General features: G+C 43.3%; 51 protein-coding genes (2 of these 51 cut by a window edge). 36 read left to right on the top strand and 15 right to left on the bottom strand.

Going from position 1 to position 57671, the window contains the following annotated elements:
* The 6 genes from J4N23_RS14970 to J4N23_RS14950 form a co-directional block, all read left to right on the top strand.
* A protein-coding gene (locus tag J4N23_RS14970; RefSeq protein ID WP_207428458.1) for an OmpA family protein crosses the window boundary here: on the top strand, positions 1–501 show its 3' portion. Its footprint begins 786 nt before the window's first position; only the last 501 of its 1287 coding nucleotides appear in the window; its start codon lies beyond the left edge, outside the window; the stop codon is at positions 499–501.
* Positions 502–607: 106 nt separating this feature from the next.
* Positions 608–748 carry a DUF6728 family protein gene (locus tag J4N23_RS21280; protein WP_370527280.1) on the top strand — a complete coding sequence of 47 codons (141 nt, stop codon included), beginning with the start codon at positions 608–610 and terminating at the stop codon, positions 746–748.
* A gap of 2 nt (positions 749–750) precedes the next feature.
* The gene (locus tag J4N23_RS14965) at positions 751–1131 is read left to right on the top strand and encodes a RidA family protein (protein ID WP_207428457.1); all 381 of its coding nucleotides are present in this window, start codon (positions 751–753) and stop codon (positions 1129–1131) included.
* Between the two features lie 181 nt (positions 1132–1312).
* Complete coding sequence (gene recG, locus J4N23_RS14960; protein ID WP_207428456.1) at positions 1313–3418, top strand: ATP-dependent DNA helicase RecG; 2106 nt, start codon at positions 1313–1315, stop codon at positions 3416–3418.
* 41 nt (positions 3419–3459) lie between these two features.
* On the top strand, positions 3460–4758 hold the full coding sequence (locus J4N23_RS14955) for an MFS transporter (RefSeq protein ID WP_207428455.1): 1299 nt from the start codon (positions 3460–3462) through the stop codon (positions 4756–4758).
* Between the two features lie 139 nt (positions 4759–4897).
* Positions 4898–5383: a hypothetical protein gene (locus tag J4N23_RS14950; protein WP_207428454.1), complete on the top strand. Its 486-nt coding sequence runs from the start codon at positions 4898–4900 to the stop codon at positions 5381–5383.
* A 68-nt stretch (positions 5384–5451) separates the two neighbouring features.
* Here J4N23_RS14950 and radA read toward each other — a convergent pair whose 3' ends face one another.
* From radA to J4N23_RS14930, 4 genes are all read right to left on the bottom strand, one after another.
* The gene (radA, locus tag J4N23_RS14945; protein WP_207428453.1) at positions 5452–6831 is read right to left on the bottom strand and encodes a DNA repair protein RadA; all 1380 of its coding nucleotides are present in this window, start codon (positions 6829–6831) and stop codon (positions 5452–5454) included.
* A gap of 122 nt (positions 6832–6953) precedes the next feature.
* The gene (locus J4N23_RS14940) at positions 6954–8504 is read right to left on the bottom strand and encodes an Rne/Rng family ribonuclease (protein ID WP_207428451.1); all 1551 of its coding nucleotides are present in this window, start codon (positions 8502–8504) and stop codon (positions 6954–6956) included.
* 291 nt (positions 8505–8795) lie between these two features.
* Complete coding sequence (locus tag J4N23_RS14935) at positions 8796–9638, bottom strand: tetratricopeptide repeat protein (protein WP_207428450.1); 843 nt, start codon at positions 9636–9638, stop codon at positions 8796–8798.
* 11 nt (positions 9639–9649) lie between these two features.
* Complete coding sequence (locus J4N23_RS14930) at positions 9650–9982, bottom strand: HU family DNA-binding protein (protein WP_207428449.1); 333 nt, start codon at positions 9980–9982, stop codon at positions 9650–9652.
* A 165-nt stretch (positions 9983–10147) separates the two neighbouring features.
* On the opposite strand from J4N23_RS14930, the gene mutY reads away from it, so the two are divergent.
* The 15 genes from mutY (at position 10148) to J4N23_RS14855 (ending at position 23726) form a co-directional block, all read left to right on the top strand.
* Positions 10148–11209: an A/G-specific adenine glycosylase gene (mutY, locus tag J4N23_RS14925; RefSeq protein ID WP_207428448.1), complete on the top strand. Its 1062-nt coding sequence runs from the start codon at positions 10148–10150 to the stop codon at positions 11207–11209.
* Between the two features lie 10 nt (positions 11210–11219).
* A complete protein-coding gene (locus tag J4N23_RS14920; RefSeq protein WP_207428447.1) occupies positions 11220–11654 on the top strand; it encodes a single-stranded DNA-binding protein in 435 nt (144 codons plus the stop codon).
* A gap of 434 nt (positions 11655–12088) precedes the next feature.
* On the top strand, positions 12089–12802 hold the full coding sequence (locus tag J4N23_RS14915; RefSeq protein ID WP_207428446.1) for a GNAT family N-acetyltransferase: 714 nt from the start codon (positions 12089–12091) through the stop codon (positions 12800–12802).
* Positions 12803–12889: 87 nt separating this feature from the next.
* Complete coding sequence (gene argG / locus J4N23_RS14910) at positions 12890–14083, top strand: argininosuccinate synthase (protein ID WP_207428445.1); 1194 nt, start codon at positions 12890–12892, stop codon at positions 14081–14083.
* Positions 14073–15053: an N-acetyl-gamma-glutamyl-phosphate reductase gene (gene argC, locus J4N23_RS14905; RefSeq protein WP_207428444.1), complete on the top strand. Its 981-nt coding sequence runs from the start codon at positions 14073–14075 to the stop codon at positions 15051–15053. Before argG ends, argC begins: the two co-directional genes overlap by 11 nt.
* An 87-nt stretch (positions 15054–15140) precedes the next feature.
* Positions 15141–15503, top strand: coding sequence for a four helix bundle protein (locus J4N23_RS14900; RefSeq protein WP_207428443.1), 363 nt, complete (start codon positions 15141–15143; stop codon positions 15501–15503).
* A 71-nt stretch (positions 15504–15574) separates the two neighbouring features.
* Positions 15575–16723, top strand: a complete 1149-nt coding sequence (locus J4N23_RS14895; RefSeq protein WP_207428442.1) for an aspartate aminotransferase family protein — start codon at positions 15575–15577, stop codon at positions 16721–16723.
* A gap of 143 nt (positions 16724–16866) precedes the next feature.
* A complete protein-coding gene (locus J4N23_RS14890; RefSeq protein WP_207428441.1) occupies positions 16867–17829 on the top strand; it encodes an acetylornithine carbamoyltransferase in 963 nt (320 codons plus the stop codon).
* A complete protein-coding gene (gene argB, locus J4N23_RS14885) occupies positions 17829–18617 on the top strand; it encodes an acetylglutamate kinase (protein ID WP_207428440.1) in 789 nt (262 codons plus the stop codon). Before J4N23_RS14890 ends, argB begins: the two co-directional genes overlap by 1 nt.
* 1 nt (position 18618) lies before the next feature.
* A complete protein-coding gene (gene proC / locus J4N23_RS14880; protein WP_207428439.1) occupies positions 18619–19440 on the top strand; it encodes a pyrroline-5-carboxylate reductase in 822 nt (273 codons plus the stop codon).
* Positions 19440–20501 carry a M20 family metallo-hydrolase gene (locus J4N23_RS14875; RefSeq protein ID WP_207428438.1) on the top strand — a complete coding sequence of 354 codons (1062 nt, stop codon included), beginning with the start codon at positions 19440–19442 and terminating at the stop codon, positions 20499–20501. The genes proC and J4N23_RS14875 overlap by 1 nt, the downstream gene beginning before the upstream one ends.
* Positions 20502–20549: 48 nt before the next feature.
* Positions 20550–20768 carry a DUF433 domain-containing protein gene (locus J4N23_RS21275; protein ID WP_207428437.1) on the top strand — a complete coding sequence of 73 codons (219 nt, stop codon included), beginning with the start codon at positions 20550–20552 and terminating at the stop codon, positions 20766–20768.
* A complete protein-coding gene (locus J4N23_RS14865) occupies positions 20768–21100 on the top strand; it encodes a DUF5615 family PIN-like protein (RefSeq protein WP_207428436.1) in 333 nt (110 codons plus the stop codon). The genes J4N23_RS21275 and J4N23_RS14865 overlap by 1 nt, the downstream gene beginning before the upstream one ends.
* A gap of 19 nt (positions 21101–21119) precedes the next feature.
* The gene (gene argH, locus J4N23_RS14860) at positions 21120–22454 is read left to right on the top strand and encodes an argininosuccinate lyase (RefSeq protein WP_207428435.1); all 1335 of its coding nucleotides are present in this window, start codon (positions 21120–21122) and stop codon (positions 22452–22454) included.
* A gap of 15 nt (positions 22455–22469) precedes the next feature.
* A complete protein-coding gene (locus J4N23_RS14855; RefSeq protein ID WP_207428433.1) occupies positions 22470–23726 on the top strand; it encodes a pyridoxal phosphate-dependent aminotransferase in 1257 nt (418 codons plus the stop codon).
* 38 nt (positions 23727–23764) lie between these two features.
* Here the strand turns inward: J4N23_RS14855 and J4N23_RS14850 are convergent, their stop codons facing one another.
* The 4 genes from J4N23_RS14850 to J4N23_RS14835 form a co-directional block, all read right to left on the bottom strand.
* The gene (locus J4N23_RS14850; RefSeq protein ID WP_207428432.1) at positions 23765–25384 is read right to left on the bottom strand and encodes a glycosyltransferase family 39 protein; all 1620 of its coding nucleotides are present in this window, start codon (positions 25382–25384) and stop codon (positions 23765–23767) included.
* Positions 25384–26112 carry a ribonuclease III gene (gene rnc / locus J4N23_RS14845; RefSeq protein ID WP_207428430.1) on the bottom strand — a complete coding sequence of 243 codons (729 nt, stop codon included), beginning with the start codon at positions 26110–26112 and terminating at the stop codon, positions 25384–25386. Before rnc ends, J4N23_RS14850 begins: the two co-directional genes overlap by 1 nt.
* Positions 26113–26187: 75 nt before the next feature.
* A complete protein-coding gene (gene fabF, locus J4N23_RS14840; protein WP_207428428.1) occupies positions 26188–27444 on the bottom strand; it encodes a beta-ketoacyl-ACP synthase II in 1257 nt (418 codons plus the stop codon).
* A 20-nt stretch (positions 27445–27464) separates the two neighbouring features.
* Positions 27465–27701: an acyl carrier protein gene (locus tag J4N23_RS14835; protein WP_008508386.1), complete on the bottom strand. Its 237-nt coding sequence runs from the start codon at positions 27699–27701 to the stop codon at positions 27465–27467.
* 149 nt (positions 27702–27850) lie between these two features.
* Between J4N23_RS14835 and J4N23_RS14830 the strand changes: the two genes are divergently transcribed.
* The 5 genes from J4N23_RS14830 (at position 27851) to J4N23_RS14810 (ending at position 34468) form a co-directional block, all read left to right on the top strand.
* Positions 27851–28267, top strand: a complete 417-nt coding sequence (locus tag J4N23_RS14830; RefSeq protein WP_207428427.1) for an IPExxxVDY family protein — start codon at positions 27851–27853, stop codon at positions 28265–28267.
* 58 nt (positions 28268–28325) lie between these two features.
* Entirely contained in the window at positions 28326–29756 is a 1431-nt protein-coding gene (pyk, locus tag J4N23_RS14825) for a pyruvate kinase (protein ID WP_207428426.1), read from the top strand.
* Between the two features lie 617 nt (positions 29757–30373).
* Positions 30374–33673, top strand: coding sequence for a vitamin B12-dependent ribonucleotide reductase (locus tag J4N23_RS14820; protein ID WP_207428425.1), 3300 nt, complete (start codon positions 30374–30376; stop codon positions 33671–33673).
* Positions 33674–33797: 124 nt separating this feature from the next.
* The gene (locus J4N23_RS14815; RefSeq protein WP_207428424.1) at positions 33798–34085 is read left to right on the top strand and encodes a hypothetical protein; all 288 of its coding nucleotides are present in this window, start codon (positions 33798–33800) and stop codon (positions 34083–34085) included.
* A gap of 128 nt (positions 34086–34213) precedes the next feature.
* A complete protein-coding gene (locus J4N23_RS14810) occupies positions 34214–34468 on the top strand; it encodes a hypothetical protein (RefSeq protein ID WP_207428423.1) in 255 nt (84 codons plus the stop codon).
* 62 nt (positions 34469–34530) lie between these two features.
* Here the strand turns inward: J4N23_RS14810 and J4N23_RS14805 are convergent, their stop codons facing one another.
* Positions 34531–35139 carry a porin family protein gene (locus tag J4N23_RS14805; RefSeq protein ID WP_207428422.1) on the bottom strand — a complete coding sequence of 203 codons (609 nt, stop codon included), beginning with the start codon at positions 35137–35139 and terminating at the stop codon, positions 34531–34533.
* A 162-nt stretch (positions 35140–35301) separates the two neighbouring features.
* On the opposite strand from J4N23_RS14805, the gene J4N23_RS14800 reads away from it, so the two are divergent.
* Positions 35302–37050 carry a glycoside hydrolase family 3 protein gene (locus tag J4N23_RS14800; protein ID WP_207428421.1) on the top strand — a complete coding sequence of 583 codons (1749 nt, stop codon included), beginning with the start codon at positions 35302–35304 and terminating at the stop codon, positions 37048–37050.
* A 53-nt stretch (positions 37051–37103) separates the two neighbouring features.
* Here the strand turns inward: J4N23_RS14800 and J4N23_RS14795 are convergent, their stop codons facing one another.
* From J4N23_RS14795 to pepT, 4 genes are all read right to left on the bottom strand, one after another.
* Positions 37104–39941: an outer membrane beta-barrel family protein gene (locus J4N23_RS14795; RefSeq protein WP_207428419.1), complete on the bottom strand. Its 2838-nt coding sequence runs from the start codon at positions 39939–39941 to the stop codon at positions 37104–37106.
* Positions 39942–40081: 140 nt separating this feature from the next.
* Positions 40082–40792 carry a LytTR family DNA-binding domain-containing protein gene (locus J4N23_RS14790; RefSeq protein WP_207428417.1) on the bottom strand — a complete coding sequence of 237 codons (711 nt, stop codon included), beginning with the start codon at positions 40790–40792 and terminating at the stop codon, positions 40082–40084.
* Complete coding sequence (locus tag J4N23_RS14785; protein WP_207428415.1) at positions 40789–41898, bottom strand: sensor histidine kinase; 1110 nt, start codon at positions 41896–41898, stop codon at positions 40789–40791. The genes J4N23_RS14790 and J4N23_RS14785 overlap by 4 nt, the downstream gene beginning before the upstream one ends.
* Positions 41899–42110: 212 nt before the next feature.
* Positions 42111–43367 carry a peptidase T gene (pepT, locus tag J4N23_RS14780; RefSeq protein ID WP_207428413.1) on the bottom strand — a complete coding sequence of 419 codons (1257 nt, stop codon included), beginning with the start codon at positions 43365–43367 and terminating at the stop codon, positions 42111–42113.
* Positions 43368–43594: 227 nt separating this feature from the next.
* Between pepT and J4N23_RS14775 the strand changes: the two genes are divergently transcribed.
* The 3 genes from J4N23_RS14775 (at position 43595) to J4N23_RS14765 (ending at position 47673) form a co-directional block, all read left to right on the top strand.
* A complete protein-coding gene (locus J4N23_RS14775) occupies positions 43595–44209 on the top strand; it encodes a rhomboid family intramembrane serine protease (protein ID WP_207428411.1) in 615 nt (204 codons plus the stop codon).
* A 110-nt stretch (positions 44210–44319) separates the two neighbouring features.
* Complete coding sequence (locus tag J4N23_RS14770; protein WP_207428410.1) at positions 44320–45786, top strand: hypothetical protein; 1467 nt, start codon at positions 44320–44322, stop codon at positions 45784–45786.
* A gap of 60 nt (positions 45787–45846) precedes the next feature.
* Positions 45847–47673 (top strand): cytochrome-c peroxidase, encoded by a 1827-nt coding sequence (locus J4N23_RS14765; protein ID WP_207428409.1) that lies wholly within the window; start codon positions 45847–45849, stop codon positions 47671–47673.
* Here the strand turns inward: J4N23_RS14765 and J4N23_RS14760 are convergent.
* Together J4N23_RS14760 and J4N23_RS14755 are read right to left on the bottom strand one after the other, a co-directional pair.
* Positions 47639–48613, bottom strand: coding sequence for a hypothetical protein (locus J4N23_RS14760; RefSeq protein ID WP_207428408.1), 975 nt, complete (start codon positions 48611–48613; stop codon positions 47639–47641). The genes J4N23_RS14765 and J4N23_RS14760 overlap by 35 nt on opposite strands.
* A gap of 29 nt (positions 48614–48642) precedes the next feature.
* Positions 48643–49308, bottom strand: coding sequence for a hypothetical protein (locus J4N23_RS14755; RefSeq protein ID WP_207428407.1), 666 nt, complete (start codon positions 49306–49308; stop codon positions 48643–48645).
* Positions 49309–49369: 61 nt separating this feature from the next.
* Here J4N23_RS14755 and J4N23_RS14750 point away from each other — a divergent pair, with 61 nt between their 5' ends.
* From J4N23_RS14750 to J4N23_RS14725, 6 genes are all read left to right on the top strand, one after another.
* On the top strand, positions 49370–50377 hold the full coding sequence (locus J4N23_RS14750) for a dipeptide epimerase (RefSeq protein ID WP_207428406.1): 1008 nt from the start codon (positions 49370–49372) through the stop codon (positions 50375–50377).
* Between the two features lie 52 nt (positions 50378–50429).
* A complete protein-coding gene (locus J4N23_RS14745; protein WP_207428405.1) occupies positions 50430–50657 on the top strand; it encodes a hypothetical protein in 228 nt (75 codons plus the stop codon).
* Entirely contained in the window at positions 50644–51048 is a 405-nt protein-coding gene (locus tag J4N23_RS14740; protein WP_207428403.1) for a PIN domain-containing protein, read from the top strand. The genes J4N23_RS14745 and J4N23_RS14740 overlap by 14 nt, the downstream gene beginning before the upstream one ends.
* A 23-nt stretch (positions 51049–51071) precedes the next feature.
* A complete protein-coding gene (locus J4N23_RS14735; protein ID WP_207428401.1) occupies positions 51072–54389 on the top strand; it encodes an exodeoxyribonuclease V subunit beta in 3318 nt (1105 codons plus the stop codon).
* A 3-nt stretch (positions 54390–54392) separates the two neighbouring features.
* On the top strand, positions 54393–57275 hold the full coding sequence (locus J4N23_RS14730) for a PD-(D/E)XK nuclease family protein (RefSeq protein ID WP_207428400.1): 2883 nt from the start codon (positions 54393–54395) through the stop codon (positions 57273–57275).
* Between the two features lie 211 nt (positions 57276–57486).
* A protein-coding gene (locus J4N23_RS14725) for a pyruvate dehydrogenase complex E1 component subunit beta (RefSeq protein ID WP_207428399.1) crosses the window boundary here: on the top strand, positions 57487–57671 show its 5' portion. The gene runs 802 nt beyond the window's last position; 185 of the gene's 987 nt are visible here — the first part of the coding sequence; it begins with the start codon at positions 57487–57489; the stop codon falls past the right edge of the window.

Raw genomic sequence — 57671 nt, 5'->3', positions numbered from 1 at the left:
TTAAGAAACCGTGTTAACACTTTGGAAGGTACAGTTAACCAGCTTTCAGCTGATGCTGACGGTGACGGAGTATCTGACAGATTTGACAAATGCCCTGGTACTCCAGCTGGAACAGTAGTAGATGGAGCAGGTTGCCCAATCAAACTACAAGATACAACAGGAGCTACTTTTAACGGTCAAAGCGCAGTTATTCAGTTTGAATTTGACAGCTCAGTGTTAAGAACTTCTTCTTACCCTGTTCTTGATGCAGTTGCAACTGACTTAAAAGCAAACTCTGCTGCACGTATCAACTTAGCTGGTCACGCTTCTGCTGAAGGTACTGAGCAGTACAACATGAACCTGTCTCGCGACAGAGCTAACTCAGTAAAAACTTACTTAGTTAACTCTGGTGTTGACGCTAACCGCGTTACTGTGAGAGCATATGGTGAGAGCCGTCCAGTTGCTTCAAATGCAACTGAAGAAGGACGCGTACTTAACCGTCGTGTTGAAATCACAAAATAAGATAATATAGTATCTAAGCATATTATCAGAGAGGGCTTCAATTGAAGCCCTCTTTTTTTTGAAGCAATTTTCCTTCATCCCATACCAATACTCCTTACCTTTGTACATGTACTTTTTCCGAAGAAAAGACCCCAATCGCCCTAACAACTTCAATTTAAGAATAATGCACGTCATTAATACGACTGCTATTATTCTGTTTCTGGCGGGATTGATTTACAAGTTGGTAGATTGGTTTATACTTAAATAAACATGAAAAAAGTAATAAAAACGTCAAAAGCACCCGCACCGATCGGCCCTTACAACCAAGCCATTTCTATGGGAAACTTGCTGTTTGTCTCGGGACAAGTAGCGTTAAATCCTGATACAAATGAACTTGTTATTTCTTCAACCGAGGAGGAAACGCATCAGGTAATGAAAAACTTAGAAGCAGTATTAAAGGAAGCGGGATTCCTTTTTGAAGACATTGTAAAAACAACGATTTTTCTTTCGGATATGTCGTTGTTTCCACAGGTTAACGAGGTCTACGGTTCCTACTTCAAATCAGACTATCCTGCCAGGGAAACCGTTGCCGTGGCGGGCCTGCCAAGAAATGTAAACGTAGAGATTTCAGTCATTGCAATGAAGGGTTAATTGCGAAGAAAGTTGGTGGGAATCAAATCTATTCTACGGCATCTTTCAAAGTTTTGAGCTGCTAAAGATTTTCCATATTAGTAACAAGCTGGATAATTCTGCTTTCATCACAGCTTTTTTCTACTTTCGTGAAAGCGACGTAGTTAGCGCTTCAGCTCCTTAGTTTCTATTTATCGTACCATTGCTACAACATAGTTTACAAACTCCTATAGAGTACTTAAAAGGAGTAGGACCTCAAAGGGGAGATCTCTTAAAAAAAGAGCTGTCTATATTCACTTATCAGGATCTCATTCAGCACTTTCCTTTTAGGTATGTTGATCGTACTAAGTTTTACAAGGTAAAAGACATACATCCAGACCTTGCTGCAGTCCAAATTATTGGTAGAGTTGTCTCGAAAGAAATAGTAGGAGAGAAACGCTCAAAAAGACTGGTAGTTACTCTGAAAGATGACACCGGCCTACTCGAGCTGGTCTGGTTTCAAGGTGTCCAGTGGCTGGATAAAGCCATTCAACCAGGCTCCGTTTATATTGCTTTTGGGAAAGCAAATGAGTTTAACGGTCGTTTCTCCATTCCCCACCCGGAGATAGAACTTTATAATCCCTCCGCAAAAAAATTAGGTAACCTAACCCTTCAACCTGTATATAGTTCAACGGAAAAACTAAAGCAATATTCGTTGGACACCAAAGGCCTCCAGAGGTTGCAGGCTGCCGCTCTCGAGCAGATATTGAAGGATATTGACGAAACGATTCCTGCTTATATTCTCGACAAGTACAAGTTGATGGGCAAGCAGGAGGCTTTTTTAAAAGTCCATTTCCCGCCCGATACGTCTTCATTGGAAGCCGCCAGAAGAAGGCTCAAATTTGAAGAGCTTTTTTTCATTCAGCTAAAGCTTCTGAAAAATAAACTGTTGCGAAATCACAAGTTCAGGGGAATCCGATTTGAAACAGTGGGCGAGAAGTTTAATTTATTTTATAAGGAAAGGCTGCCTTTCGACCTCACAAATGCACAGAAAAGAGTAATCAAGGAAATACGTCAAGATACCCAAAGAGGTATTCAAATGAATCGCTTGGTACAGGGAGATGTAGGAAGTGGGAAGACTGCGGTAGCATTAATGACCATGTTGCTCGCTATCGATAACGACTGCCAGGCATGCATGATGGCTCCTACCGAGATTCTTGCCCAACAGCATTACGATTCCCTGAAAAAACTCACGGGGGATGACCTTGTTAACATCGGCATACTTACCGGCTCTACCCCAAAAAAGGAAAGGAAGAAATTGCATGAAGCGCTTCAGGATGGCAGTTTAGATATCCTTATCGGCACCCATGCCCTTCTTGAAGACGAGGTGCAATTTAAGAACCTTGGACTGGCCGTCATCGATGAACAACATCGTTTTGGAGTAGAGCAACGAGCGCGGCTCTGGAAGAAAAACAGCGTGCCTCCGCATATCCTTGTAATGACAGCCACCCCTATCCCCCGAACCCTCGCCATGACTCTTTATGGAGATCTGGACGTGTCTGTTATAGATGAGCTGCCTGCAGGTAGGAAGCCAATAAAGACTATCCACCTGTATGAAAACCAAAGACTCCGGATGTTTGGATTCATCAGACAGGAGATTGCCAAAGGCAGGCAGGTATATGTAGTGTATCCCTTGATAAAGGAAAGTGAGAAATTGGACTTGCTGCATTTGGAAGCTGGCATAGAAGCAATTAGTCGAGAGTTCCCACTACCCGACTACCGCATGAGCATCGTGCACGGCAAGCTAAAGCCCGCAGATAAAGACTTTGAGATGCAGCGTTTTGTAAAAGGTGAAACTCAGATTATGGTGGCTACAACGGTTATCGAGGTCGGAGTAAATGTACCAAACGCGAGTGTAATGATTATAGAAAATGCAGAGCGCTTTGGCCTTTCTCAACTGCACCAGCTTCGGGGAAGAGTGGGCCGAGGAGCAGAACAATCGTATTGCATATTAATGAGCGGAAATAAACTAAGTCGGGAAGGGAAAATAAGGTTAGAAACCATGGTGAGAACGAACGATGGGTTTGAAATTTCGGAAATCGACCTGCAGCTCAGAGGCCCGGGTGACATTCAGGGTACGCAGCAAAGTGGCGTGCTGGATTTGAAGATTGCAGACCTGGCTAATGATCAACAATTGTTACATCAGGCCCGTGAGGAAGTGATCCAAATCTTTGATGAAGACCCGGAGCTTAGTCAGGAAAAAAACGAACTCTTGAAAAACTATTTCCTGAAAAAAGACAGACACATTACATGGAATAATATTTCCTGATGATACTTTCCTATAGTTTTGTACACTGAAAAGTTGCAGAAGTGGAATCAGAAAGTAATAATCAACAGAAACAAGATCCTTATATTGCCTTACGCTTTCCGGAATTCCGATCGTTTCTAGGAATGCGTTTCTTTTTAACGTTTGCTTACCAAATCCAGGCAGTAGTAATCGGCTGGTACGTTTATCAACTCACCCAAGATCCATTATCTCTAGGCCTGATAGGCCTTGCCGAAGCGATTCCAGCTATTGGAATTGCGCTGTACGGAGGATATGTAGCCGACAAATCGGAGAAAACAATTCTCCTGAAATGGATTCTTACAGCCATGTTTTCTTGCTCTGCTGTCTTGTATCTAATTACAATACCATCCGTCTCGACAGGGCTAGCAGCGACGCAGATAGTCTGGATTATTTATGGGATGATTTTTTTGATCGGAATTGCCCGAGGATTCATTGGACCAGCAACTTTTTCACTAATGGCGATGATTATACCGCGCGATCACTACCCGAACTCTTCCACCTGGAACAGTGCGGGGTGGCAAGTTGCTTCTATTGCCGGCCCGGCCACAGGAGGTTTGCTCTACGCCTATGCGGGCATTCAGGCCACCTTCCTGATCATTCTTATATTCTTGGCCATCTCCTTCTGCTGCATCTTTTTTATCAAAAGGAAACCACCGCAATTTATCCCAAAAGAAAATATTATTAAGAGCTTAACCGAGGGAATAAAGTTTGTATTTAACAGCCGGATGATGCTCGGTGCTATGAGTTTGGATCTCTTCTCCGTGTTCTTCGGAGGAGCAGTAGCACTTATACCAGTTGTAGCCAGCGAAGTATTAAAAGTTGACGCTGAAGAGTTTGGTATGATGCGGGCAGCCCCAGCCTTAGGGGCTGTGCTTACTATGCTTTTCATGGCTCGTCACTCCCCTATGAGCAAACCCTGGAGAAATCTGCTCCTTGCCGTTACAGGCTTCGGCGTTTCTATCATTTGTTACGGCTTATCTACGAGCTTCTATTTAACCCTGTTTTTTCTCTTCCTCGAGGGCGTGTTTGATAGTGTCAGCGTAGTAATCCGTTCTACTATTATGCAGCTGTTAACACCAGACCAGATGCGAGGCCGTGTCTCTGCAGTAAATTCTATGTTTATAGGTTCTTCGAACGAGATCGGAGCCTTCGAATCTGGCCTAACAGCCAAACTGATGGGAACTGTGCCAGCCATTGTATTTGGGGGAAGTATGACGCTGGTGGTAGTAAGCCTCACTTATTTAAAAACCAAAAAACTGCTGCCTTTAAGCGTGAAAGAAATTCACGCACCTGAAATATCTACGTCTAATAGCTCACACTAGTTCGCGCTTCCCAAGTCGCAAATGCGCCCGCGAAAAACAAAACTTGCAGGCTTTATGTAAGAAATCCTGAGCACCTACGAGAAAAAACTGCAGGAACCTTAACCGGATTAAAAAGAAAACAGAACAGATTATATCCTTCTTGTTAGTCGGAATATTACTCAACATCCTGATTCATCCCTTCCTCCATTTTTTATTGGGAGAGGAGGGCCCGGTTTTTCGACTAACCTATTCTGGGCTGCTTACCCTGCTTAGTTTCCTTATTCTATGCTGGCTGGTGCTGTTCTTCTACTGGTTAAAATACACGTCATTCCAAACGAATGTCGGCACTAAAGATCTAAAGATAACCCTCACCGAAAACATCTCTAAACTCAAAAGATCTCTTGCTCAGGAGATTATTTTTATCGTCGGGATATTCGCTGTCCTATTCGTATCCGGCCGTGCCTTCTCTCAATATCTTGGGAACGGTGATTTTTGGGATATCTTCCATCCCGATATTTTGATTTCTATGGGGCTGATGATGTTCATGATAGCCTTCTATATCTATAGGAGAACAAACGTCTACAGGAAAAACATCAGTGAGCTCCAGCAGTACCTGAACGAGTTAGACGAAGGTCTGAATCGATAAGAGTGCTTCTTGAGCATCAAAATGGAAGAAACTTCCTGGGGCCTACTTATGGCTTAGCCTCCAAAGGTTTAGCCAAACAAAAAGCCAAAGGCCTCTTCAATCTTGGTCAAGCTCTTGATTTCAATGTCGAATCGTCGAAGATCGATACCCTTCTGGTTGTATTTCGAAATATAGATCTGTTCAAAGCCAAGTTTTTGAGCTTCAGCTATTCGTTGCTCAATTCTATTCACAGCTCTGATTTCTCCGGAAAGCCCCACCTCCGCAGCAAAACAGATTTTCGAAGAAACAGGAATATCCTCATGTGAGGAAATGATTGCAGCGATAATTCCAAGATCGACCGCTGGGTCTTCTACCCGGAGGCCTCCTGCGATATTCAAAAATACATCTTTGACGCTGAGCCGAAAACCACACCGTTTTTCAAGTACAGCCAGCAACATATTCATCCGCTTCGTATCAAACCCCGTAGCGGAGCGCTGCGGTGTTCCGTAAGCTGAAGTACTTACCAGCGCCTGCGTCTCAATGAGCATTGGTCGCACGCCCTCTAGCATAGCAGAGATCGTAATCCCGCTTAATTCCTCTTCCCTTTGGGATAGCAGGATTTCAGAAGGGTTAGAAACCTCTCTCAGCCCATTTCCCTGCATCTCATAAATGCCCAGCTCAGAGGCAGAACCAAAACGATTTTTAACCGCCCTTAATATCCGGTACACATGATGTCTGTCCCCTTCGAACTGCAGGACGGTATCGACCATATGTTCCAAAATCTTTGGACCTGCAATAGTGCCATCTTTAGTAATGTGACCAATTAAAAAAACGGGAGTAGACGTTTCCTTCGCAAACTTTAAGAGTTCTGCTGTACATTCTCTAACCTGTGACACACTTCCGGGTGTGGACTCAATATGAGCAGAATGGAGCGTCTGTATAGAATCTATAATAACTGCCTGAGGTTCGAGCAGCTCAATTTGCTTGAAGATATTCTGAGTAGATGTTTCTGTCAGGATGTAGGTATCCCGCTCCCCTGTTATAGTAGAAAGCCGCTCCGCCCGCATCTTAATCTGGTGTTCGCTCTCTTCCCCCGAAACGTACAGAATCTTCAGATTCGGAAGATTCAAGGCGAGCTGCAACATTAGGGTGGATTTACCTATTCCCGGTTCGCCTCCAATAAGCACTAGACTTCCCGGAACTACTCCTCCTCCCAACACCCGATTGAGCTCACCGTCTGAAGTTTGTATCCGGTGCTCCTCAGAGTAAGCAATGTCCTGGATAGCCGAGGGTTTAGCAATTCTTGAACTTGCCCCGCTCGCCTTCCAGTCGGGAACGTTAGCCGGTGCTTTTTGAATTACCTCTTCAACGAACGTATTCCATTGACTGCATGCAGGACATTTACCCAACCATTTTGGCGATTCATAGCCACAGCTCTGGCAGAAGTAAGCCGATTTCGATTTTGCCAATTTACTTGATGATTTACTGATGAACGAATTACGATTTTATCAGGATGGATTCCAAAATAAGGAAAAAAAAGACGATTTCAGATCTTGGACAAATGTCTTTGATCTAAAACCGTCAATCGTAATTATAATTTGATTTCTTCTTCTTTGGAGTTGAGAAAATGGAACTCGGTAAGGTAGTAAGACGCAATGCCTTTTACTTTAATCCATTTACCGTAGTTGAAAAACCAGCGCCACTGGAGTGAGAACATGCCCTTCCGGATGAAGGCCTCAATGTAGGGATGCACGCAAAGTGTGATATTTTTTTCGTTCTGCTCTTTGATGATGAAATCAAGGTTGTTCTCGATATCGTCCATAAGAACGATACTTGCTTTAATTTCTCCCGTTCCATCACAAGCAGGACACTTTTCGTTAGTAACGATGTTCATTTCAGGCCGCACGCGCTGCCTTGTTATCTGCACTAAACCAAACTTACTTGGAGGCAAAATGGTGTGTTTTGCTCGGTCGAGCGACATTTGCCCTTTCAGGTAGTCGAACAATTCCTTCCGGTTAACCGGTTTGTGCATGTCAATGAAATCGATTACTACGATGCCACCCATATCGCGTAAGCGCAGCTGTCTCGCAATTTCTTTAGCTGCTTCTTTGTTAACCTGCAGCGCGTTCTCTTCCTGGTTTTCAGGATTGGCGGTCCTGTTACCACTGTTTACGTCGATAACGTGCAGCGCTTCTGTGTGCTCAATAACAAGATAAGCTCCCCCTGGTAGGTTCACAGTCTTGCCAAAAGCACCTTTTATTTGTTTCTCAATTCCAAAGTGTTCAAATATTGGTTCGCGGTGTTTGTATAATTTAACAATCCGCTCAAGTTCCGGAGAAATGTCTTTTACATATGTCCGGATTTCCTCATAAATACTTGTGTCGTTAACATGAATGTTAGCGAAGTCGGCGTTCAGGATATCCCTCAAAATTGTTGAGGTTCTTCCCATTTCGCCCAGAATCTTTTTCGATGGTTCTGTTTTATCAAGCCTGGTTGAAAAAGTTTCCCATCTTGCTATCAGATCCAGTAAATCTTTCTGGAGTTCTGCAACTCCCTTGCCCTCAGACACGGTTCGGATAATTACACCGAAATTCTTAGGCTTAATGCTTTCTACAATCTTTTTTAGCCTATTCCTTTCTGTATTACTCTTAATCTTTTTAGAAATGGAAATCGACTCTGAAAAAGGTACTAGTACTACAAACCTTCCGGCGATGGAAAGGTCTGAGCTTAATCGTGGGCCTTTTGTTGAAATAGGTTCTTTAGCAATCTGAACCGGTAACAACATGTTTCGATTCAGTACCTCCGAAATTTTGCCGGATTTGTTTATGTCCTCTTCCAGCCTAAAACTATTCAGCAGTTTTTCTTTATAACTGCCATTCTTTACAATCTTAGTCAGCTTAATCAGCGACTGTACCTGAGGCCCTAGGTCAAGATAATGCAGGAAAGCGTCCTTCTCGTAGCCTACATCTACAAAAGCAGCGTTTAGCCCGGGCATGATCTTCTTGATCCGCCCGAGATAAATATCTCCAACAGCATAATTGTTGTTAACGTGCTCTGTGTGAAGTTCTACGAGTTGCTTGTCTTGCAGTAAAGCGATAGTCACCCCATTGGGGCTTGAATTGATAATTAATTCCTTTACCAACAGCTACTCAATTAACGGCAGGAGGGTACCCGCCAGGTACAACACAGAAAATGATAACACAAGAACCCCCATTCGCACAGAGCGTGGAGGTCTTCTAAGTTCTTAATCGTTGTTAATTGATTAGTAACATGACATTACCATGTTACCAACAACAACTGAACTGTATATCTATTTCTTCTTGTGTCTGTTTTTTCTCAAACGTTTTTTACGTTTGTGAGTAGCCATTTTATGTCTTTTTCTTTTTTTTCCGCTTGGCATAGCTTTAAATTTTTAAATGTTTTTTATAATTAATTATTTACTTAGTTCTTCAACTTTGTGATCAACAAACTGCGTAATCTGAGGATCGGCAGCCAGCTCCTTGCTCTTCAGATAGGCCGCAATTGCCTCCTGCTTTTGCCCTAAATTCTCATAAGCAGTTGCAAGATAAAACCAGCTTTCAGGCTTCTGCTCCTGCTCTAACACAGTCTTCAGTCTGTCAACCGCCTTCTGAAACTGACCCGAGCGCATGGAGAATAAGCCCAGGTTCATATTCGCTTTAATATTCTTAGGATCCTCTTTCACCACAGCAAGCAGTAATTGAATTCCTTGCATTGGATTAGGTGTCCCACTAACATAAGCTACCCCTAATCCTGTTTTGGCATCCAGGCTCTTTGGATCAAGTTCTGTTGCTTTTTGATAAGCAACTATCGCTTTCTGAACAAGTGCTGGCTGTGCAACACTGTCCTGAATGTTTTGGTAAGCCTCGGTGAAAAAATCACCTGTTTTTAACCAATCGGCCAATGTGTTGGTCTGCTGTGCGATCAGTTCCTGGTAAAAACCACCCGCAGCCGGCTGATTTACGTCGTCCCATTTTTGAACCAGCTGTCTTTGCAGCTCCAACGCTTCAGCACCTTTAGCATCCTTCAACTGTATCTCTAAATCATTAATCTGCCTTGATAAATTTGCACTAAGTGTTTGTTTAGCAGCTTCTGATACAGTTTGGAGTGTTACTAAAGATGTTTGAGTAGCGTTTTCTGCCGCTTCGCCTGAATGTTGTCCTTCTTCCTTAACTAATCCCTTAATATCTAATGAAAACAATAGCCCCATTAACACTACTACTAATCCTATTACTGCTAGTTGCTTTCCTTTTAACATTTTTTTTAAGATTAAGCCTCTGTACTTGCCTCTGCTTCAGCAGCAGCAGCAGCCAATTTAGTTACATTACCGTTTTTTACTTTCTCTACAAATACTTTTGCTGGCTTGAAACTAGGAACGTAATGCTCCGGGATGATGATGGCCGTATTTTTTGAAATGTTACGTGCTGTTTTTGTTGCCCTTTTCTTTACTACAAAGCTCCCAAAACCTCTCACATATACATTCTCACCTTGCACCATTGAATTCTTCACCACTTTAAAAAACGCTTCTACCGCTTCTTGCACATCTAACTTCTCTATACCTGTCTTGCTAGAGATTTCTGCGATAATTTCTGCCTTAGTCATTGTCTTATCTGGGTTAAACTATTTCGTAAACACTTAATTGTTTTGGGGTTGCAAAAGTATTGCTTTATATCGAAAACGTAAAATAAACTCAAATAATTTTTTGGAACCGCCTTTTCCCCTTACGTTTCTACCTTTGCAAAAGTTTCTAAGTGCCTCTTTTTTAGAATGAGTTTTATTACCGATGTTATAGGATGGTATGGGCAACATAAGCGAGATCTTCCCTGGAGAAAAACCAGAGATCCTTATGTGATTTGGCTGTCGGAGATCATCCTCCAACAGACGCGGGTAGAACAAGGGCTTCCTTATTTTGAGCGTTTTGTAGAACGATTTCCCACAGTACGCCATTTTGCGGAAGCAGAAGAAGACGAGATATTGAAACTGTGGCAAGGTTTAGGCTACTATTCCAGGGGGCGAAACATGCACACTACCGCAAAAGTAGTTATGCAAGAACACGGTGGCGTCTTCCCCACAAGCTACGATAAACTGATAAAGCTCAAAGGTATCGGTGAATACACCGCGGCAGCTATTTCCTCCTTCTGCGCAGACGAAGCAAAAGCAGTGGTAGACGGGAACGTGTATCGCGTTCTTTCCCGTTTTTTCAAAATCGAAGAACCCATAGACTCCTCGAAAGCTAAAAGAACTTTCACATCGCTCGCCAATAATTTGATAGATCCTGCCCAGCCAGGAACTAGCAATCAAGCGCTGATGGAATTTGGCGCCCTGCATTGCAAACCCGTCAATCCCTACTGCCCGACCTGCCCCCTTCGATTGGGATGTGGAGCATATCAATCAGGTATGGTGGACGTGCTACCATTGAAATCGAAGAAGACCAAGGTGCGGGACCGATATTTCAACTACTTTGTTCTGTTAAAAAATGAGAGCGTCGTTTTGAGCAAACGGGGACCGAAAGACATCTGGGAAAACTTGTATGAACTCCCTCTTTTTGAGACCGAGAAGGCTGCGGGAATAGAAATTTTGTCAAATCCTGAGGTCCGCCGATTATTTGGATCACAGATAATACTTTCATCAATACAGGGACCGGTAAAGCACGTGCTGAGCCACCAGAAACTATATGCTAACTTTATCGTGCTCACGGACTTCGAAGACGACTTCCTCCATGAGAAAGAATGGATCTATGTCCCCCTCAATCAGCTAACCCGATATGCAATGCCGAAATTAATTTTTGGTTTTCTTGAAAACTTTATTACCTTGAAAACTAGTTATTAACCTAAATTCTATGTCAAGCGTAAACAAAGTAATTTTGGTGGGAAACTTGGGCAAGGACCCCGAAGTTCGCCACCTCGAAAATGGAGTTTCTGTAGCTACGTTTCCGATAGCTACCTCCGAATCCTACACAACTAAAGATGGTCGTCGGGTTGAACAAACTGAATGGCATAATGTAGTTGCCTGGCGAGGGCTTGCTGATATTGCTGCCAAGTATTTGCATAAGGGCAGACAGGTCTATGTTGAAGGCAAGCTACGGACCAGATCCTATGATGATAAAGAGGGCAATAAGCGGTATCTGACAGAGATTGTGGCAGAAAATCTTACTCTTTTGGGGAGAAAAGATAATGAGTTCGGCTACACAAACAGTGATGTAGCGAATACTCCTAAGATTCAAGACGAGATCGCGAGTATCCATAATGATGCTGCAGACGATCTGCCATTCTAAAAGCCTTCATTCAGCAGGAAGACTTTTTCCTGCTGAAACTCGCTCCCTTTCCAGCTGAAATTTCTGTTTAATTTCTTGACATGCAGCTGAATAAAAAAAATTAATTCAGGTTGTAATAGTTATTTTTTATTCAATACTTTTGCACTGTTTTAAACTAATTCACGCACTGTTAGTCGAAGAAAGAAAATGAACGTATCCATCTTAAATATCGTTACCGCAGCAGAAGCAAAAATTGCTTATGTATGCGCTATGGTACGTCCAAAATACAGTGAAAAATTAATCTTCCGTCCCCGACGACCGTTCATGCCCAGATTTTGATTCTGTTTGGCAGCCCTTTTGATATACCCTTTCGCGGTAATTTAGTTAACAATATTTTCTGATTAGGTCCAAAGACAACAATTAAAGTCTTATTCCGTATAAACGGATTTTTTGAAATGAACGAAAACGATTTCTCTGTAGTAGTAGCATCTGAAGCGCATGCCGGGTATGCAGAACAGATTTGTGATGAAATGGCAGAATCGGCGAAAGCTCGGGGCACTGGTATAGCTCGTCGCAGTCCGCAATACGTGGCTGATAAGATGATCGAGGGCAAGGCGGTGATTGCTTTGCATAAAGATGGAACCTGGGCGGGCTTCTGCTATATTGAGACCTGGAGTCACGGAGAATTCGTTGCCAACTCGGGGCTGATTGTTAATCCGGTGTTTAGAAAGTGCGGGTTAGCAAAGGCTATTAAGAAGCGGATTTTTGAATTATCAAGAGAAAAATATCCTGACGCAAAGATCTTCGGTTTAACAACAGGCCTGGCTGTGATGAAAATCAATTCGGAGCTGGGTTACGAGCCCGTGACTTACTCCGAACTGACACAGGATGAGAATTTCTGGAAAGGCTGCCAGAGCTGTGTTAACTTTGATATCCTAACAGCAAAAGGCCGCAAAAACTGTCTCTGCACGGCGATGCTTTTTGATCCTGTTGAAAAACAGAAGGAAGCTGAGGAAAGAGCAGCAGCCGAAAAGGCAGCTAAAGAAGCGAGAGAAAAGGAGATGACGCACAAATCTTCTCTGCTTGAGCGCATAGAAGATTCTATCAAACGCTCAGCAAAAGTTTTGGTAGGCTTTGTCACGCTGGTTCCAAAATACTTACACTTATAATGAAAGAACTATGTGCAGTAAAACTAAGGCCAGGCCTGTTTTGCTGCATGTAGTTTCCACATCTCAACTTAATAACATATCACTCAAATGAAAAAAGTAGTTTTAGCCTTTAGCGGAGGATTAGATACATCATATTGTGCCATCTACCTTTCTAAAGACTTAGGTCTTGAAGTACACTCAGTTATTGTTGACACCGGTGGTTTTAGCAAAGAAGAGCTGGAGCACATCGAGAAACGTGCATACGCTCTAGGTGTTGCTTCTCACCACGCTGTTGATGCGGTGAAGGGATATTATGACGATTACATCCGTTACCTTATTTATGGTAATGTGTTGAAGAATAATACTTATCCGCTTTCTGTAAGTGCTGAACGTGTAACTCAGGCAACTGCTATCGCTGAATATGCGAAAGAAATTGGAGCTGATTATGTGGCCCATGGTTCAACTGGTGCTGGCAACGACCAAGTTCGGTTCGACATGATCTTCAATATCCTTTGTCCTAATATTGGCATCATTACTCCTATCCGAGATCTGAAATTATCCCGTGAAGCAGAAATAGAGTACCTGAAATCCCACGGAGTGGAGTTCAACTTTGAAAAGGCTGCTTACTCAATCAATAAAGGTATTTGGGGAACTTCGGTAGGTGGAAAAGAAACTCTGAAATCAAAAGGAGTTCTTCCGGAAGAGGCATGGCCAACTCAGGTTACTAAAACTGAATCTGAAGAATTAATTGTTGAGTTTGATAAAGGCGAGCTGGTTGCAGTGAACGGAACAAGCTACGAGCATCCTACAGACGCAATTAAAGCTATTCAGGCTATCGCTGCTCCTTACGGAATTGGTCGTGATATTCACGTAGGTGATACGATCATTGGGATTAAAGGACGGGTTGGCTTTGAAGCTGCCGCTCCGATGGTAATTATCAAAGCCCACCATGCGTTAGAAAAACACACTTTAACTAAATGGCAGTTGAGCTGGAAAGACCAACTTTCTATGTTCTACGGTAATTGGATGCACGAGGGGCAATTCCACGATCCGGTGATGCGTAACATTGAAGCATTTTTGGCTGATACGCAAAAAACGGTTACAGGAAAGGTCTTTGTGCAATTATACCCTTATCGTTTTCAGGTGATCGGTATTGAATCGAAACATGATTTAATGGCTAGCAAGTTTGGAAGCTATGGCGAAATGAACGAAGGTTATACCGGTGATGATGTAAAAGGCTTCTCTAAGATATTTGGAAACCAGGTAAAAATTTACCATAACGTAAATACGGATGAGAATTAAGGCAGGTATTGTAGGCGGAGCGGGATACACAGGAGGAGAGCTGCTTCGAATCCTGGTAAATCATCCTAACGTTGATATCTCTTTCGTTCACAGTAACAGTAACGCTGTTAATTATATCTATGATGTTCATACGGATTTGATCGGCGATACCGACCTTAAATTCACTAGCGATTTATCTCAGGATATCGACGTGCTCTTCTTATGCGTAGGACATGGCGACGCAAAAAAGTTTTTGGAAGCAAATCCTGTGGATGATCGAATTAAAATTATCGATTTAAGTCAGGACTTCCGACTGGGAAAAACTGCAGCTATAGCTAGTAAAAACTTCGTTTATGGTTTGCCCGAACTAAACCGGGACAAGATCAGATCCGCTCAGAATATTGCTAACCCGGGTTGTTTCGCTACCTGTTTGCAACTGGCAATGCTTCCTTTAGCCAAGGCTGGTTTGTTAAACAAGGAAGTACACATCTCCGCTACCACCGGTTCGACAGGAGCGGGACAAAGTCTTTCTGCTACTTCCCACTTCAGTTGGAGGAATAACAATTTATCCGTTTACAAAGCCTTTGGTCATCAGCATTTGAAAGAGATCGGGGAGAGCATCAAGCAATTACAGCCTGCATTTGAGTCGGATATTAACTTTATTCCGTACCGGGGTGACTTTACCCGAGGCATCATGGCCTCGGTATACACGGAATGTGACTTAAGCCAGGAGGACCTGGAGAGTCTATATGAAGAATATTATGCAGGGCATGAATTTACTCATGTAAGCAAGAAAAACATCGACTTAAAACAAGTCGTGAATACCAATAAATGCTTGGTTCATGTAGAGAAACATGGAAACAAGGTAATGATACTAAGCATTATAGATAATTTATTAAAAGGGGCATCCGGACAAGCGGTTCAAAACATGAACCTGATGTTTGGCTTAGACGAGAGGGCAGGACTTCGCCTTAAAGCACAGGCCTTTTAGGCGAAAGGTTAAAGGGATTGACCAGGCGCTTTAGCAAACCAGGAAAGGCGAAAAGTAAAAGCCCTACCTTTCCGTTTTAACCATACAATGAGAGATTATAAAAAGCTTGAAGTTTGGCAAAAGGCTCACCGGCTAACTCTTAAAATTTATAAAGAAGTTATTCCGCTGATGCCAGCCGAAGAAAAATCTGCGTTAGCGAGCCAACTTCGAAGATCGGTTTATTCAGTTCCTATGAATGTTGTTGAAGGATGTGGTAAAAATACAGATAAAGATTTTTGTCATTACCTGGATAACTCCTTAGGGTCAGCATTGGAAGTGGAATATACCTTGCTGCCAATCAAGGATCTCGAGTATATCTCTTTTAGTAAATTTGAAGAAGTAAATAGTGAAATCAATGAAGTAAAGGCAATGCTTATTGGTTTCATTAAATTTTTAAGGGCTGAAAAGTAGCTAAAAGATGTGGTGGCGAAGATAGTTGGGGTCTTTTACCTTTCAGCTTTCACCTTTAACCTCTTTAGAATATGAATTTATTTGACGTTTACCCCATCAATCCTATTGAGATTGTTAAAGGCCAGGGTAGCTTAGTTTGGGATAACAAAGGTCAAGAGTACCTTGATTTATACGGCGGCCACGCTGTTATTTCTATCGGACATACTCATCCTCATTATGTTGCTCGCGTAACAGAGCAGCTGAATCAACTCGGATTTTATTCGAACTCGGTTGAAATACCGCTTCAAAAGGAACTGGCTGAAACGCTAGGACAGGTCTCTGGTAAAGAAGACTACACCCTGTTTTTAATTAACTCGGGGGCGGAAGCCAATGAAAATGCATTGAAACTTGCTTCCTTCTATAACGGACGTAAAAAAGTAATTGCATTCAAGGGCGCATTTCACGGGCGGACATCCTTAGCGGTAACGGTTACCGACAATCCGAAGATCGTAGCACCGGTTAATGAAAACGAAAACGTAATATTCCTTCCTCATAACGATGAAGCTGCCATAGAACAGGCATTTGCCGAACAAGGCAATGAAATCTGTGCAGTGATTATTGAAGGAATTCAGGGCGTTGGTGGAATTAAGGTAGCTTCACAATCCTTCCTTCAGAAAATCCGTTCGCTTTGTGATCAATACAATGCTGTCTTTATTGCTGATTCGGTTCAGGATGGATACGGCCGTACCGGTCAGTTCTATGCCCACGACTTTGCAGGAATAGATGCTGACGTATACACCATGGCGAAAGGAATGGGCAATGGTTTTCCAATTGGTGCGATCTCTATTGCTCCTAAATTCAAGCCTTGGCATGGAATGCTGGGAACTACATTCGGTGGAAATCATCTGGCTTGTGCTGCGGCTTTGTCAGTACTAGAAGTTATTGAACAGGATAATTTGTTGCTAAATGCTTCTGAGGTGGGTACTTACCTCATAACTGAGCTTCAAAAGTTCCCTCAAATAAAAGAAGTAAGGGGTCGTGGATTAATGATTGGAATTGATTTACCCGAGGAGCTGGGTCATGTAAAAAAAGAGCTGTTGTTCAAACACCACATCTTTACCGGAGAGGCAAAACCAAACGTAATCAGACTACTTCCTGCTTTAAATTTATCGAAAGCTCATGCGGATCGATTCTTAGACGCTTTCAATCGGATATTAAAAGCAGCAGAAGTAAGCATCTAAGACATAAACTATTTAACTAATAAAGATAAGGCTATGCTTCTGGCTGATTAAAGCTTGAAGCATAGCCTTTTTTTATAATTTTGCCTTTAAGGCTTTTGCAGGGAATCTTTAACCTTCCTGCTTTTACCTTTCACCTCAAAGAAATGAAACTATTCACTTCAGTACACGATGTTGCAAATGTTCCTGCAATTGTTCGGGAAGCATTAGCTCTTAAAAAAAATCCTTTCGCTTATCAGGATCTCGGAAAAAATAAAACCATCGGCTTAATATTTCTAAACCCTAGTCTTCGCACCCGCTTAAGTACTCAAAAGGCAGCGCTTAATCTGGGCATGACTCCGATTGTAATGAACATCGACAAAGAGGGATGGGCATTAGAAACGAGAGATGGGGTTGTGATGAACGGGACGACAGTAGAACATATCCGGGAAGCTGCAGGCGTAATGGGCGAGTATTGCGATATTTTGGGTATTCGTTCTTTCCCATCTTTAAAAGATAAAGAAGAAGATTACAGCGAAGATATCTTTAACAAGTTTATTAGATTCAGCGGTAAGCCAGTAGTTAGTTTGGAGAGTGCAACCCGCCATCCACTACAGAGTTTGGCCGACTTGATCACGATTGAAGAATATAAGAACACAGCGAAACCAAAGGTGGTATTAACCTGGGCTCCGCATGTAAAGCCTCTTCCGCAGGCCGTACCTAATTCATTCGCCGAATGGATGTGCAAAGCGCAACAGGAGGGAATGATTGAGTTTGTAATTACCCATCCTGAAGGATATGAACTGGCGGAACAATTTACTCCCGGAGCAAAAATCACCTACAATCAGGACGAAGCTTTAGCCGGAGCAGATTTTGTCTACGTAAAGAACTGGTCCAGCTATGAGGATTATGGTAAGATTTTAACTGCCGGCGATGGCTGGATGATGAATCAGGAGAAGCTGAAAGTAACCAATGGCGGCAAGGTGATGCACTGCTTACCGGTTCGTCGGGATTTAGAACTTGGTTCAGACATTCTGGACAGCGAAGATTCACTAGTAATTAAGGAAGCAGCGAACCGCGTGTGGGCTGCCCAGGTGGTGTTGAAGGGAATTCTGGAGGGCTTGCAATAATGAAACCTTTATACATTATCAAGGTTGGAGGAAATGTCATCGACAACTCCGAAAACCTCCATAACTTCTTAAATGATTTCAGTTCCTTAGACGGGTATAAAATCCTTATTCATGGGGGAGGAAAAATCGCCACGGATTTATCGCACACACTTGGTATCGAACCTAAAATGGTGGATGGCCGAAGAATTACGGATATAGAGACGCTCCGGGTGGTAACAATGGTTTACGCCGGCTTGATCAATAAAAATATTGTGGCGCAATTGCAACGCTTTCAATGCAACGCTATCGGCTTAACCGGTGCGGATGCTAATCTCATCCGTGCAAAACGTCGTCCCGTGAAGGAAATCGACTATGGCTTCGTTGGAGATCTTCAGGAGGATTCGGTTGACAGCGAGAAATTAAGCGCCCTGCTTAAAACGGGAGTAGTTCCGGTATTCTCGGCAATTACTCATGACGGCGAAGGCCAGCTCCTTAATACAAATGCAGACACCATCGCGTCGGCTATCGCGGTAGCAATGGCGCGTTCACATAAAACCAGCCTGGTCTATTGCTTCGAGAAGAAGGGAGTTTTAAGGGATGTGACGAGCGATGATTCGGTGATCAGAGAAATCAGTTCCTCTGAATTTGAGAGCCTCAAAGCGGATAATATTATTGCAGGAGGCATGCTTCCCAAATTGGAGAATGCTTTCAAGGCAATCAATAGTGGGGTAACAGAAGTGTATATCGGTAAATCAGATGAGCTACCGGCATTAAAAGAACAATTATTCGGAACCAGATTATTTGCATAAAATGGACTTAAACGGAAACATGGCGATACTCGGAAGCGGCAATATGGGCTTAGCCTTCGCGGATGGATTGGTAAAATCGCAAACCTATCAGGCTTCTCAAATTACGTTAACTCGCAGAAGTCTGCACGGCCTGTCAAAGCAAGCGGAACAGGGCTACAATGTCACCATCAATAACTTTGAAGCGGTGTCGAACGCCTCAATCGTAGTGCTGGCTGTTCTTCCACAACAGCTGAATAATCTGCTGGCTGAAATTAAAGAAGCAATTGATGTTAGCAGGCACCTAATCATTTCCGTAGTAACGGGAGTTGCCTGTCGGGATATCAAGACACAACTGGCAGAAGAAAATATTCAGGTAGTGCGTGCAATGCCGAATACAGCGATATCAATTGGGCAGTCAATGACTTGTATTACTACTGACAACGCCAATCAGGTAAATGTTGCCTTAACAAAACGCCTGTTTGAAACGGTAGGTTCAGTGGTTCAAATTAATGAAGAACTGATGTCGTCTGCAACAGCCTTATGCGCTAGCGGAATCGCTTTCTTCTTAAGATCAATTCGGGCAGCATCTCAGGGTGGTGTCGAGATTGGTTTTCATGCAGAAGATGCTTTAAAGATGGCGGTTCAGACTGCCAAAGGAGCAGCAGATCTATTGCTCGCTCATGGCACACATCCCGAGCACGAGATCGACAAAGTGACTTCTCCTAAGGGCTGTACCATCGCCGGCTTGAACGAAATGGAGCACAACGGCTTCAGCGCCGCTTTGATCAAGGGAATCAAACACGCTGCGGTTAAAGCTTCAGGACTCTATAAAGACACGAACTAATGTCAAAGCAGCTCGCCGACGATAGTATTGATTTATTAAAGGGCCTGATTGCTATTCCGTCTTTTTCACGGGAGGAAGATAAAACAGCGGATGCTATCGAGTTCTTTTTTCGGGAACACGGTCTTGATCCGAAGCGGCAGCAGAACAACATTTGGTCGTTTAATCAATATTACGATCCTGCAAAGCCTACCATCCTATTAAACTCTCATCACGACACAGTAAAGCCTAATACCGGCTATACCCGCGATCCTTTTTCCGCAGAAGTTGAAGATGGAAAACTATACGGACTGGGCAGTAATGATGCAGGCGGTTGTCTGGTTTCCCTGATTGCTACTTTCAGGCATTTTTATGGTCAGAAGGATTTAAGGTATAACCTCTGCATGGCTGCTACAGCCGAAGAAGAAGTATCGGGCAAGAATGGCATTGAATCATTAGTACCCTCGCTTGGTCCTTTGGACTTCGCTATCGTAGGTGAACCAACCTTGATGGACCTGGCAATTGCCGAAAAAGGACTAATCGTGTTAGACTGCGTAGCTCACGGTAAAGCCGGACATGCAGCAAGAGAAGAAGGAGAAAATGCGATTTACAAGGCCTTAAAAGACATTGAATGGTTTCGAACGTTTAGGTTTCCGAAAGAATCAACGCTTTTTGGACCTATTAAAATGTCGGTAACTGTGATCAATGCGGGATCTCAACATAATGTTGTTCCTGCAGAGTGCAAGTTTACAGTAGATGTCCGTGTTACTGATGCGTACCGGAATGAGGAGGTTGTCGCAATTATAAAAGAGCATGTCGAGGCAGAGGTTACGCCGCGATCTACTCGGTTAAAGCCATCCTCAATAAGCATAGATCATCCCTTCGTTCAGGCTGGTCTTGCTTTAGGTCGTAAAGCCTACGGCTCTCCAACCACCAGCGATCAAGCTCTTTTAGATATCACTTCGGTTAAAATAGGCCCCGGAGACAGCGCTCGATCTCATTCTGCCGACGAGTTTATCCATATCGACGAGATTTACCAGGGCGTAGAGCTATATATTAGTATTTTGGAGAAATTGTTGAGGTAATTCGCCATAAATGGAATTTGTATCTTTGATAAATTTCCCTTCACAACCATGGACTATAGAGAATATATTGAAATAAGACCAGAAGTACGTTTTGGGAAACCGTGTGTAAAATCGACTAGAATCTCAGTTTCGGACGTTCTGGGATGGCTTGCAAACGGAATGTCAATGGAAGAGATCATTTCAGATTTTCCGGAATTAACAGAGGAAGCAGTTCAAGCTTGTTTGGCGTATGCTGCCGATCGGGAACATAGAATACGCGTAATATAGTGAAACTGCTATTCGACCAAAATATCTCTTTCCGAGTTGTCAAAATTCTTGGTAATCATTTTTCTGGCTCCGAACAAGTCCGACAGCTTAATTTGGAAGGTGCCAGGGACAAAGAAATCTGGGAATTCGCAAAGGTGAACAATTTCGTTGTTGTAACTTTTGATGCTGATTTCTACGATTTTTCAAATTTGTATGGTCATCCTCCAAAAATAATCTGGCTGAGAACAGGAAACACTACAACTCTTTTTATAGCAAACCTTCTTATTCAAAAGGAGGAACAAATCATAAAATTCTTAGAAGACAAGGAAGTTTCGTGCCTTGAAATCTATTAATCTAAAATCGTAACTAGAAATGAAGCTTTGGCAGAAAGATAAGCAGGTAGAAAAATCAGTAGAAACATTCACCGTTGGTCGAGATCGGGAGCTGGATGCTGAAATGGCAGCCTTTGATGTACTTGGTTCTCTGGCTCATACCAGAATGCTCGAGAGTATCAACCTGCTAAGTAAAGAAGACCTCGACCTTGTCCAGAAAGAGCTTAAGAATATCTACAGGGAAATAGAGGACGGTCAATTTGTGATCGAGGACGGTGTAGAAGATGTCCATTCTCAGGTGGAGCTTCTCCTTACACAGCGGGTTGGCGAGGCTGGGAAGAAGATTCATAGCGGCCGCTCCAGGAATGATCAGGTTTTGGTCGATTTGAAGCTCTACTTTAGAAGCCAGATCCAACGTACGGTAGAAAACACAGAAACGCTCTTCAATCAACTTATCACCTTGAGCGAAGAACATAAAGAAAAATTGCTTCCGGGCTACACGCACCTGCAAATCGCCATGCCGTCTTCCTTTGGCCTGTGGTTTGGAGCCTATGCGGAAAGCCTTGTTGATGATCTTGAAATGATGCTGGCAGCCTGGAAGGTTTGCAATAAAAATCCGCTAGGGTCAGCCGCAGGTTATGGTTCCTCATTCCCTTTAAATCGTACCATGACGACAGAATTGTTAGGATTTGATTCTTTGAATTACAATGTCGTCTACGCCCAGATGGGAAGAGGAAAAACAGAAAGGATTCTTGCTCAGGCGATGTCCTCCATTGCAGCCACTCTGGCAAAGTTTTCTATGGATGTGACGCTGTTTATCAACCAGAACTTTGGATTTATCAGCTTCCCTGATGAACTCACCACCGGTTCGAGCATCATGCCTCACAAGAAGAACCCGGACGTGTTTGAATTAATGCGGTCTCGTTGTAATAAGATACAGGCGTTACCCAATGAAATAGCAATGATGACGACCAACCTTCCTTCTGGCTACCATCGTGACTTGCAGTTGCTAAAAGAGAACTTATTTCCTGCATTTCAATCACTAAACGAATGTCTGGAGATGGCCACCTTCATGCTTCAGAATATTTCAGTTAAAGATGAGATTCTAAAGGATGAAAAGTACCTTTATCTTTTCAGCGTAGAAGCAGTTAATGAAGAAGTACTGAAAGGAGTACCTTTCCGCGAAGCGTATAAGAAAGTTGGCTACGAGATTGAAAGAGGCGAATTCAAAGCCCCGGAAAAAGTACAACACACGCACGAAGGAAGCATCGGTAACCTATGTAATGATCAAATTGCTGCGGCTTTCAAAAGTACCAAATCAGGTTTCAACTTTGACAAGGTAGAAGCTGCAATTCAAGAATTAGTTTCAGAATAACGAACTCAATATACCATGTCAGTATCGCGTTTAGCACAACATTTAAAAGGCTCTGAGATCATCAAGATAGCGGGCGAGATAAACGAATTAAAGAAACAGGGTCAACAAATCGCGAATTTAACAATCGGTGATTTTGATGCTTCGCTGTTTCCTATTCCTGAGGAATTAACTGCAGGAATCAAAGTCGCATACGATCAGCATCAAACCAATTATCCCCCTGCAGACGGTCTGCTTACACTGCGCGAAAGCGTGAGTCGTTTTATGGATAAACAGTTTGGATTGAAGCTCAACACGAACGAGATTTTGATTTCAAGCGGTTCGCGTCCCATCATTTACGCTACTTATCTGGCGCTTGTTGATCCCGGTGATACCGTTATTTTCCCCGCACCATCCTGGAATAACAATCACTATTGTGACTTGACCTCCGCTAAGGGAATAGCGGTTCCAACCAAGGCAGAAAACAACTTCATGCCTACGGCAGACGATCTTCGTCCACACATAAAAGGCGCTACCTTACTCGCTTTATGTTCTCCTTTGAATCCGACAGGAACGATGTTTGGTAAACAAAACCTCGAGGAGATCTGCGACCTGGTGTTGGAAGAAAACAAGAACCGCCCTGAAGGAGAAAAGCCCCTTTATATTTTGTATGATCAGATCTACGCGATGTTGACCTTCGGCAGCCACGGGCACGTAGATCCGGTTAGCCTTCGTCCTGAACTTAAAGATTACGTAGTCTATATTGACGGGGCATCCAAATGCTTTGCTGCAACAGGAGTGCGAGTAGGCTGGGGCTTTGGACCGGCTTATGTTATTGATAAGATGCGCTCGATCGTTGGCCATATGGGAGCCTGGGCACCAAAGCCGGAACAGGTAGCCATGTCTCATTACCTGAATGATAGTGAAGCAGTCTCATCGTATTTAAACGGATTTAAAGATCGTATCCAGGCAAGTCTTGATACGCTATACAAGGGCTTTCAGGAATTGAAGTCAGAAGGCTTTGCTGTAGATGCAATAGAACCCATGGGGGCTATTTATCTTACACTCAAGTTGGATTACGCGGGCAAAACAACTCCCGACGGAAACACGCTGAAGGACAGCTCAGACATCAACTTTTACTTGATAAAAGAAGCAAAAGTAGCCTTGGTTCCCTTTTCTGCTTTCGGCACAGGTCATGAAGTGAATTGGTTTAGAGCTTCCGTAGGAGCATGTTCGACCGAGGAAATTGCAGCAATGATTCCGAGGGTTAAAGAGGCCTTGAGCAAACTTAAATAACATCTGCTCCCTCTTCGTAAAATGGGGAGGGAGTTGTATTACTTGTATTTGAATAGGACAAACCAGAGGTTTTCTCTGTTTTTAAACCGATAGAATACCTCGATCTTATTGGGTTCAGCCAAGCCTTCCCTACTAATATAAAACCCATCCAATTCTTTTTTAGAAGTATATTGAACTACCCTACCGGTAAACTTCGAGAGATAAAACGAGGTTTGAAAGGACAGGAAAGTCGGTTCTTCTCTTTTAAATGTAGCGAACTCTATTCCTCCAAACCGAACTTGATCTGTCGCCAGTTCGGGCTTTCCAACAAGATATATTGGGTTATTGTCCACAATCGAAGCCATCTTTCTTGCATCTGCCTTGTAAGGGTCGTCGCGCTTTTTAGTGGGCAACACAACAAGATCAAAACCAATTCTACCTACAAGTAACATAATCACAAGTAGTAAAAGTGGCTGGGTATTCCCCTTTTGTGAAATGACTAAATAAGCTAGCGTAATGCCTAGAATTATGCAGAAACAGGCCGAGAAGACGGCAGAAGTCTTGAAGCCAAAATAAGCAAGGACAAACAGGCCGAGGACAAGAAGTGTACCTATACCTTTCGAGGACCGCCTCAGCCAAAGGTCCTTTTTTACCCAGCGACTCTCATGCAAGCCATAGGCAAGAATGGACAAAATGAATGGGAAAAACATGTACAAATAACGGTCTCTCGTCCCGGGCGACAGCCAGTATATAGAGATATTAGCAATCACAAACCAGAGGCAATATTTTAGAAATGCATTGTCCCGAATTAACCTTTTGTAAGGTGCTGGAATCAAAAATAAAAGGCACCACGGCGCAGAAATTTTGATTAACATGGCAGGAAACTTCAGCAAGTGACTGAGGTTGGTTCCCGTAGAATTCTCTATGGCCGAACGGGAGAATGTCTCGGTGAAAAGGCGGGCTAGATAAGGTTCAACAGGATAGTATTTTGAGTAACTATAGAAGTATCCGCCGCAAATAAGGACAAATGCCGCAAAACCACCCACATGAGCAAAAGAAAACACCCTTTTTAAATCCCTGTTAAGGATGAAAACCATAAGAAGACTGATGCCTTGAAAAACAATAGATGGGATTCCTTTTGTCAATACTCCTACAGAAGTAAAGAAATAAGAGACGAGAAATAATAACCAAAAAGACCGCCGCTGATAAAAGTAGAATATAGAGACTCCTTGAAGGTATACAACAAAAGCATAAAAAAGATCAATCTCCCCTAAGTAGGAAAAATAAAAGAGGATATCCGCACAAGTGATAAAAAACAACGACGATAACAAAGCAGCATTTGTTCCGATATATCTCTTACTGAAAAAATAATGGACTGCAGAAATCCCAATAACAGAAAGCACCGTAGGGAGCCTCACTACCCATTCGCTGGTACCAAATAGCTGAAAAAGCACAATTAATACCCAGTTATACAAGGGCGGCTTATTGTAATAGAGAACACCGTTTGTGGTAGGAACCAGGGAATTATCCCGAATCAGCATTTCAATTGCAACAAGACCCCTTCGGGGTTCCTCAAAACTTAGCTGATAGGAATCAAGATTTAAGAAAAGCGCAAAGGGTGTTAACACGATGATACATAGCACCAGAAAGCTGTGACCATGTAAAAGGTAATACTTCATTAGATATTCAAGGCTTCGCAAGCCTTCTCCGCAGCTAGCTTCTCCGCATTTTTCTTATTATAATCACGACCAGTACCCTTGGTCTCACCGTCAATAGTCACTTGCACTGTAAAAAGTTTTGTGCTATCGCCTTCATTGTTAGCGATTAGCTCAAACGTAACATCCTTACTATGCCGCTGACACCACTCTATCAACTTACTCTTAAAATTTGTTTCTGTGTTTTCAAGAGTATGGATATCGATGTGCGGTTTTATGATCCGATTCAGAATGAAAGAGTGAGTAAAGTTATAACCCTTGTCGAGGTAAATAGCTCCAATGAGTGCCTCGAAAGCGTCTCCAAGCAAGGAGCCCTGTTTGGCGGGATAGTTAACAATGCGGTTATCGTATTCAATTAGCTCGTTCAAACCCATCTTCCTGGCTAACTGATTGAGGTTGGCTCGACTTACAATTTTAGACCGCATTTCTGTCAGAAAACCTTCAGTCTTATACGGATAGCGTTTGAATAGCTCTTCAGCAATTACAGATCCGAGTACAGCATCGCCTAAAAACTCAAGTCGCTCATTGCTATTCTTCGTACCATTTTTCATAAGCTTTGCCACAGAGCGGTGCCTGAAAGCCATACGATAAAGATTGAGATTCCCTGGGACAAAGCCGAGAAGGTTTTTTAATGATCTTACGTATTGCCTGTTTTTGGAAAAGTACAGCTTATAGATACTAGAGAAAGGCATTTAGTCTATTTTATATCAAAATAGCAATATCTATAAAAAAACAGGTTTTAGTTATCTAACCAAAACCTGCTCTTTTTATTCTTCGTATTTCTTGAAGATTACGGAGGCGTTGTGCCCTCCAAACCCAAAAGTATTACTCTGAGCAGCACGAACGGTGCGCTCTTGAGCTTTGTTGAAGGTTAAATTTAAACGAGGGTCGATCTCTGGATCGTCAGTGAAGTGATTAATTGTCGGAGGAATTATATTATTCTTCACTGCCAGAATAGAAGCAATACTTTCGATTGCCCCGGCTGCACCAAGTAAATGTCCTGTCATCGACTTGGTAGAACTTATATTCAACTCATAGGCATTTTCTCCAAACAAGTCGATTATAGCTTTAGATTCACTAATATCTCCCAGAGGAGTGGAGGTCCCATGAACGTTGATATAGTCGATATCAGAGGTAGTTAGACCTGCATCTTTTAATGCATTGGTCATTACAAGACGGGCACCCAAGCCCTCGGGGTGAGGAGCTGTAATATGGTTCGCGTCGGCACTCATACCACCACCAACAATTTCAGCATAGATTTTGGCGCCCCTGGCTTTGGCGTGCTCAAGCTCTTCAAGTATAATTGTTCCAGCACCTTCACCGGCAACGAATCCATCCCGATCTTTATCGAAGGGACGTGAAGCGGTAGTAGGATCATCATTTCTTGTCGACAAGGCATGCATAGCATTGAAACCGCCCATCCCTGCTTCGTTAATTATTGCCTCAGATCCTCCCGAAATAATCACATCTGCCATTCCCAGGCGAATGTAATTGAAAGAATCGATCAGCGCATTGGTAGAGGATGCACAAGCAGAAACAGTAGAGAAGTTAGGTCCTCTTAAACCATACTTAATAGAAATATGTCCAGGAGCTATATCCAGGATCATCTTAGGAATAAAGAAGGGATTAAATCGCGGGGTTCCATCTCCCTTGGCGAAATTTACCACTTCGTCCAGAAAAGTTTTTAATCCACCTATACCTGAGCCCCAAATTACGCCGATTCTATTGGTATCAAACTTACTAAAATCATCAAACCCCGCATCTTTAACAGCTTCATCTGTGGATGCAATCGCATAGTGCACGAAAGGGTCAACCTTACGTGCTTCTTTTCTGTCAAGAAAATCTTCAGGATTGAAGTTTTTTACTTCACAGGCAAATTTGGTTTTGAAGTTAGTAGCGTCAAACCGTGTAATCGGAGCGGCGCCGCTTACCCCGTTGATCAAGCTGTTCCAGTACTCTGAAACAGTATTTCCGATAGGGGTAAGCGCACCAAGCCCTGTTACTACAACTCTTTTAAGCTCCATTTATATTTTGGCAGCGTGGATTATTTTACGTTCTTCTCTAAATAAGCGATTGCCTGGCCAACAGTACCGATAGTTTCAGCCTGGTCATCAGGAATAGCAACGTTGAACTCTTTTTCGAACTCCATGATTAGCTCTACAGTGTCCAAAGAGTCTGCACCTAGGTCGTTAGTGAAAGATGCTTCAGGTGTCACTTCACTCTCATCTACACCTAGTTTTTCAACGATAATTGCTTTTACTCTTGAAGCGATATCAGACATAGTTTTAATTTTTAGTGGTTTTTAATAATTCTGTGCAAAGAAAAATAAATTCTGATAAATATCAAACCTTTTTGTTTTCACTCAAAAATGAGCAACATCACACTTATAATTGGTATTCTTTTGTAATTTCGTTGCGTTTAATTGAGGTTTTGAATAAGCTTACATTAAAATACGAACTAGATCTGGATTTTGTTTTAATAGCAATCACGTGTTCATTAAAAGACTACTTGCTTTGCTTCAAAATCAACAGGCAGTTAAATGTAGACTTCTCCAAAATCGATGAGCTCTCCTTTCAAATTAAAAAGGAAGAACCGGTTTACTTTTCCAGATACCTGCACCAGGCTCCAGGCTCTGAAACAGAATTCTTTTTACTAGGCAATAAGGGAAGCGACGGATTCTTAATCCCGGAAATGAAGCAAGTTGATTACTTCATCCTTATCCGAAATTACATTGACGATGAGGACTTGACACATTTTATAGATGGTCTAAACAAGTTGCCTGAAGTTGTTGTTGCCGTGGAAGTTAATCCGGAAAAGTTGAAATCTAAAGAAAATCTAATATTTTAGCAGAGTTATTCATAGTGTAGAAAATACACCAATTTTGAAATTATACAAATAGGTTACGATGAGACAAGTTCATAAAAGGACAAAAATAGTTGCAACATTAGGCCCGGCATCGTCGGGTAAAGAAACACTACTCAGCATGATTAAGGCTGGGGTAGATGTTTGCCGGTTAAATTTTTCGCACGGCAGCCAGGCCGACCATCAGAAAACTATCGACACCATCCGGGAAATCAACAAACAATATAAAACCCACGTAGGTATTCTTGCCGACCTTCAGGGACCAAAAATCCGAATCGGTAAAGTTCAAGATGGTGGCATACATTTAATTAATGGTAATCGCATTGAAATTACCACTAATGAGATGTTGGGCAACGACAAACAGATCTACATCACCTATCAAAACTTCCCAAAAGATGTAAGAGCAGGCGAGACCATTTTGTTAGATGATGGCAAGCTGCAGATGCGGGTAATCGACACAAACAATAAAGATACCGTGGTTTGTGAAGTTATTCATGGTGGTATTCTCACATCCCGTAAAGGAGTAAACCTTCCAAATACTAAAATTTCTATCCCCAGCTTAACTGAAGAAGACTTAAGCAATCTTGAGCTAGCTTTGGAAAACGATGTTGAATGGATCGGACTTTCTTTTGTTCGTACAGCTGAAGATATCGTTGATCTGAAAAGAATCATCAGCCGAAGCGGAAAGACTGCGCGGGTAATTGCTAAAATCGAGAAACCAGAGGCTATTGACAACATAGATGCTATTATTGCTGCTACTGACGGGGTAATGGTGGCCCGTGGAGACCTGGGTGTGGAGATGCCAATGGAGCAGGTGCCTGTGTTGCAAAAAATGATTGCACGTAAATGTCGTGAGGCATCTAAGCCTGTTATTGTGGCTACACAGATGCTCGAAAGCATGATCACTACACCACGTCCAACCCGTGCAGAAGTGAATGACGTTGCAAACTCTGTGCTGGATGGAGCGGATGCTGTAATGCTTAGCGGGGAAACCTCAGTAGGCGAGTTCCCGCTGATCGTTATTGAGACAATGGCGAAAATCATCAAGAACATTGAGGAAACAGCGTACCCTTATCAAACGCCTAAAAAACTAAATGACAATTCTCCAAGATATATGTCTGACGCAGTTTGCGGATCTGCAGTTTATCTTTCAGAAAAAACAAATGCGATTGGTATTGTAGCGATGACTTCATCAGGATATACAGCTTTTGAAATTTCAAGCCATCGTCCGAAAGCAAGTACCTTCATCTTCACCAGCAATAAATCACTGTTGAATACCCTTAGTTTACTTTGGGGAGTTAGAGGCTTTTATTATGATAAATCTGAAAGTACTGATCAATCCATCAGCGATGTGAACCGTATATTAAAAGATGAAAGATTAATAATGCCGGGAGAAATCGTGATCAATACAGCAGCAATGCCGATCGAAAAGAAAGGCAAAACTAATATGATCAGAGTAACGGTGGTTGATTAAGAACAACATTAAAATTTAAAAAGTGGCCGAATTTGTTCGGCCACTTTTTTTATCTTGCGATATGAAAAAACAAGCACTTATTCTGTACCTTTTTGAGTTTGTATTTTTCTTTATGATTTACTTTTTAATACAAACTTCTTTACCCGAGCAAAGCATCAAGGTTCAACTGGCAACAGGGCTTCTATATGCCGCCGTTTCTACTCTTTTTGCTTATGTAATTGCGAAAGTTTTGACCGTTCTCACTTCAAAACTCGTCTAAGTTTCGCTTCTACTGCTTATTCTTCCGGCCAGGAAGATCAAAACGCTCTCATTTTTTTCCTCCTTTTTTCGGCATCTCCCCCTTCTGATTCAATTCTTTTTACATTAAGTTTCAGGAATTTCCCCTTGCTTAATTTTTTGCGCTTTACACCAAGTGTTTTTCGAAGTTTTCCACATTATAATACCTTGCTATTAAATGATTTAGAACATTTTTTAGCCCGTAGGCTAAGAATTGAAAAATCGCTGTGGAAAACCGAAATTGCTTCCGATCGCCGGGACTGATAAATTTGATAAAAACTCCTTATAGTTTTTCAACAGGAGATAATACAGATTAAAAAGTCAAAAAATAATACTAGGATATGGGTAAGAATACTGCAACTAAAAAAGCAAAAGGAGCCGGCTTAGGCTTTCAGCGCTACTTCTCGAAAGAAGGAGTGAATGTATATGATTTGTTCACTTATGAAAAGCGTTCATCAGTTATCAGAAATCCTGCAGGAGATGCAGTGTTTGAAATGAATGATGTAGAAGTTCCGGCTTCCTGGAGCCAGGTTGCAACTGATATTCTAGCGCAAAAATATTTCCGAAAAGCCGGTGTACCTCAAGCTGACGGCACTACTGGTTCTGAGAAAAGCATCAAGCAGGTAGCGCACCGAATGGCGGATTGCTGGAGACGATGGGGTATTCGTTACGGATACTTTGCAACTCCACAGGATGCAGACATTTTTTACGATGAATTAGTATACACCATTGTGGGTCAGTTGGCAGCGCCTAACTCTCCGCAGTGGTTCAACACCGGCTTGCACAGTGCTTACGGCATTTCAGGTAAACCGCAGGGACACTATTATGTAGATCCGGAAACTGAAGAGTTGAAGAAATCGACTTCAGCTTATGAGCGTCCGCAGCCCCACGCCTGCTTTATTCTTTCAGTAGAAGATGATCTGGTAAATGAAGGTGGGATCATGGACCTTTGGGTGCGGGAAGCCCGAATCTTCAAATACGGCTCAGGAGTTGGAACAAACTTTTCTGCTATTCGCGGCGAGAACGAACGTTTATCCGGCGGCGGCTACTCCTCTGGTTTGATGTCCTTCCTTAAAATTGGTGACCGGGCTGCTGGAGCGATTAAGTCGGGAGGAACCACTCGTCGTGCAGCTAAAATGGTTTGTCTGGATCTAGACCACCCGGAAATAGAAGGTTTTGTGAACTGGAAGGTAGAAGAGGAACGCAAAGTAGCGGCCCTAATTGCTGCCGGCTACTCATCTGACTACGAAGGCGAGGCTTACAGGACCGTAGCAGGTCAAAACTCGAACAACTCAGTTCGTATTCCAAATGCGTTCTTCAGAGCTCTTGAGTCTGGCTCTACCTGGGATTTAAAAGCCCGTACTGATGGCCGTATCATGAAATCAATTTCTGCCGAGAAGCTATGGCAGGATATTGCTTTCGCCGCATGGGCTTGTGCAGATCCCGGAGTTCAGTATGATACTACAATTAACGAATGGCATACTTGTCCTGAAGGAGGTCGAATCAATGCTTCCAATCCTTGTTCAGAGTACATGTTCCTTGATAATACTGCATGTAATCTTGCCTCAATCAATCTCGCACATTTCTTCAACCCTGATACCTTGACTTTCGATGTAAAAGGGTTTGAGCATGCTTGCCGTGTTTGGACTGTTGTGTTGGAGATTTCAGTTTTGATGGCTCAATTCCCATCAAAAGAGGTTGCTCAGCTATCATACGATTACAGAACTTTGGGATTAGGATACGCGAACCTTGGTTCTATGCTGATGGTTGCAGGAATTCCTTACGACAGCGATAAAGCACGTGCTATCGGCGGTGCGATTACTGCTATCATGACTGGTACCGCTTATGCAACTTCTGCAGAGATGGCAAGAGAGTTGGGATCGTTCAGAAGATACGAAGACAATAAACAACATATGTTGCGTGTGATGCGCAATCACCGCTATGCGGCTTACAACGCGACAGAGAACTACGAGGGTCTGGAAATCGCGCCTCCGGGAATCGATCAAAAATATTGTCCGGACTATCTCTTATCGGCAGCTTGCAATGCCTGGGACAAAGCAGTTGAACTAGGCGAGAAGTACGGTTACCGCAACGCACAAACTACAGTTATTGCTCCTACAGGAACCATCGGCTTGGTAATGGATTGCGATACTACCGGTATCGAACCAGATTTTGCGCTGGTTAAGTTCAAAAAACTTTCGGGCGGCGGCTACTTCAAGATCATCAATCAAGGTGTTCCAGCAGCCCTGAGAAACCAAGGATACAAAGAGCATGAGATCGAAGCCATTGTTAACTATGCCAAAGGACATGCTACTTTAAAAGGTGCTCCTCATATCAACTTTGATACACTTTCTGCTAAAGGATTCACTCAGGATGAACTCGAGAAAATTGACAAATCACTGCTAGCAGCTTTTGAAATTGGATTTGTATTTAACCAATGGACCCTGGGTGAAGATTGCTTGAAACGACTAGGCTTTAAGACCGAGCAGTACAATGCTCCGGATTTCAATCTTCTTCGTGCTATCGGCTTCAGCAGACAACAAATCGCGGAAGCAAACGAGTACATCTGTGGTACGATGACTATTGAAGGCGCTCCGTATCTAAAAGAAGAGCACTATCCTATCTTTGACTGTGCAAACAAATGTGGAGCGAAAGGTCAGCGTTACATCCACGCACACGGTCACATCAAAATGATGGCAGCTGCTCAGCCGTTCTTATCCGGAGCGATTTCTAAAACTATCAACCTTCCAAACGAAGCCACTGTTGAAGAGATTAAAGATTGCTACGAACTTTCATGGAAACTTGCGCTTAAGGCTAATGCTCTTTATCGTGATGGCTGTAAACTATCTCAACCACTTTCTACAAAATCTGACAAGAAAGACGACGAGTCTATTGATTCTGTAGAAGAAGTATTAGGCGAAGCAGCAAACGTTAAACTTAGCGATCTAACTCCGGAGCAAGTGTTAGAGGCAGCTCGTGCTATCATAGAAAAGTCGACCGATACAACCTTCAAACGTCAGCTATCATCAGTTGTTGAACGCAAGGTGATGCCTGCTAAGCGTCGTGGCTTTACACAAAAAGCATCCGTTGGCGGACAAACAGTTTACGTTCGGACAGGTGAGTACGAAGATGGTACTTTAGGAGAAATCTTCGTGGATATGCACAAAGAAGGGGCAACGTTCCGGTCGTTGATGAACTGTTTCGCTATTGCCGTTTCGGTTGGTTTACAATACGGAGTACCACTTGAAGAGTTTGTTGACAAGTTTACATTTACTCGTTTCGAACCATCAGGTATGGTTAGCGGACACGATAACATCAAGAGTTCGACTTCCATCATCGACTATATTTTCCGCTTGCTTGGCTATGAGTATTTGAACCGTACCGATCTGGTACACGTGTTAACCGAGCAGAACGCTGTTCTGGGTAACCCGCAGATGGCTGATGAAGATGTAAATCCTTCACTAGAGCCTGTAACAGAAGCATCAAAAGTATCGTCTGATAAGGTATTAAAACCGGTGCTAGACATTTCAGGAGGAGGACAGTCTGACGCTCCAGCCTGTACAAACTGTGGTCATATAATGGTGCGCTCAGGAACTTGTTACAAGTGTTTGAATTGCGGCACCCAGGGAGGATGCTCTTAATTAAGGTTTAATAAATACAAAAAAGGTTAGCCCTGCAGCATTACTGCAGGGCTTTTTATTTTTCTGCCAAATCTAATGCAGCTTTAATTTGTTAGTCAAAAGAATAATTAAGACAAAACCAGCTATGAAAATAAAAGCATATTTATACATTCTTGGAGGATTAGCCTTTGCCGCTTGTACTCCCAGCAACCGCTCGCAGCAAAGTAATGAGAACTATTCAGACACAAGCTCAGTCCTTGATAGCAACAGATCACAGTCGGCACTTGATTCTACCCAGGTACAAACAGTCGAAGGCAAAGGGGCGCAAAGGACAGAGCCTGCTCAAGACCAACCTTCAGAAACTAACTCTGGTGGTACCAGAACACATGTAGGACAAGATACAGCCGGCGAGTTTAAGCAAACCACCGAATAGCATTAGCTGTGTTACGAACCCAACTTATAAGAGAATTTAACATAAATCGGTCAGGTATAACATTTTAGTAATTATTCTTAAACCGAAGGTAAAAGGTTTTGTTAGTAGTAAGATTTGATGATCTATCTATGAAAACAAAACTTTTTTCACTACTGCTAGCCTCAGGGTTGGGTCTGGCAGCTTGCTCTTCAAGCAGAACGGGAACGACGGGGACAGATAGCACAGCCGTCGGAACAGGAACCACAGATCCTGCAGGCACAGGAACCACCACTGACACTACAGGCACGGGTACTGGTACAGGAACAGGTACTGGCACAGGTACTGGCACAACGACCGATACCACGGGTACAGGTACCGGCACCACTACTACTCCAGCTCCTTAAAAAAAAGACCCGTTCAAAATTGAACGGGTCTTTTTTCTTATTATTAACTGATCGATTGCAACTTAAAGCCTGAAGCCTAATCCTACCTGAAATACCTGGTTTCTAAACTCGGGAGTTGTAGAATTGCCGCTTCCGTCATTCCTCTTCAGATCTAGTGCATAACGACCATGAAGATTAACTTTCGGGCTGATGTCGAAGCCAACTCCTACTACTCCTCCAATCAAGTTCTTACGTAGGTTATCATTGTCCTCTTCCACATTCTCGCGGTACTGATTGTCTCCCGACTTAAAAGTGGTTGTCGTTGAAGTGAGGAAAGACACCTGCGGTCCCAGGTGAATATTGAAGCCTGGTGCTGCAGTAATTTTAGCAAGGATAGGAATCTCAACAAAATTGTAAGTGATGGTACGCTCACCAGTACCAAATACCCCTGACGTTTCTACTTCGTATCCCTTTTGAGAGTACATAATTTCAGGTGCAAGAGAAAGGCGGTCGACCAGAGGAATATCTACCCCTACGCCGGCATGAAAGCCGGTTTTGAAATCTGTTTTAAAGTTATCGTCCCCGGTGCGGGTAATATTTGAGTAATTTAAACCCGCCTTTACGGTCACACTCTGGGCGTTTACAACAGTTGCTGCCAGAGCAATTAATGAAGTAATTAATATCCGTTTCATAATTCTAAGTGTTGATGTGTGTTTCAAAACTAATAGAAATAATAATGCCATCTGTTTTATAGTTAGATAAAAACAAGTATTTGCTAATATTTGTAATAATTTGACTTTAAAATCAACTACAACTGTCTATTTTTAAACACACTCCTAAAACTTCTATTATAAATGAATAACCGCGCACTCTTCATCTTCCTGCAGCTACTTGCCAGTTCTTTAATCGCAGTGGGGCAAGGAAAGATTCCGTTCAATGCTACGAACTCAATCCAGGAAAAGTGGGTAGACTCGGTTTTTCGAAAATTAAACAGGAAAGAGCGAATTGCGCAACTCTTTTTTGTTCGGGCTCATACGGATAAGGGAAAAGCATACGAAGATTCAGTCGCAGCAATGATCAAACGAGAAAAGGTAGGTGGACTGGTTTTTTTTCAGGGTGGTCCAGGTAGGCAGGCAATTTTAACAGAGCGCTACCAGCAATTATCCGAGACTCCTTTATTGATAGCCATGGATGCCGAATGGGGTTTAGGAATGCGCTTAGACAGCACGATGTCTTATCCCTATCAGATGACCCTCGGTGCGATTCAAGATAACCGTCTGATTTACGACATGGGAAGAGCAATTGCACAAGATTTTAAAACTCTTGGAATGCATCTCAATTTCGCGCCTGTTGTGGATATCAATAACAATCCAAGAAACCCGGTAATCAACTACAGATCTTTTGGAGACAATAAGTTTAAAGTAGCGACAAGAGCTTCGGCTTACATGAACGGGTTGCAGGATGGAGGTGTTTTAGTCAGTATTAAACACTTCCCCGGACACGGAGATACTGACGTAGATTCGCATTACGATCTTCCCAAACTGCCTTTTCCTAAAACTCGCCTGGATACCCTTGAACTATATCCCTTTAAAGAATTGATTCGGCAGGGCGCATCGGGCGTTATGGTGGCCCATATGAACATTCCAGCTTTGGATAGTACTCCTAATCTGCCCTCCACTTTGTCGAAACCTATTGTTACCGGCCTGTTGAAAGAACAGCTAGGGTTCACAGGGCTAGTTATTTCTGACGCCATGGAAATGAAGGGCGTAGTAAAGTTTTTTCCTGGAGGAGAAGCAGATGTGAGAGCAATAATTGCAGGTAACGATATTATCGAGCTATCTGAAGATACCCGGCGGGCTATTAAATTAACCAAACAGGCGCTCCGGGAGAAAAGACTCAGCTGGACACAAGTAAACAACAGCGTAAAAAAGATTTTGGCTGCCAAGTATTGGGCAGGCTTAAACAAACCTGTTGATCTTGATACTACCCGTTTGCACGAGGTTTTGAACCGTCCGGAAGCAATGGCTTTAAATCAACGGCTAGCTGACGCCGCCGTTACGGTTTTAAACAGCGACAGCTTACTGAAAGCACTTAATCCCGTAGAAAAAACAGCAATTATCAGCGTTGGAGTAACTGAACTGACCGCGTTTCAACAGGAAATAAGCAAGCGGTTTCCCAATTCCACTAACTTCCTGTTATCAAAAATTGCTTCCGCGAGTGATATCTCCCGGATGCAGAAAGAACTGAGCAATTACAATCAGATTATCGTTGGAATCCACGATTATCGAAAAAGGCCGCAGCGCACGATTGACTACAATAACGAACTTAAATCGTTCATTGCACGCTTAGCAAAGATGAACACTGTTTCAGCTCTTTTTGCCAATCCCTACACTATTTCAGGGCTTCCCGGAGTAGAACAAAGCAAGACGCTACTGGTGAATTATCAGAATAGCGACGAGCTGCAGCGAGCTTCCGCAAAGATTATCGGCGGAGAGATGCAAGGTTCTGGAAAACTACCGGTGGATATCAGTCCTAAATATAAAAATGGCGATGGGATTGAGTACTTCCCGGTACCGAAAGTAGTAACGGGGCAGATAAATTAACGAAGAAGGCCTGCAAAATTGCAGGCCTTTTCCATTCGTGCTTAGTATAAAAGTTAATCGCGCGGTTCTCCAGGGGTTCCTCTCATCATATCCCTGTTTCTTTGGAAATTCGGTTGTATTCCCCCGGGATACTTCTGGAACCGATAGCTGAACGTTAGCATATAATACCGGGTTAAGCGGTTATTCTGACTATCTGTGAAAGAATTTTCTCCCTGTGATCTGTTTACCGCCACTGCTTCCTTCATTACGTCGAAGGCCTGCATCCTCAAAGTACCTCTCTTGTTGAAGAATTGCTTCTCGAGATAGGTATTCAAAATGAAAGGACTAGTGTTGATCGAACTATAGCCGCGATTAATATTGTAACTAGCATCTAAGCCCAAAATAAATGTCTTGAAGAAAAACACCCTTCCGTTCAGATCGAAGTCCCAGGTTTCCGCTTTGGTATCGTTGCTTACAGGTAAAGTATAATTTAACCAAGTCCGTCTGTAACTAATGGCCGGGTAAATCTCCAGATTCTGATTCGGGTTAATCTGTCCACGAATACCTTGTCTGATCGACCAGTTCCTTCCTATATTCCTTTGATTATTATTGTAAGTGACGTCATTGCTAAAATTCAATGAACCGTTTAACGAAATCCGATATTTACGTTCCGCAAAAGACTTCCCAAAAGAATAATTAGCATTGGTAGAATAGTAGCCGTCGGCATTCAGGTAGTTCGTTTCCTGAACGTTGAAAATCGTGTCACCTTCCGCAATTATCTGGTCGTGGAATACCACATTCCTGGTAATACGATCATCAATCACATTTCCGTTTAGCCCTGCGTTGAAAAATAAGCCGGTTCTAGGGTCGGTAGTATTGTAAGATATGTTTAGTGATTGGGTGAATGCTGCATTTAGCTTAGGATTTCCTACCACTGGACGTTGTATATCCGAGATATCACGAACCGGCTGAATCTGACTAAAACTCGGCTCAGTGCTCCGACCCGCGTAGTTAATATTTAGAGAGCGAGTACGGGCAAAATTATAAGAGAAACGGGCTGTAGGGAACAAATTGAAGCCTTTTCTATTCACACTTACCTGGTTTGTTTCCGAAAAGCCATCCAGCAAGGTAGGTTGAGCCGTCAATCCGAGGTTAAAATTGTACAGCCGTTGTTTGTCAAAACGATAATTCAAGCTAAAGCGATTGGTAGTAAATGAGTAATTGAATACATTACTCAATGCCGGATCGGTAACAAAAACCCCCTGATTGTTGAAAACATCTGTTAAACGACTATTATCATAATTAGCCTTCGAGAAATTATACCCAAAATCAAGTCTGGAGAATTTACCCAGGGGCTCGCTGTATGTCACATTAGCATTGGTGTTAATGCTGCGATTGTTGACGTCTATCCGGCGGAGGTAAACCGAGTCTCGGGTCTCATCTTCAATAAAAAACTCAAAATCATCCCTCGCCTCCTGGTAAGACGTGTTATTGGATCTACCAATAGTGCCGGCGATAGATAGATTTTTACCAGGTTTTCTAAAGCGATGATTAAAGATGATATTTCCACCTAAAAAGGGGCTGCTAGATTCGGACATGTTAAATAGCTCCCTGTTCTGTATATTGACACCCTCACGCTGTTGCAATTGGTTGGAAATATTATCAGTGTTATTACCTGAAATGCTAACAAAAGGGGACACCCTCAAATAATTCAGTGAATCTATCTGATACTCCAGGTTGAAGTTTAAATTATGATTGTTTGTTCTGGTATCCCTGTCTTCAAAAATATCCGTGAGGAGACTCACATTTGTGTTGGTCCGCGTTGTATCCCTGATAAAATCTGTTCTTACGCTGTTTGAAATTAAATCGGTGTTACGAGACATAAATCGGTAGCTACCAAAAACCTTTACCTTTTTACCCCAGTCATCCCGGAAGTTAAGGCCTCCGCCTGTTGTATTTGTAATACCGCCGCTGTTATTTCCGAAACCACCACCGCCACCAAAGCCACCGCCGCTGAAGCTACCGCCGAAGTTGCCGCTTCGGCCGCCGCCGCCACCAAAGCCTCTTCCGCCACCTCCTCCAAAACTAAATGGTGAAGCATTATTATTATTCAAATTTAAAATGATTGCCAACTGTTGATCATCATTCATAAACTGTCCGTTTCCGGTCAGCTGATACCTTTCCTGACTCCCTAGCCCGCCAGTACCATTGATTACCATCCCCTTATTAGTTCTCAACTGGATGTTAATGATCTTGTCCGCCTCACCTTCGCGGATACCAGTAATAGCAGCCTGGTCGCCATAATCGTCTATGATTTGAATCTTATCTATAATCTCCGCAGGAAGATTTTGAGTAGCTGTCTTCAAATCTCCTTCAAAATAGTCACGACCGTTAACCCTTACACGAGTAACGCTTTTACCCTGTGTGGTAACGTTTCCTTCCCGGTCAACCTCAACTCCAGGTAGCTTTTTAATGATATCTTCTGCTACTGAGTTTTCTCTTACCGGAAAATCAGCTGCGCGATATTCTACTGTGTCTTCTTTTATGGTGATTCCTCTGGTTGCGGATACCTGAACTTCATTCAGCACATTGCTTGCTGTCTTTAGTACAATTGGCTCCAGTTGAAGAGGAGTAGTTCCTTCTTTGAACAAGAATCGCTTGTTCAGATTCTGATATCCCAAAGAGGAAATACTAAGAAGAAACTGAGAGGATTTAACATTCCGGAAGGTAAAAGCTCCGTTTACGTTGCTACTTACAGAGAGGGTATCACTGGGGGAAGTGAGGCGTATGGTAGCGCCAATTACACTCTGCCCGGTTGAGTCGCGTAGCACACCCGTTACTTCTCTACCAATTTGGGCCGATGCTGTTAATGTACAAATGACAGTTATTAACAGAAGCAAAATTTTTTTCATTGTCGTTGTTTTGTTTCTTCAGCGTGTGAATTATGTTTAGATGTTATTTCAAGAGCAAGTTTACATCCAAGTTAAAGGCGAAAAAATTGAATGATACTTCTCCGGCGATTAAAGAGACAAACGCTCGGATTCTATCGATTTCAGTTATGCTGTCCCATGTAGGCTAAAAGCGACTCTTTATAGTTATCACTAACAGGAATTTCAGTAGAACTGATCATTACCCTGTTTTTCTTAAAGGCCACCAGTCGATTGAGTGAAATAATGTAAGATTTGTGCACCCGCATAAAACGATCTGCTGGTAGCTTTTCTTCCATAAAACGCATACTAAGCCGCGTAATCACGGGCTTTTCTGCATCTGCAAGGTAGATTTTGATGTAATCCTTTAATCCCTCTACATATAAAATATCGGGGATGTTAATCTTGACTAACGAGTAATCCGCATTCACAAACAAGCAGTCATTTCCGGCAAGCTGACCGGTGCTTTGTTGATTTTTCAGATTATACAACTCCAGCGCTTTATTAACAGCCTTCAGAAAGCGTTCAAAGGGAAAAGGTTTTACCAGGTAATCCAGCACGTCCAGGTTAAAACCATCCAGGGCATACTTCTCGTAAGCAGTCACGAGGATCACCATAGGCGGACTGGTCAACGTTTTCAGGAACTGCAAACCCGTAAGGCCGGGCATCTGAACATCCAAAAAAATGAGATCAACAGGCTGCTGACTAAGTACCTTCATTGCGTCCATTGCATTGCGGCAGCTGGCAACCAGTTCCAGAAAAGGCACCTGGCTGACGTTATCTTCCATAAGTTCAATGGCAAACCGCTCATCATCAATTATCAGGCACTTGATCATTTTAAATAAATATTTAATTGTGCGACAAAGGTCCCTTGATTCTCCGATGTTTCCAGCGTGTAGCGGTCTTTATAAAGCAACTCCAGGCGTCGTCGCATATTCGTCAAACCAATCCCGGAACTCTTATCCTTCGCACTTTCGACTGGAGACACAGAATTCTCCACCCTGAACTGCAGAAGATGCTTGCTTCGGTCGACAGCCAGAGCTATCCTGATGAATGGTTGCTCCACCATACCAACCCCATGCTTAAAAGCGTTTTCAACAAATGCAATCAATAGCATCGGCTCAATCTGATAATCGTCCAGATCCTGCTGGATGTTCTGCCGGATATCGAGATCATCTCCAAATCGTAACAACTGCAAGTCGATATAGCTTCTCAAATATTGAACTTCCTGCTCGACAGTAATACGCTCATCATTACTCTCATAAAGCATATATCGCATCATGTTCGACAACTTGATAAGTGAGGGCTCCATCAGGTCTGATTTCTTTCGTGCCATAGACACCAAAGTATTCAGAACATTAAACATAAAATGCGGGCTCACCTGCGAACGAAGGAATGTCAACTCTGACTTCAGCGTTTCGTTTTCTTTTTCTTTGCGGATTTTTTCCTGCCTCGATGAATCCCTGACAATCCTGTAACTAATACTGATACCAATGATGAAAATGTATGGGAACAGAGAGAAATAGAAAAAAGGCCCCTTTTTACCATCCCAGTTACGCTTTTTCGCCTCCTGAACCTTCGGCTTTGCCTCTACTACCTTTTCCGTTTGCTTATCAGGAACAGAGCTTCTCTTTAAAGGCAAAAATTCACGCTCTACAAAACTGGTCGTTTTCATCAGCAAAAATACTGAGGCAATCAGGGTAATCGCGTAGATCACGAGACGCTTGTTTGCATAGACTTTTGGGTATAGGAAATAAGCGTTGATGTAGAAAAAACCAATCAAAACTAGATTATTTAACAGCAGTCGAAACTGCATGTTATCCGACATCCGAACGCCTGTGCTGGTAAGCCGGAGAATATAAGGAAGGAAAAACAACAGCATCCAAAAGAGAATATGGATAACCGGTGTTATATATTTAAGTTGCTGTGGTTTAATGGCCATTCTACAAAAATATCGTTGAAATCCACTCCTAAATTTATTTGAGCTAAAAAGGATAGAATTTTCGACGAACAGCGGCAGAACAGCGACTTTAAAGCAATAGCACTTTGAATACACTATCTCCCTGCCTAAACTTAATTATTCCGGCAGGATATTTTTCGGTATATACCTATAGTAAAGTAAGATTACATCTAGTGTAATTGCTGTTATCCGCTTTACCCGGCTTTCTCCTCCCAAATAGTAGCCAGATGGACTATGGTCTGAACAGCTTTCTCCATATCCTGAACCGAAACCCATTCCTGTTTGCCATGGAACGCGTGCTCGCCGGCAAAAATATTAGGGCATGGTAATCCCATAAAGGAAAGTCTCGAACCGTCTGTTCCCCCTCTGATGCTTTGCAGCTTCGGTTCCAGTCCCGCTCTGCGAATAGCCTCTTCCGCATACTGAATAGTTTGGGGATGGTTGGACAGCACCTGCTTCATGTTGCGATATTGCTCCTTAATCTCCAACTGATAGGAAGAGTTAGGATAGCCCTCCATGATTTCATCAGCTATCGCTTTCAATATCCGCTCATGATTTTGAAGTTCAGCCTCCTCAAAATCGCGGAGAATAAACTCTATGCTAGCTTCTTCCACCGACCCTTTTATCGATACGGGATGAATAAAGCCGTCTTTTCCTGAGGTGCTCTCGGGAGCTAGTCGGTCTTTAGGCATCGCAGCGACGATCTCAGAGGCGATCTTGATGGCGCTTTCCATTTTACCCTTTGCAAAACCGGGATGTGCGCTTACGCCCTTGACAGTAATTAAGGCATAATCAGCCGAGAAAGTCTCATTTTCAATGGAACCTGCAGTTTCTCCGTCAACCGTGTACCCAAAATCGGCTCCCAGCTTTTCCATATTTACCTTATCCACACCGCGACCAATTTCCTCGTCGGGGGTAAAAAGAATGCGAATTTTGCCACGTTTAATTTCGGGATGTGAGATAAAAAAGTGTGCAGCATCCATAATCTCTGCAAGCCCGGCTTTATTGTCGGCGCCCAATAGCGTCGTGCCACTAGCGGTGATAATATCATTGCCATGCTGGTGTTGTAGATCCGGATGTTCAGATTGTCTTAGCACCTGGTTCGAATCGTCCGGAAGGACAATATCCTCCCCATTAAAATTTCTATGGATTGTGGGCTTAACGTTCTCCCCGCTACTGTCAGGGGATGTGTCCATGTGAGAGCAAAAGCAGATTACAGGAACATTTTTGTTGGAAGTAGCCGGAATGGTAGCATATACATACCCGAATTCATCCAGTTCTGCATCCTGAACACCCATTTGCTGCAGTTCCTCAACCAGCAACCTGCCCAAATTTTTCTGCTTTTCGGTAGAAGGACTGCTTGGTGAATAGGGATCAGACTGAGTGTCAATAGTTACATACCTTAAAAACCGTTCGACGCAGGTATATTTGTAATTCTTTAAACTTTCCATTTGATAGTACTTTTGTTAATCGGAGGCAACTTTACTTTTTCCAAGCCGCCTCCGCAGGCATTAAATCTTTCGCATTTATAACAGCGGGCAGTACATTGAGTTTCTGCTGCTGCTTTGGCCTGCGGCAAAATTTAACACAAGGATATCAATAGTTTTCGTCCAGTAGTAAAAATCTTGCTTTCTTTGGTGTAATAATTGTACTTTACGAAAGTGGAGAGGAAATTTTAATGGAACAATTTATCAGCAACACTCCCGTAGCCAGCATCATTTTTATATTAACTATTATAACGAGTCTGTACGCCTTTTCAAATCCACAGGTGTATGGCAAGTTTATGTTACATCCTTACAGTGTTAGTCGCGGAGAGCGCGTTTACTCCATTTTCACCAGTGGCTTAATCCATAAAGATTGGGGCCACCTGTTTTTCAACATGCTCTCCTACTACTTCTTTGCATTTGCTTTAGAGACCTATCTGGGTTCCTTACAATTTGCTGTTTTATATATTGTAAGTCTGGCTTTAAGCGATCTTAGCACCATTCTTAAACACAAAGATCACTTTTGGTATAACAGTTTAGGGGCCTCAGGGGCAGTGTCGGCAGTAGTATTCAGTTATATTTTGTTCAATCCAGATGCATCTTTTTACCTGATGTTCATTCCTATTCCGATTAACGCTGTGGTGTTTGGAGTTTTATATCTCTTATACAGCGCCTATGCGTCTAAGCAATCCAGCAACATCAACCACGATGCCCACTTCTATGGTGCCATTGCAGGAGTAGTCATTACTATCATTTTCTACCCTGGTATTATAAATCATTTTATTAGTCAACTCTCCACTGTTTTCTAACCTGTTAATTCAATCTTAACACCCAGGGGAAGCTCTTCACTTAAATTTAAAACGTCGCTAATTCCCCAGTTACATTAGTCCGATAGCTTTGCCAGCAAACTAAAAGGACAATGAAACTATTTGTACAAAGTAAATTATCTACCGCCATTGCTTTTTCTGCAATTAGTGCCGCCACCTTGGTGGGATGTAATAAAGACGGAAAAGAAACCAACCAACAAGCTCTTAACCTGCAATCACACTCTGTAACTCCATCTCTTGTAAAATCCCTTTCTGGCTTTGAGGGCCTAGAAATTTATCCGCTGATCAGTAGTGATGATCAACTAGAAGGTTCCCCCAATTTTAGATTTGGTGCTCAGCCTGACGGTGCTGGATTCATGAAAGATCCTAATGGAGATGGCTATATTATGATTAATAATCACGAGATTCTTTTCTCTGTTTCAAGGGTACATCTGGACAAAAACCTAAAGCCAGTAAAGGGTGAATACATTCTGGATGCAGCAGGAGGCGGTATGCGCTTGTGTTCTGCTACTATGGCGACGCCGGAGGAACATGGGTTTGGCCCCCTATTCCTGACAGCGGGTGAATCAGGTTCCGAATCAATGATCCATCAGCTTAATCCATTTGGATCTGTGGACGACAAGAAAAAAGATCATACATTAACTGCCTTGGGTAAATGTAGCGCAGAAAATGCTGTTCCACTGCCTAAAACTGCATTCCCTGGCAAAACAGCCATCCTTATTGGTGAGGATGATTCGAACGGTCAGGTGAATCTGTATTTATCAAATACTGTTGGAGATCTTTCTAATGGTAAACTTTTCATGCTAAGACGCCCTAACCGGAACTCAGTAGAAATGGATATGAACGTTGGAACTACTTACGATGTCGAATTTGCAGAGTACAGTGATGTTACAGCCAGCACCGGAACCCAGCTTGCTGCCCAAACTGTTGCAAAAGGTGCTATTCAATTTGCTCGTGTAGAAGATCTGGACTATGGCAAAGGCAGCGCTGAAGCTGGTCGCGTTATTTATTTCACTGCTACCGGTATTTCTCAGGCAGATAAAATCACTCCAGTAGATGGCAAAACCATGTGGGGCCGTATTTACAAACTGGAGCTGAATGCAAATGACCCTCTTAAAGGTAAACTTACTCCTTTAATGGATGGCGGCGTAAATCCCGGTAATCATATCGTTAACCCTGACAACATTTGCGTAACTCAGAACTACGTTTATATTCAGGAGGATGGCGACTCTTTCTACGCTGAAAACAAACATGACGGAAGAATCTGGCAGTACAATATCGCCACTAAAGATTTGAAGCCAATGTTGGAAATGAACCACAGAAGGAATGACGTCCAGTTTAACTCGAAGTATAATCCTTCAAACAGTAGTCGCTTAAGTTCTTGGGAATACGGAGCAATGTTAGATATTTCAGATATCGTTGGAAAACCCAACACCTTTATGGTGAATATTCACCCGCATACATGGCAAGAATCCAAATTTGCTAACGCCGACGGTAGTGGAATTACCACCAATACAGAAGGTGGTCAAACAGTAATCATTACAGGAATTCAACGTTAATTCTTCATCTCCATAAAGATCAGCCTTTCGCATGTTGCGAAGGGCTTTTCCATTTTTAGCATGAAAAAGAAAACGCTACTTCTTCTATCTGTCTTTTTAACCACTTTGTTCTATTGCTCTGAGAAACAACCGGCAACGCAAAAAATCAAGTCGCAGGTCCTTGAGCAGATAGACAGCTTCCATGCAAATACAGAGGAAAATTTGTTAGAGCTTGCAAAAAAAGGCTCAGAACCTGAACTACAAAAAGCATTTAAAAAGGTTCGGCTGGATTATAAAAAGGTCGAGTGGGCATTAGAATACTACGCCCCAACTACCAGTAAGGCCATAAATGGACCTCCCTTGCCAGAGATAGAGGTGGAAGAGACAAAGACTTTCGAGCCTTCGGGACTGCAGGTGATTGAAGAGCACTTGTTTCCGTTTGAGGAAGAAAATAGAGCGGAGCTCATCAGGGAAGTGAAGGTTTTAAATTCCAGAATAAAGCACGCCAAAAAGTTCATGGAAGCCATTGAATTTAGTGAAGCTAATGCCGCTGACGCCTGCAAACTCGAACTTTTCAGGATAATTAGCTTAGGTATTTCAGGCTTTGATACTCCTCTTTCGAGCACAAGCATCACAGAAGCAGCGGTTTCTATAAAGTCGGTTCAGAATGTGCTTTCCATTTTAGGATCAGGCCGAGAAATGGAAGAGCTTTCGGAGGCAGCGATAGCCTATATTAACAAGCACGAGGACTTCGAGGAGTTCAACCGCGCAGAATTTATCCGTCGATACATCAATCCTTTAACCAAAGCTATTTCTCAATGGCAGCAAGAGAACAAGCTCTTCCCCGAAACAGAGCTCGCCATTTACGCAAAGGCCGAAACCCTTTTTGATAAAGACCTTCTCAACCCCAATTTTTTCGCAGACAATGCAGAAGCAGAATTTACAACGCAAAAGGTCGCATTAGGTAAAAAACTTTTTTCCGACCCTGTTTTATCAGGAGCCACACGCAGCTGCCAAAGTTGCCACAATCCTAAACTTGCTTTTACAGATGGACTTCCAAGAAGTGCCGCTCTTGACGCGGGAAAGTTTGTAAAACGCAATGCACCTTCTCTATACTATGCCGGACTTCAGCAAGCGCAGTTCTACGATATGAGGTCGCCCTCTTTAGAAAATCAGGCGCTGGATGTGCTGGCTAACAAAGATGAGATGCACGGCTCGGTAGAAGACGCGGCGAAAAGACTAAATAATCAACCAGCGTACCTAAAGCAGTTCAAAGCTGCTTTTCCAACTATCAACCACGAAATCAAACCCAGACATGTGATGATCGCAGTGTCCACCTATGTCCGCTCGCTTAGCCCTTTCAACAGCCGCTTCGATCAGTACATGAGGGGTGGTGAATCGAAGATGAATCAGGTGGAAATTAAAGGTTTTAACCTCTTCATGGGAAAGGCAAAATGCGGAACCTGCCACTTTTCACCCGTATTCAATGGCACAGCTCCTCCGGCTTTTACCAACACAGAAGCTGAAGTTTTAGGCGTGCCGGTTAAACCAAAAACAGGTGTTATTGACCCTGACCTTGGAAGATACGCACATAACAAAATCGAGGAGCTGAAATTTTCCTTCAAAACTCCAACACTTCGCAATATTGCCCTCACTGCTCCTTACATGCACAATGGGGCGTTTGCAACCTTAGAGGAAGTGATGGAATTTTATGAACAAGGCGGCGGTGCCGGACTAGGTATCCATCTCGAAAACCAGACCCTACCAACAGACAAATTGAACTTGTCCAAGGAAGAGCAAAAAGCCATCATCAGCTTCCTTAAAACACTAACAGATGAAGTAGAAGAAAAAGAAGACAATAAGCTAACTCTTACTAAATCGGCAACTCAATCGTCTGTCCGTCAATAAACTCCCCTTCCTCATTCAATAAAAAACTCATGGGCTGTTCCGGATTTTTGATGATCTCAAATAAGGAATAGCCCCAGGGTTTCCAGAAGTTCTCCAGCACCTGTCCGTAGGTTTTTGCCTGCCAGATGTCGTACACGGGTCTGCTGCTGATTCGAAGCGGCATTGCATCTATGTATACAGCTTCGTCTGTAGAGATCACTGTATACTCGGGCAAGCGGTTGAACAGGTATGCCGAATAAAAAAAGCGCCCACAAAGCTCTTCAAACTGTATGGGATGAAGCGGATTTTCAGAAACTTTATTCAGCACATCCCTGTGATAGATCAAACTCTCACCATTGTCCTGCAAGCAAGCAATGATTCCGAAATCTTTCATCCTGAGTGAAAAAACCAGCGTGTTGATTTCATCGCGATAACTAAAGGTTTCCGGAGGATTGGAGACCGGAAATATTTTGATGCTCCAGGGCAAAATTCCTTCAAACTCAACAGGGACTACCAGCGATTGCAGCATCAGATGGAGATTACTGAATTTATGCGCGATAGATTGCGAAAAGTTAAAATCTTCTCCAATGGCTCGTTGCTGGCGGATTCCAGCACGCACTTCCCAGTGAATGATACCGTAGACTTGCTTGGCGATCCACAGGAAAAGACGGGTCTGATCGAACTCCTTGACCGTCTCGTAGCCGCCGTTAAACACCGATTCTATTTCCTGGTCTAGCAGGTTAATAGCATCAAGCGCCCTCTGTGAAACCGGAATTTTTATATCCCGATAGGTGGCAATCCTTTCATCGAGCATCTTAAAAGGTTTATCCTCCAACTGAAACTGCTTCAAGACCCACTCGGGAAAAACCGTTGTCTGGATCTCTGCCGGTTCACCTGTCAGGTAACAAACCTGCTCACTGAAATTATATCTCTCAAAAGGACGAAAAAGTGCTTTGCTCATCGCGGGCAAATTTACAAAGCGCGTTTTTCTTATTTATCATAATAAGATCGTATTTCACGGTTCAGCCGGTCGAGCATTTCACGGTTTGACAAGGCCAGAAGGATGTCCTGCACCTGAGGTTCAAAAGCCGGGGCGGTGAGCGAATAGAGGCCGGGATCTACGGCTCTCGAATCTCCCTGAATATTCGTTACATATACATTATCCAGGTTCAAATTACTGTTGAAAGTTCTCTGAAAGTTCTTCCCCGGGCTACCCTTGATACGCAGGTTGGTCCTGAAAAGTGCAGAAGTGCGAATACGTGACGACACAATATCCGCGGAAGCGGTTACAGTTTGATAAACGGGTCGGCCGTTAGCATCCGTTCCAACCTGCACATTTCGTCTGAATACTCTTCTTGAGATGCGCTGGTCAGGAGGAAACATATTAAAATTCTCGATGTCGATGTTAAGAAGGACACGTGCAGTATCAAGCTCGTCTGTAAGATCAAGATTAATGGCGCTAAACTCTTCAAGGCGATCGATTACCCTGAATGCATAGATATCAAAATTAACAGTAGTGAGATCCGGATCATCGGCAGAAATGGTGATCGCAATCGGAACAACTGGCTCAGGGGTTCTGTTCCGCAGCCCGCATGCTGATAATATGAAAACGGCAGAAAGTAAAAAGCTGATCTTCATCAACATAAACGATTTCATAGGCACTGGTTTTATATCTTATACATCCGATACTTTAAATTGTGCTCTATATTTGATTTTTATGAAGATTTCTGCCCGGCCCTTTAAGCTTAACTTAAAATTTCCTTTCCGGATATCCGGCTTCTCAAGAACATTCACTCCAATTATTCTTCTGGAAATCGAACATGAGGGTAAAGTGGGATTGGGAGAAGCTTCAATGGTGCCATACCTGGGAGAAAGCGTTGAAACAGCCGAGGCCTTTTTGCGAAAAGTAGACCTCAGCTGGCTGCGTATCCCTTTTAATTTTCAAGAGCTTGGCGTCCATCTCGATACGATTGCTCCCGGTAACCCAGCAATAAAAGCGGCTATAGATATAGCGCTGCATGATTTGCAGGGGAAGTTGTTGCAGCAGCCATGTTATTCAATGTTTGGTTCAAACCCAAACCAAATGCCTGTCACTTCTATCACCATAGGTATTGATACTCCCGAGGTGATTATAAAAAAAGTAAGGGAAGCTGAGCTGGCTAACGTACTGAAAGTGAAATTGGGCTCGGATGACGACAGGCTACTGGTAGAAACGATCAGACTGGTAACAAACAAGCCGCTTTACGCGGATGCAAACCAGGGTTGGACCGACCGTGAAAAAGCAATAGATACCCTTCATTGGCTGAAAGAAAATGGGGTCGAAATTTTGGAACAACCCATGCCGAAGACAGACCTGGATAGAAATGCCTGGATAACAGAAAGAAGTCCGATTCCTATCCTGGCGGACGAAGCTTGCCAGCGACTGGAAGATCTTGATCGAATAAAAGGAGCGTATCACGGAATTAACATCAAGCTCATGAAAAGCGCGGGCATGCACGAAGCGTACCAAATGATCCAACGGGCACGGGAATTAGACATGAAGGTCTTGGTCGGATGTATGAGCGAAACAAGTGTGGCCACTCTTGCCGGTGCTGCGCTTGCTCCCTTATGTGATTGGGCAGACTTGGACGGGCCGTTTTTGACGGCCAATAATCCTTTTAAAATGCCTGACTTTGAGAATGGAAAGTGGCAGTTGAAGGAATTGCCGGGGCTGGGGATAGAATAGGCATGGCTTGAAACGAGTGTTTTATTAGTAAATTTGTTTTAAGAGCTACGTTATGTATACTAAAACAATTATTCCAAAGACGAAGTCGATTACTATCGATCTTCCTGATGAGTTCGTAGGGGAGCAGGTGCGGCTCATTATGGTAATCGAGAAGGAGACGGGGTATCACGAGGTGGAAGATAAAAAGGTGGATAAGCTTCGAGAAGCTTATTCCAAATACAAAAGACAAGACCTTTCTGGTTTTACTTTTAACAGAGATGAAGCGAATGACTTCGAATAGCTTTTTTCTCGACTCTAACGTAATACTCTATCTGTTTGACTCTAATAACGAGAAGCGGGAAAGAGCTATAGAATTGATGGCACTTGTTCCTGTGATCAATTCGCAGGTGCTCGCTGAAGTAGGAAACATTTGTCGGAAGAAACTAGGATTTAGCAAAGACGAGACGCTTAACCTCTGGGCGGACTTACTTGAGGACTGCAACGTTTTTCCCGTTGATGCTCAAACTTTTCATGAAGCTATCCTTCTGGTTGCCAAGTTTCAATTCCAGATATTCGATTCATTAATCGTTGCTTCTGCCTTACAATCGGGATGCGCTATCTTGTACTCAGAAGATATGCAGCACAATCTGAATATCGAAGGAAGGCTTACTATAATAAACCCGTTCAAGTAACCGTTGAGTTTTTTCTTCCCCTCATGCAACACAAGCCTCTTAAAATACTTCAAGCCTCCGCAGGTTCGGGTAAGACGTTTAGCCTTACCGCACATTATCTTACCTTACTTTTTTCTTCTGAAACAAAATACCGTGAAATCCTTGCTGTTACCTTCACCAATAAGGCAACGGAGGAGATGAAAAGTCGGATTTTGGAGGTGTTAAAAGGTCTGGCGCTCGGGGAGCAGTCCGTAAAAACCTTCCGGGATATCATCCTTCAATCTCATCCGGATTTAAATGAGGGATCGATACAAGAAAAAGCGCATGCCATTTACAGGAGGATTTTACATGATTATAGTCGCTTTGCCGTAAATACAATCGACGGCTTTGTGCAGAAGGTAATCCGCAGCTTTTCTTTCGAGCTCGGCCTCGATGCGGGCTACAAGCTCGAAATGAATACCGACAAAGTAAAGCGGGAACTGGCGGCAAAACTGAATGACCAACTCGAGAAAAAGCCGGAGCTGCTACAGTGGATCATTAACCTCGCTTTAGAGCGGGTGCGGGACAACAAAAGCTGGAACTACCGGGAAACACTGATAAACCTGGCCGACGAGATTTTCAAAGAACGTTACCATCCCTTTGAAGAAGCATTAAAGTCGCACGATCCGGATACGCTTTTTAAAGACCTTCAGCAGCTTACTAAAGAACTGATCAGCTATTTTGAAAGCGCGATAATGGAACTGGCGAGAGAAGCTGTTCACATTTTCAGAGAGTCGGGGGTACTGATCGAAATGCTTAAAGGAAAATCTAGATCTCCCTTAAACAATCTTACCAAGATCGCCGATGGTGACTATGCAAAAATCACGGGACTGCAGAAGATGATCGATGAGCCGGAAGAGTGGCAAAAAGGTGGTATGGACGGCAACATCTCAGCCTTATACGCACAGCTTAATCCTGTTCTTCGCGACCTGGTCGATTTTTACGGGAAAGAGCTGCCCCAGTACCAAATGGCAAAAGCGTTGAATGCCAACCTCTATTATTTGAGGTTGATGCAGGAGATGGCCGGTTTAATGAAGGAATACCGCCAAGAGAACGGGGCCCTCATGATAAGCGACGCACAAAATCTCCTTCGTGGGATTACAGCGGAGCAGATTGACAACCCTTCTTTTATTTGGGAGAAAATGGGCAATCGCTACCGGCACTTCCTGTTTGATGAATTCCAGGACACCTCCTCGTTTCAATGGCTTAATTTCCTTCCACTGCTAAGGAACGCTGTCGCGGAAGCAGATGGAAAACTGATTGATCACCTTATTGTAGGAGATGTAAAGCAATCCATCTACCGCTGGCGTAACGGCGATTGGCGCATTCTTCACAGTCATGCAAAGAAAAACATCGGCGACCAGCGCGTGCTGGACGACAGCCTGAAGGAGAACTACCGCAGCGCTGCCAACATCATCGAGTTTAATAATTTCCTTTTCAAGCATGCTCCAACCTTCCTCCAAAATCACATCAATGCAAAGGTTATTGAAGACGGGGGAGCAGAACTGTTTGAAAATTGGTGGAGAACCGAGGGTTTGGATAACATTATTTGCAGCGCCTACGAGCAAAGCTACCAGCAAAAAGCACCTTCTACCCCTGCTGGCGGCAGTGTGCAGGTAAGCTTCATCCCGGTTACCGATAATCGCACCCGAGGTTCTGAGAGTAAAGATGCTGCTCTTCAAAAACTTGCTGAACAACTGAACGAATGGATAAGCTCAGGCAGGTATAAAGCCGGCCAAATTTGTATCCTGGTAAGAAGCAATGGCGAAGCACGTTCGGTGATTGAAACCTTGATGAAAGATCAGCAACAGCGGGAACAGCAACATCTGGCAATGGGAGTAAACACTCCCTGGAAGCCCTACGAAGTGCTTTCGGGCGAGGCACTGCTTATTGCAAACAACTCGGCGGTTCGTTTAATAATTAATACGCTTTACGCGATGGTGGCCAAGCGGGACCAAAACTCGCTGTACAAATCCACCTGCATTCACCTTTACAACAAGGAGCTTAAAACTAAACTGAACGGTGATACCTGGTTGAAGCTAAACAGTACCGAGCCAGAAAAGCTTGCGGGCTATCTACCCGAAGCGCTTTGTAAAAATTGGCAGAGCTGGCAGCAACTGCCGCTTTTCGAATTGATCGAGCAATTAATCGGTGCTTACCAACTAGATACGATAAAACTTCACCTGCCCTACCTCATCGCTTTCCGCGATATGGTGAGCAGCTTCACCAAACAGGGCGAAAGAGGCATCAGCTCCTTTTTAAACTGGTGGGAAGAGGAAGGCACCAGAAAAGCATTGCCTTCATCAGAGCAAAGTGACGCTGTCCAGGTCATGACCATCCATAAATCTAAAGGCCTTGCCTTTGATGTGGTGATGATCCCGTTCTGTTGCTGGAACCTGGACGGGATGTCCAACAGTATCTTCTGGGTAGATGCGCTCCATACACCCTACTCGATGCTCAACAGCGTTCCGGTGCATTATAAAAAAAGCCTGGGACAATCGGCTTTCGCGAAAGCATATTTTGAAGAGCTGCTGTTCAACTACATGGATGCGCTGAACATGCTGTACGTTGCTACCACACGTACAAGGAACCACTTGTTTATTTCTGCACCTGCACAGGTTTCCGGAAAGGACGACCAGTTTTCCTTAGCCGGAGATTTGATTTTTCGCCCCTTACAAACCTATGCCTCCGAGTTGAACGTGGAGTTTGATGAAGTGGAGCTGCTGATCGACGAGCCAGTTGTGAAAGAAATCAGATCTGCCGGCACTAAAGCGGAGAACGATGATCGCTTTATCGAAAAAAAGTGGTCGTTCAGTTCCTACCCTTTGTCAAACAGGCTGGAAGATGCTTTGACAGACAAAAAGGTGTTCGAACAATTGGACCTGCTTAGCGGAAACACGTCGCAAAGACGAGGGATCATTCTCCATGATCTTCTGTCCCGGGTGAGGATTACTGAAGAGCTTCCGGATGTGCTGAAAAAAATGCAGGCCGAAGGTTTATTCCGTCAATCAGAAGAAAAAGAGATTCTGGACCTTGCTGAAAGTGTTCTCCTCCAGCCTGATTTGAAAGCCCTGCTGGAAAAACCATACGAGAGTTTAAGTGAGCAAACCATCATCAACGGCAGGGGCGAAAGCTACCGGCCGGACAAGGTGCTAATTGGAAAAGACGAAGTAGTAATCATCGACTTCAAATTCACAGGTGAGCCCAAGCCTCAGCACTACGATCAGGTGGATGCGTACAAAGGCTTGCTAGCCGAAATGGGCTATAAAAATATTAAAGCATATCTGTACTACGGATATTTAAAAGAGTTGAAAGCAGTTTAAGAAATGGTATCATTCCTACAGGAAGTCGCAGCTGATCTACTTGCCCGCTTCGGCGACGAGCTGAAAGATGTGGCAATCGTATTTAATAATAAACGCCCGGTGCTTTTCCTCAAAAAACATCTCGGTGAACTAGCCGGTAAATCTTCCTGGAGTCCCGCTTTTTTTACTGTAGGAGAGTTTTTTGCAAAATCATCGTCGCTAACGGTCGCCGATCCCATCACTCAGTTCTTTGTTCTCCATCAGGAATTTAATCGCCTGCTGCGGTTAGAAGGACGGGAAGTCATAACGCCGGATAAGTTCTACCCGATGGCGGAAATTATCCTGAACGACTTCTCGCAAATCGACTACGATCTGGTAAGCGCTGAGGACTTATTCTGCGAGCTGGAAGACATTGCCGTAATTCAGCAGCAGTTTCCTCACTTTAACGAAGAACAATACCAGTTTTTGGAGCAGTTCTGGGCGTCATTCTCGAAACAAAAACAGGAAGGTTATCAGCAAAAGTTTATCGACTTGTGGAAGCGCATGCCACGCTTGTACAACGCCTTTCACGAAGAATTAAACCGACAAGGGAAATGTACAACGGCCCAGCTCTATCGGCAATTGGCTGACGTCCCGGAAAACGGAGCATTCGCAAATCAATATAAAAAACTGGTTTTTGTAGGATTTAATGCGCTAAACAGGGCAGAAGCGAAACTATTCAAACAGTGGCAGGACGAAGACAGGGCTCTGTTTTATTTCGATACTGATGCCTATTACATAGACGACAAGCTGCAGGAAGCTGGCCTGTTTATTCGTCGAAATTTAAACGTAACGGGACTGATAAACGCTTTAGGAGATCCTCCCGCTATATTAAGCCAGCGACAAAAGCGCATAAAAGTAGTACAGACCCAGGGGCATGCCGCTCAGGCAAAAGCTACGCGTGAGTTTCTGAATCCGGAAGCTCTTCGTTTAGCAAGTGATAATCCTGAAAAAACAGCTATCATCATAGCAGATGAAACACTCCTTCTTCCCTTACTGCAAAGTGTCCCGGAAGAAGCCGGAAAGCTGAACGTGACCATGGGATTTCCTTTTGCCCAGTCGACTGTTTTTGGCTTGATCGATCTGTGGTTAAGCATTCAGGAACAGGTGCACAAAGAGAAAAAGGACAGCATTTACTATCGGGATGTGCAGGCTTTTATTTCTCATCCGCTTACCGGAGTTCAGGAGAGGGAGCGTGACCTGCTGCTGAAGCGGATGCTGGATAACCAATGGGTGGAGATTCCGCTCACCGAACTGCATTTTTCTTCCACCCTTGCGCCCAATTTTTTTACTGTCAAGCACGAGGGTCTACAAACCATCGACGCCTTGTACATTTTGCTTACTGCTGTTCTGGAGCAGCGCCAAAAACAGGGGCAGCTACAGCAACTGGAGGCAAACCTCATCATGGCAGTTTGCAAAAACCTCAATTTACTCTACGACGGCCTGGCTAGTTACCAGCAGTCGCTGCCGCTGACATTTGTCCTCTCACTCATCAGAAAAACTTTGCAGGGCCTTTCTGTACCCCTGGAGGGAGAGCCACTACGAGGTATTCAGGTAATGGGACTCTTGGAAAGTCGGTGTCTGGACTTTGAAAACGTGATCATGCTAGGAGTAAACGAGGGGGTGCTGCCCAAACTTAGCTTATCTCCCACCTTCATCCCGGACAGTATCAGAAGAACTTACGGCCTACCGGTACTAGAAAACCAGGATGCAATCGCTGCTTACCTTTTCTACCGGCTGCTACAACGATCGGAAGAAGTAAGTATGGTCTACAATAGTTTGATCGATGAGAGTAATAACGGCGAGCCCAGCAGATTTTTGAGACAGTTAGAATTCGAAAGTAACTTCCGATTTGAATACAACTACCAGCATCAGCCGGTACAGATTGAATCAATCAGGGAAATTGTCATAGAGAAAAAAGGCAAGGTCTGGTCGGCACTGCAAAAGTTCCTTCAATCGAAAGGGACCTGGGATGACGAAAAGATATCGGCGACAGCGCTGACCACCTATTTAAATTGCTCTTTACAGTTCTTCTTCAGATATGTGGCAAAAATCAAGGAACCGGAAGAAGTTACGGAGAACCTGGAAGCAAACCAGGTAGGATCGGTTCTGCACCAGGTGATGGAATGGTTCTACGAGGAACTTCACACCCAAAACCCAGTTATTACTGCCGAAAGAATAAAAGAAAAGAGGACCGCCGTTCCGCAACTATGCAAACAGGCATTGTCGATGGTCTTGTTCAAAAACAAAGGCGTGCTACGGCAACCAAACAGCATGCAGCAGATTATCCTACGGATTGTAGAGGAGTATGTGGATGTGATCCTAACGCACGATGAAACTGTTGCTCCTTTTCGAATTGTGGAGCTGGAGAATAAAAAGGACTACAGATACCGTTTCCCCATTGATATCAATGGCAATAAACAGGAGGTTCTCCTTTACGGGATCATTGACCGGGTCGATGAAAAAGATGGCGTAATCAGAATCGTTGACTACAAAACCGGAAGCGACGAGGTGAAGTTCAGCTATCTGGATGATTTGTTCGAGCGTGATGGAAACCGCCAGAATAAAGCAATGGTGCAGACCTTGTTCTACACATACATTTATGAACAGGTGAAGAAGACCCAGCGGGTAGAGCCTAACCTATACATCATTCGGAAGATGAAGGATCAGGGCACCTTATTTTTTAATGGTGGAAGAGCAGGAAAAACGATGCTGCAAGCTGAGCATTTGGAAGAGATGAAAGGCGGCTTTCAGGAACACCTCAAAACCCTGTTGGAGGAGTTATTCAATCCTGATATTCCATTTAGCCATACAGGAAAGGTGGAGAACTGCGGATACTGCCCCTATAGGGAGATGTGTGCGAGGTAAGTTGGCGCGGATGGGAGGCGTACGTTTCTAATAATTTTGATACAATCAGGTTAAACTCGCTATTTAGGTACCTTCCATCGATGAGAAGCAGCGCATTTTCAAATTTTCCGCATACTAGACCTTAAATTAGTTGCAATACGGGCTTTTTACTGGTTGGATTTCAAACATTACTGCCTTATATTTGCGTTCCAAAATATTGATTTAACATAAAATGAGAGAAATACAGTTCAGAGAAGCGCTTCGTGAAGCAATGACCGAAGAAATGCGTAAAGACGATAAGATCTTCATAATGGGTGAAGAGGTTGCCGAATACAACGGTGCGTACAAAGTAACCCAGGGAATGCTTGACGAATTTGGAGCTAAACGTGTTATTGATACTCCGATTGCTGAACTAGG

It is taken from the genome of Pedobacter sp. SYSU D00535, from assembly GCF_017355855.1.
Classification (GTDB): domain Bacteria; phylum Bacteroidota; class Bacteroidia; order Sphingobacteriales; family Sphingobacteriaceae; genus Desertivirga.
Note: the sequence above shows the minus strand (reverse complement) of the source record. Positions and strands in the feature narration are given on the sequence as shown.

Coding starts and splice junctions, on each gene's coding strand:
- J4N23_RS14810 (WP_207428423.1), top strand. CDS start 34,214: ATGAAAACAAAACTTTTTTCACTACTGCTAGCCTCAGGGTTGGGTCTG.
- J4N23_RS14815 (WP_207428424.1), top strand. CDS start 33,798: ATGAAAATAAAAGCATATTTATACATTCTTGGAGGATTAGCCTTTGCC.
- argG (WP_207428445.1), top strand. CDS start 12,890: ATGAAAAAAGTAGTTTTAGCCTTTAGCGGAGGATTAGATACATCATAT.
- J4N23_RS14935 (WP_207428450.1), bottom strand. CDS start 9,638: ATGTTAAAAGGAAAGCAACTAGCAGTAATAGGATTAGTAGTAGTGTTA.
- J4N23_RS14745 (WP_207428405.1), top strand. CDS start 50,430: ATGTATACTAAAACAATTATTCCAAAGACGAAGTCGATTACTATCGAT.
- J4N23_RS14755 (WP_207428407.1), bottom strand. CDS start 49,308: ATGAAATCGTTTATGTTGATGAAGATCAGCTTTTTACTTTCTGCCGTT.
- J4N23_RS14890 (WP_207428441.1), top strand. CDS start 16,867: ATGAAACTATTCACTTCAGTACACGATGTTGCAAATGTTCCTGCAATT.
- J4N23_RS14790 (WP_207428417.1), bottom strand. CDS start 40,792: ATGATCAAGTGCCTGATAATTGATGATGAGCGGTTTGCCATTGAACTT.
- J4N23_RS14895 (WP_207428442.1), top strand. CDS start 15,575: ATGAATTTATTTGACGTTTACCCCATCAATCCTATTGAGATTGTTAAA.
- argH (WP_207428435.1), top strand. CDS start 21,120: ATGAAGCTTTGGCAGAAAGATAAGCAGGTAGAAAAATCAGTAGAAACA.
- J4N23_RS21280 (WP_370527280.1), top strand. CDS start 608: ATGTACTTTTTCCGAAGAAAAGACCCCAATCGCCCTAACAACTTCAAT.
- J4N23_RS14765 (WP_207428409.1), top strand. CDS start 45,847: ATGAAAAAGAAAACGCTACTTCTTCTATCTGTCTTTTTAACCACTTTG.
- J4N23_RS14805 (WP_207428422.1), bottom strand. CDS start 35,139: ATGAAACGGATATTAATTACTTCATTAATTGCTCTGGCAGCAACTGTT.
- J4N23_RS14775 (WP_207428411.1), top strand. CDS start 43,595: ATGGAACAATTTATCAGCAACACTCCCGTAGCCAGCATCATTTTTATA.
- J4N23_RS14735 (WP_207428401.1), top strand. CDS start 51,072: ATGCAACACAAGCCTCTTAAAATACTTCAAGCCTCCGCAGGTTCGGGT.
- argC (WP_207428444.1), top strand. CDS start 14,073: ATGAGAATTAAGGCAGGTATTGTAGGCGGAGCGGGATACACAGGAGGA.
- J4N23_RS14965 (WP_207428457.1), top strand. CDS start 751: ATGAAAAAAGTAATAAAAACGTCAAAAGCACCCGCACCGATCGGCCCT.
- fabF (WP_207428428.1), bottom strand. CDS start 27,444: ATGGAGCTTAAAAGAGTTGTAGTAACAGGGCTTGGTGCGCTTACCCCT.
- J4N23_RS14920 (WP_207428447.1), top strand. CDS start 11,220: ATGTCAAGCGTAAACAAAGTAATTTTGGTGGGAAACTTGGGCAAGGAC.
- J4N23_RS14875 (WP_207428438.1), top strand. CDS start 19,440: ATGTCAAAGCAGCTCGCCGACGATAGTATTGATTTATTAAAGGGCCTG.
- J4N23_RS14930 (WP_207428449.1), bottom strand. CDS start 9,982: ATGACTAAGGCAGAAATTATCGCAGAAATCTCTAGCAAGACAGGTATA.
- J4N23_RS21275 (WP_207428437.1), top strand. CDS start 20,550: ATGGACTATAGAGAATATATTGAAATAAGACCAGAAGTACGTTTTGGG.
- rnc (WP_207428430.1), bottom strand. CDS start 26,112: ATGCCTTTCTCTAGTATCTATAAGCTGTACTTTTCCAAAAACAGGCAA.
- J4N23_RS14855 (WP_207428433.1), top strand. CDS start 22,470: ATGTCAGTATCGCGTTTAGCACAACATTTAAAAGGCTCTGAGATCATC.
- J4N23_RS14760 (WP_207428408.1), bottom strand. CDS start 48,613: ATGAGCAAAGCACTTTTTCGTCCTTTTGAGAGATATAATTTCAGTGAG.
- J4N23_RS14850 (WP_207428432.1), bottom strand. CDS start 25,384: ATGAAGTATTACCTTTTACATGGTCACAGCTTTCTGGTGCTATGTATC.
- mutY (WP_207428448.1), top strand. CDS start 10,148: ATGAGTTTTATTACCGATGTTATAGGATGGTATGGGCAACATAAGCGA.
- J4N23_RS14740 (WP_207428403.1), top strand. CDS start 50,644: ATGACTTCGAATAGCTTTTTTCTCGACTCTAACGTAATACTCTATCTG.
- J4N23_RS14915 (WP_207428446.1), top strand. CDS start 12,089: ATGAACGAAAACGATTTCTCTGTAGTAGTAGCATCTGAAGCGCATGCC.
- J4N23_RS14750 (WP_207428406.1), top strand. CDS start 49,370: ATGAAGATTTCTGCCCGGCCCTTTAAGCTTAACTTAAAATTTCCTTTC.
- argB (WP_207428440.1), top strand. CDS start 17,829: ATGAAACCTTTATACATTATCAAGGTTGGAGGAAATGTCATCGACAAC.
- proC (WP_207428439.1), top strand. CDS start 18,619: ATGGACTTAAACGGAAACATGGCGATACTCGGAAGCGGCAATATGGGC.
- J4N23_RS14730 (WP_207428400.1), top strand. CDS start 54,393: ATGGTATCATTCCTACAGGAAGTCGCAGCTGATCTACTTGCCCGCTTC.
- J4N23_RS14770 (WP_207428410.1), top strand. CDS start 44,320: ATGAAACTATTTGTACAAAGTAAATTATCTACCGCCATTGCTTTTTCT.
- J4N23_RS14820 (WP_207428425.1), top strand. CDS start 30,374: ATGGGTAAGAATACTGCAACTAAAAAAGCAAAAGGAGCCGGCTTAGGC.
- pepT (WP_207428413.1), bottom strand. CDS start 43,367: ATGGAAAGTTTAAAGAATTACAAATATACCTGCGTCGAACGGTTTTTA.
- pyk (WP_207428426.1), top strand. CDS start 28,326: ATGAGACAAGTTCATAAAAGGACAAAAATAGTTGCAACATTAGGCCCG.
- J4N23_RS14795 (WP_207428419.1), bottom strand. CDS start 39,941: ATGAAAAAAATTTTGCTTCTGTTAATAACTGTCATTTGTACATTAACA.
- J4N23_RS14800 (WP_207428421.1), top strand. CDS start 35,302: ATGAATAACCGCGCACTCTTCATCTTCCTGCAGCTACTTGCCAGTTCT.
- J4N23_RS14900 (WP_207428443.1), top strand. CDS start 15,141: ATGAGAGATTATAAAAAGCTTGAAGTTTGGCAAAAGGCTCACCGGCTA.
- J4N23_RS14835 (WP_008508386.1), bottom strand. CDS start 27,701: ATGTCTGATATCGCTTCAAGAGTAAAAGCAATTATCGTTGAAAAACTA.
- J4N23_RS14785 (WP_207428415.1), bottom strand. CDS start 41,898: ATGGCCATTAAACCACAGCAACTTAAATATATAACACCGGTTATCCAT.